Annotated in this window: 54 protein-coding genes and 1 riboswitch (2 of these 55 only partly in view); of the genes, 30 read left to right on the top strand and 24 right to left on the bottom strand. The window is 72.8% G+C overall.

From position 1 onward, the window contains the following. From ACSMXR_RS06430 to ACSMXR_RS06455, 6 genes are all read left to right on the top strand, one after another. On the top strand, positions 1-1,637 hold the 3' portion of the coding sequence (locus ACSMXR_RS06430; RefSeq protein WP_473171397.1) for an NACHT domain-containing protein. The gene continues 1,513 nt to the left of window position 1, outside the view; the window shows 1,637 of its 3,150 coding nt (coding positions 1,514-3,150); the start codon falls outside the window, past its left edge; its stop codon occupies positions 1,635-1,637. 62 nt (positions 1,638-1,699) lie between these two features. Beyond that, positions 1,700-2,710 carry a DEDDh family exonuclease gene (locus ACSMXR_RS06435; protein ID WP_473171398.1) on the top strand — a complete coding sequence of 337 codons (1,011 nt, stop codon included), beginning with the start codon at positions 1,700-1,702 and terminating at the stop codon, positions 2,708-2,710. Positions 2,711-2,774: 64 nt separating this feature from the next. Further along, positions 2,775-3,008 carry a hypothetical protein gene (locus ACSMXR_RS06440; protein ID WP_007459448.1) on the top strand — a complete coding sequence of 78 codons (234 nt, stop codon included), beginning with the start codon at positions 2,775-2,777 and terminating at the stop codon, positions 3,006-3,008. Between the two features lie 78 nt (positions 3,009-3,086). Then, positions 3,087-3,890 (top strand): SURF1 family cytochrome oxidase biogenesis protein, encoded by an 804-nt coding sequence (locus tag ACSMXR_RS06445; protein ID WP_381907781.1) that lies wholly within the window; start codon positions 3,087-3,089, stop codon positions 3,888-3,890. Positions 3,891-3,948: 58 nt separating this feature from the next. Continuing rightward, positions 3,949-5,742, top strand: coding sequence for a glycoside hydrolase family 15 protein (locus ACSMXR_RS06450; RefSeq protein WP_473171399.1), 1,794 nt, complete (start codon positions 3,949-3,951; stop codon positions 5,740-5,742). Between the two features lie 4 nt (positions 5,743-5,746). Then, positions 5,747-6,502, top strand: coding sequence for an SDR family oxidoreductase (locus ACSMXR_RS06455; protein WP_218527974.1), 756 nt, complete (start codon positions 5,747-5,749; stop codon positions 6,500-6,502). Between the two features lie 32 nt (positions 6,503-6,534). Here ACSMXR_RS06455 and amaP read toward each other — a convergent pair whose 3' ends face one another. The 5 genes from amaP to ACSMXR_RS06480 are packed head-to-tail and all read right to left on the bottom strand — an operon-like array spanning position 6,535 to position 8,857. Further along, complete coding sequence (gene amaP, locus ACSMXR_RS06460) at positions 6,535-7,113, bottom strand: alkaline shock response membrane anchor protein AmaP (protein ID WP_137233893.1); 579 nt, start codon at positions 7,111-7,113, stop codon at positions 6,535-6,537. 5 nt (positions 7,114-7,118) lie between these two features. After that, entirely contained in the window at positions 7,119-7,802 is a 684-nt protein-coding gene (locus tag ACSMXR_RS06465) for a DUF6286 domain-containing protein (RefSeq protein WP_473171400.1), read from the bottom strand. Continuing rightward, positions 7,799-8,152 (bottom strand): Asp23/Gls24 family envelope stress response protein, encoded by a 354-nt coding sequence (locus ACSMXR_RS06470; RefSeq protein WP_137233891.1) that lies wholly within the window; start codon positions 8,150-8,152, stop codon positions 7,799-7,801. The genes ACSMXR_RS06465 and ACSMXR_RS06470 overlap by 4 nt, the downstream gene beginning before the upstream one ends. Then, on the bottom strand, positions 8,149-8,340 hold the full coding sequence (locus ACSMXR_RS06475; RefSeq protein ID WP_006123598.1) for a hypothetical protein: 192 nt from the start codon (positions 8,338-8,340) through the stop codon (positions 8,149-8,151). Before ACSMXR_RS06475 ends, ACSMXR_RS06470 begins: the two co-directional genes overlap by 4 nt. A 43-nt stretch (positions 8,341-8,383) precedes the next feature. Next, entirely contained in the window at positions 8,384-8,857 is a 474-nt protein-coding gene (locus ACSMXR_RS06480; RefSeq protein ID WP_137233890.1) for an Asp23/Gls24 family envelope stress response protein, read from the bottom strand. 93 nt (positions 8,858-8,950) lie between these two features. Here ACSMXR_RS06480 and ACSMXR_RS06485 point away from each other — a divergent pair, with 93 nt between their 5' ends. Further along, positions 8,951-9,682 (top strand): hypothetical protein, encoded by a 732-nt coding sequence (locus tag ACSMXR_RS06485; protein WP_473171401.1) that lies wholly within the window; start codon positions 8,951-8,953, stop codon positions 9,680-9,682. Here ACSMXR_RS06485 and ACSMXR_RS06490 read toward each other — a convergent pair. From ACSMXR_RS06490 to ACSMXR_RS06500, 3 genes are all read right to left on the bottom strand, one after another. After that, on the bottom strand, positions 9,672-10,463 hold the full coding sequence (locus tag ACSMXR_RS06490) for an enoyl-CoA hydratase/isomerase family protein (protein ID WP_103507765.1): 792 nt from the start codon (positions 10,461-10,463) through the stop codon (positions 9,672-9,674). The genes ACSMXR_RS06485 and ACSMXR_RS06490 overlap by 11 nt on opposite strands. Before the next feature lie 155 nt (positions 10,464-10,618). Further along, on the bottom strand, positions 10,619-10,840 hold the full coding sequence (locus tag ACSMXR_RS06495; RefSeq protein WP_006123601.1) for a helix-turn-helix domain-containing protein: 222 nt from the start codon (positions 10,838-10,840) through the stop codon (positions 10,619-10,621). Positions 10,841-11,160: 320 nt separating this feature from the next. Continuing rightward, a complete protein-coding gene (locus tag ACSMXR_RS06500; RefSeq protein WP_003969957.1) occupies positions 11,161-12,759 on the bottom strand; it encodes an ABC-F family ATP-binding cassette domain-containing protein in 1,599 nt (532 codons plus the stop codon). Between the two features lie 204 nt (positions 12,760-12,963). On the opposite strand from ACSMXR_RS06500, the gene ypfJ reads away from it, so the two are divergent. Beyond that, on the top strand, positions 12,964-13,854 hold the full coding sequence (ypfJ, locus tag ACSMXR_RS06505; RefSeq protein WP_137233887.1) for a KPN_02809 family neutral zinc metallopeptidase: 891 nt from the start codon (positions 12,964-12,966) through the stop codon (positions 13,852-13,854). A 118-nt stretch (positions 13,855-13,972) separates the two neighbouring features. Further along, positions 13,973-14,383, top strand: a complete 411-nt coding sequence (locus ACSMXR_RS06510; RefSeq protein ID WP_030088646.1) for a VOC family protein — start codon at positions 13,973-13,975, stop codon at positions 14,381-14,383. 22 nt (positions 14,384-14,405) lie between these two features. Here ACSMXR_RS06510 and ACSMXR_RS06515 read toward each other — a convergent pair whose 3' ends face one another. The 3 genes from ACSMXR_RS06515 to ACSMXR_RS06525 all read right to left on the bottom strand — a co-directional run bounded on the left by ACSMXR_RS06515 (position 14,406) and on the right by ACSMXR_RS06525 (position 17,781). Next, positions 14,406-15,743, bottom strand: a complete 1,338-nt coding sequence (locus tag ACSMXR_RS06515) for a hypothetical protein (protein ID WP_137233931.1) — start codon at positions 15,741-15,743, stop codon at positions 14,406-14,408. 184 nt (positions 15,744-15,927) lie between these two features. After that, positions 15,928-17,055 carry an alpha/beta hydrolase gene (locus tag ACSMXR_RS06520; protein WP_473171402.1) on the bottom strand — a complete coding sequence of 376 codons (1,128 nt, stop codon included), beginning with the start codon at positions 17,053-17,055 and terminating at the stop codon, positions 15,928-15,930. A 66-nt stretch (positions 17,056-17,121) separates the two neighbouring features. Then, positions 17,122-17,781 carry a class II aldolase/adducin family protein gene (locus ACSMXR_RS06525; RefSeq protein ID WP_473171403.1) on the bottom strand — a complete coding sequence of 220 codons (660 nt, stop codon included), beginning with the start codon at positions 17,779-17,781 and terminating at the stop codon, positions 17,122-17,124. 277 nt (positions 17,782-18,058) lie between these two features. On the opposite strand from ACSMXR_RS06525, the gene ACSMXR_RS06530 reads away from it, so the two are divergent. From ACSMXR_RS06530 to ACSMXR_RS06560, 7 genes are all read left to right on the top strand, one after another. Further along, entirely contained in the window at positions 18,059-19,324 is a 1,266-nt protein-coding gene (locus ACSMXR_RS06530; protein ID WP_381907791.1) for an inorganic phosphate transporter, read from the top strand. A gap of 12 nt (positions 19,325-19,336) precedes the next feature. After that, a complete protein-coding gene (locus ACSMXR_RS06535; RefSeq protein ID WP_137233883.1) occupies positions 19,337-19,567 on the top strand; it encodes a hypothetical protein in 231 nt (76 codons plus the stop codon). Between the two features lie 118 nt (positions 19,568-19,685). After that, positions 19,686-19,867: riboswitch (cobalamin riboswitch) on the top strand. 120 nt (positions 19,868-19,987) lie between these two features. After that, the gene (locus ACSMXR_RS06540) at positions 19,988-20,983 is read left to right on the top strand and encodes a cobalamin biosynthesis protein (RefSeq protein WP_218527966.1); all 996 of its coding nucleotides are present in this window, start codon (positions 19,988-19,990) and stop codon (positions 20,981-20,983) included. Beyond that, positions 20,980-22,686 carry a cobyric acid synthase gene (locus ACSMXR_RS06545; RefSeq protein ID WP_473171404.1) on the top strand — a complete coding sequence of 569 codons (1,707 nt, stop codon included), beginning with the start codon at positions 20,980-20,982 and terminating at the stop codon, positions 22,684-22,686. The genes ACSMXR_RS06540 and ACSMXR_RS06545 overlap by 4 nt, the downstream gene beginning before the upstream one ends. Further along, a complete protein-coding gene (locus ACSMXR_RS06550; protein WP_473171405.1) occupies positions 22,683-24,731 on the top strand; it encodes a putative cobaltochelatase in 2,049 nt (682 codons plus the stop codon). The genes ACSMXR_RS06545 and ACSMXR_RS06550 overlap by 4 nt, the downstream gene beginning before the upstream one ends. Beyond that, positions 24,731-25,330 (top strand): cob(I)yrinic acid a,c-diamide adenosyltransferase, encoded by a 600-nt coding sequence (gene cobO / locus ACSMXR_RS06555; protein ID WP_018512216.1) that lies wholly within the window; start codon positions 24,731-24,733, stop codon positions 25,328-25,330. The genes ACSMXR_RS06550 and cobO overlap by 1 nt, the downstream gene beginning before the upstream one ends. Continuing rightward, positions 25,324-26,700 carry a cobyrinate a,c-diamide synthase gene (locus ACSMXR_RS06560; RefSeq protein WP_473171406.1) on the top strand — a complete coding sequence of 459 codons (1,377 nt, stop codon included), beginning with the start codon at positions 25,324-25,326 and terminating at the stop codon, positions 26,698-26,700. Before cobO ends, ACSMXR_RS06560 begins: the two co-directional genes overlap by 7 nt. Positions 26,701-26,747: 47 nt before the next feature. Here ACSMXR_RS06560 and ACSMXR_RS06565 read toward each other — a convergent pair whose 3' ends face one another. Next, a complete protein-coding gene (locus ACSMXR_RS06565; protein ID WP_137233877.1) occupies positions 26,748-27,470 on the bottom strand; it encodes a ZIP family metal transporter in 723 nt (240 codons plus the stop codon). Between the two features lie 190 nt (positions 27,471-27,660). Between ACSMXR_RS06565 and cobC the strand changes: the two genes are divergently transcribed. Further along, positions 27,661-29,262: an Rv2231c family pyridoxal phosphate-dependent protein CobC gene (gene cobC / locus ACSMXR_RS06570; RefSeq protein ID WP_473171407.1), complete on the top strand. Its 1,602-nt coding sequence runs from the start codon at positions 27,661-27,663 to the stop codon at positions 29,260-29,262. Positions 29,263-29,322: 60 nt separating this feature from the next. Here the strand turns inward: cobC and ACSMXR_RS06575 are convergent, their stop codons facing one another. Both ACSMXR_RS06575 and ACSMXR_RS06580 read right to left on the bottom strand, forming a co-directional pair. Next, positions 29,323-30,360, bottom strand: coding sequence for an SCO1860 family LAETG-anchored protein (locus ACSMXR_RS06575; RefSeq protein ID WP_473171408.1), 1,038 nt, complete (start codon positions 30,358-30,360; stop codon positions 29,323-29,325). A 322-nt stretch (positions 30,361-30,682) separates the two neighbouring features. Continuing rightward, complete coding sequence (locus tag ACSMXR_RS06580; RefSeq protein WP_359147204.1) at positions 30,683-31,783, bottom strand: amidohydrolase family protein; 1,101 nt, start codon at positions 31,781-31,783, stop codon at positions 30,683-30,685. 88 nt (positions 31,784-31,871) lie between these two features. On the opposite strand from ACSMXR_RS06580, the gene ACSMXR_RS06585 reads away from it, so the two are divergent. The 6 genes from ACSMXR_RS06585 (at position 31,872) to ACSMXR_RS06610 (ending at position 37,794) form a co-directional block, all read left to right on the top strand. Then, positions 31,872-32,978, top strand: a complete 1,107-nt coding sequence (locus tag ACSMXR_RS06585) for a pyridoxal-phosphate-dependent aminotransferase family protein (RefSeq protein WP_473171409.1) — start codon at positions 31,872-31,874, stop codon at positions 32,976-32,978. A 307-nt stretch (positions 32,979-33,285) separates the two neighbouring features. Continuing rightward, positions 33,286-33,816 carry a diaminobutyrate acetyltransferase gene (ectA, locus tag ACSMXR_RS06590; RefSeq protein ID WP_137233872.1) on the top strand — a complete coding sequence of 177 codons (531 nt, stop codon included), beginning with the start codon at positions 33,286-33,288 and terminating at the stop codon, positions 33,814-33,816. A 195-nt stretch (positions 33,817-34,011) separates the two neighbouring features. Beyond that, entirely contained in the window at positions 34,012-35,274 is a 1,263-nt protein-coding gene (ectB, locus tag ACSMXR_RS06595; protein ID WP_473171410.1) for a diaminobutyrate--2-oxoglutarate transaminase, read from the top strand. Between the two features lie 89 nt (positions 35,275-35,363). Then, entirely contained in the window at positions 35,364-35,762 is a 399-nt protein-coding gene (locus ACSMXR_RS06600) for an ectoine synthase (RefSeq protein WP_006123624.1), read from the top strand. A 3-nt stretch (positions 35,763-35,765) separates the two neighbouring features. Further along, positions 35,766-36,659: an ectoine hydroxylase gene (gene thpD / locus ACSMXR_RS06605; RefSeq protein ID WP_137233870.1), complete on the top strand. Its 894-nt coding sequence runs from the start codon at positions 35,766-35,768 to the stop codon at positions 36,657-36,659. Positions 36,660-36,759: 100 nt separating this feature from the next. Beyond that, the gene (locus tag ACSMXR_RS06610; protein ID WP_473171411.1) at positions 36,760-37,794 is read left to right on the top strand and encodes a VOC family protein; all 1,035 of its coding nucleotides are present in this window, start codon (positions 36,760-36,762) and stop codon (positions 37,792-37,794) included. On the opposite strand, the gene ACSMXR_RS06615 is transcribed toward ACSMXR_RS06610, so the two are convergent. Next, on the bottom strand, positions 37,770-38,840 hold the full coding sequence (locus ACSMXR_RS06615) for an alkene reductase (RefSeq protein ID WP_381849040.1): 1,071 nt from the start codon (positions 38,838-38,840) through the stop codon (positions 37,770-37,772). The genes ACSMXR_RS06610 and ACSMXR_RS06615 overlap by 25 nt on opposite strands. A 195-nt stretch (positions 38,841-39,035) precedes the next feature. Here ACSMXR_RS06615 and ACSMXR_RS06620 point away from each other — a divergent pair, with 195 nt between their 5' ends. Next, positions 39,036-39,542: a MarR family winged helix-turn-helix transcriptional regulator gene (locus ACSMXR_RS06620; protein ID WP_098026700.1), complete on the top strand. Its 507-nt coding sequence runs from the start codon at positions 39,036-39,038 to the stop codon at positions 39,540-39,542. A gap of 39 nt (positions 39,543-39,581) precedes the next feature. On the opposite strand, the gene ACSMXR_RS06625 is transcribed toward ACSMXR_RS06620, so the two are convergent. From ACSMXR_RS06625 to ACSMXR_RS06645, 5 genes are all read right to left on the bottom strand, one after another. Then, the gene (locus tag ACSMXR_RS06625) at positions 39,582-40,640 is read right to left on the bottom strand and encodes an aminotransferase class V-fold PLP-dependent enzyme (RefSeq protein ID WP_473171412.1); all 1,059 of its coding nucleotides are present in this window, start codon (positions 40,638-40,640) and stop codon (positions 39,582-39,584) included. Positions 40,641-40,743: 103 nt separating this feature from the next. Beyond that, positions 40,744-41,457 (bottom strand): DsbA family oxidoreductase, encoded by a 714-nt coding sequence (locus ACSMXR_RS06630; protein WP_473171413.1) that lies wholly within the window; start codon positions 41,455-41,457, stop codon positions 40,744-40,746. A 111-nt stretch (positions 41,458-41,568) separates the two neighbouring features. Further along, positions 41,569-43,125: a hypothetical protein gene (locus ACSMXR_RS06635; RefSeq protein WP_473171414.1), complete on the bottom strand. Its 1,557-nt coding sequence runs from the start codon at positions 43,123-43,125 to the stop codon at positions 41,569-41,571. Between the two features lie 34 nt (positions 43,126-43,159). Next, positions 43,160-43,771, bottom strand: a complete 612-nt coding sequence (locus tag ACSMXR_RS06640; protein ID WP_473171415.1) for a DUF1349 domain-containing protein — start codon at positions 43,769-43,771, stop codon at positions 43,160-43,162. Continuing rightward, positions 43,768-45,288 (bottom strand): aldehyde dehydrogenase (NADP(+)), encoded by a 1,521-nt coding sequence (locus ACSMXR_RS06645; RefSeq protein WP_364890512.1) that lies wholly within the window; start codon positions 45,286-45,288, stop codon positions 43,768-43,770. The genes ACSMXR_RS06640 and ACSMXR_RS06645 overlap by 4 nt, the downstream gene beginning before the upstream one ends. A 202-nt stretch (positions 45,289-45,490) precedes the next feature. Between ACSMXR_RS06645 and ACSMXR_RS06650 the strand changes: the two genes are divergently transcribed. From ACSMXR_RS06650 to ACSMXR_RS06675, 6 genes are all read left to right on the top strand, one after another. Further along, entirely contained in the window at positions 45,491-46,261 is a 771-nt protein-coding gene (locus ACSMXR_RS06650) for an IclR family transcriptional regulator (RefSeq protein WP_030088694.1), read from the top strand. Positions 46,262-46,362: 101 nt separating this feature from the next. Further along, positions 46,363-47,472, top strand: coding sequence for a hypothetical protein (locus ACSMXR_RS06655; RefSeq protein WP_473171416.1), 1,110 nt, complete (start codon positions 46,363-46,365; stop codon positions 47,470-47,472). Continuing rightward, positions 47,469-48,791, top strand: a complete 1,323-nt coding sequence (locus ACSMXR_RS06660) for a sensor histidine kinase (RefSeq protein WP_473171417.1) — start codon at positions 47,469-47,471, stop codon at positions 48,789-48,791. The genes ACSMXR_RS06655 and ACSMXR_RS06660 overlap by 4 nt, the downstream gene beginning before the upstream one ends. Then, a complete protein-coding gene (locus ACSMXR_RS06665; protein ID WP_381849026.1) occupies positions 48,788-49,450 on the top strand; it encodes a response regulator transcription factor in 663 nt (220 codons plus the stop codon). Before ACSMXR_RS06660 ends, ACSMXR_RS06665 begins: the two co-directional genes overlap by 4 nt. A gap of 90 nt (positions 49,451-49,540) precedes the next feature. Further along, complete coding sequence (locus ACSMXR_RS06670) at positions 49,541-50,992, top strand: peptidoglycan D,D-transpeptidase FtsI family protein (protein WP_137233859.1); 1,452 nt, start codon at positions 49,541-49,543, stop codon at positions 50,990-50,992. A 116-nt stretch (positions 50,993-51,108) separates the two neighbouring features. Then, positions 51,109-52,041 (top strand): alpha/beta fold hydrolase, encoded by a 933-nt coding sequence (locus ACSMXR_RS06675; protein ID WP_137233858.1) that lies wholly within the window; start codon positions 51,109-51,111, stop codon positions 52,039-52,041. Positions 52,042-52,064: 23 nt separating this feature from the next. Here the strand turns inward: ACSMXR_RS06675 and ACSMXR_RS06680 are convergent, their stop codons facing one another. The 4 genes from ACSMXR_RS06680 to ACSMXR_RS06695 all read right to left on the bottom strand — a co-directional run. Continuing rightward, a complete protein-coding gene (locus ACSMXR_RS06680; protein ID WP_137233857.1) occupies positions 52,065-53,219 on the bottom strand; it encodes an LLM class flavin-dependent oxidoreductase in 1,155 nt (384 codons plus the stop codon). 37 nt (positions 53,220-53,256) lie between these two features. Further along, complete coding sequence (locus ACSMXR_RS06685) at positions 53,257-54,429, bottom strand: SfnB family sulfur acquisition oxidoreductase (RefSeq protein ID WP_473172345.1); 1,173 nt, start codon at positions 54,427-54,429, stop codon at positions 53,257-53,259. A gap of 74 nt (positions 54,430-54,503) precedes the next feature. After that, positions 54,504-55,073 carry an NADPH-dependent FMN reductase gene (gene ssuE, locus ACSMXR_RS06690; RefSeq protein ID WP_381849020.1) on the bottom strand — a complete coding sequence of 190 codons (570 nt, stop codon included), beginning with the start codon at positions 55,071-55,073 and terminating at the stop codon, positions 54,504-54,506. Between the two features lie 76 nt (positions 55,074-55,149). After that, on the bottom strand, positions 55,150-55,698 hold the 3' end of the coding sequence (locus ACSMXR_RS06695) for an acyl-CoA dehydrogenase family protein (RefSeq protein ID WP_381907822.1). It continues 669 nt past the right edge of the window; 549 of the gene's 1,218 nt are visible here — the last part of the coding sequence; its start codon lies beyond the right edge, outside the window; the stop codon is at positions 55,150-55,152.

A 55,698-nucleotide genomic window follows, 5' to 3' on the forward strand; every position in this document is an offset into this window, starting at 1 on the left:
AGCGTGAGGTCTCCGGCGTGGAAGGCGTCGACCTGACCCGCGAGGAGCAGACGACGCTGCTGCAGCGTCTCGCGTACTGGCTGATCCGCAACGACCTCGTGCAGGCCGCGCAGGACGAGGCGGTGTCGCTGATCGCCGACTGGCTGCGCTCCATGTCCCAGGTCCGGGGCACGCCCGAGCAGGTCTTCACCCACCTGCTCAACCGCAGCGGTCTGCTGCGCGAACCCGTGCCCGGCGCGGTGGACTTCGTGCACCGCACCTTCCAGGACTACCTCGGCGCGAAGGCGGCGGTGGAGGTACGCGACTTCGGCGTGCTGGTCCGCCACGCGCACGAGGACCGGTGGGACGACGTAGTCCAGATGGCGGTGGGCCACGCGCGGCCCGACGAACGCGCCGCCCTGCTCACCTCGTTCCTGGAACGGGCCGACGCGGAGCCCGGCCACGAGCACCGGCTGATCCTGCTGGCGGCGGCGAGCCTGGGCCACGCGCCGGAGCTGGATCCGACGGTACGGGAGGCGGTGGAGGCGCGGACGGAACGGCTGCTGCCACCGGACAGCCAGGAGAGCATCGACCAGCTGGCCGAGGTCGGCGATCTGGCGCTGGAACTGCTGTCGTCGATGCTGGACGGCCTGAGCGAGCGCGAGGCGGCGTCGGTCGTGCGGACGGCGGCCGCGGTGGGCGGCGAGACCGCCTACGAACTGGTCCGGCAGTTCCGGGACGACAAGCGGAGCCTGATCACGTACGAGGTCTCCCTGGCCTGGGAGCGGTTCGACCCGGAGCGCTACGCGCGCGAGGTGCTGGCGGGCCCCGGCTGGGAGAACACCTACATCTATGTGAAGTCCGACCGTCATCTGTCGGCGCTGAAGCACGTACCACGGGCGCACAGTGTGAATGTGTCGGGCGACCGCCACGATCTGTCGCCGGTGACGTCACGCACCGATGTGCGGCGCGTGTTCGTCTGGCACAACGCGCGGCTCATCGGGGTGCGGCAGCTCGCCGCCATGCCCGGACTGCGCGAACTCGGTCTGAGCAACTGTCCGCGGATCCGGACCATCGAGCCGCTCGCCCGCACCGGACTGGAATGGCTCTCCCTCGTCCAGCTCCACCCGGAACTCGACCCCGCCCCGCTCGCCGACATGCCCGGCCTCCGCTATCTGGCGCTGGGCCATCCCTTCCTCATGGAGAGCGTCGGTGAACTGCCGGTGTGCCCGCAGGTGACCCGGCTCGACCTGCTGGCGGAGACCCGGTATCTGGACCTGGAGGGCCTGGAGAGCTGGACGAGCCTGCGGGATCTGACGCTGTACGGCGGAGGCCAGTTCAAGCAGCTGGTCCGGACGCCGGCGCTGCACGGCCTGCGGGACCTGGGACTCATCCGGATTCCGGCCCTGGACCTGAACCTGACGGCGCCTCTGACCGGGCTGCGGGTGCTGACGCTGGCCGAGTGCGCCCTGGCATCCGGGCTCGCCCCGCTCGCGGAGCTGCCCACGCTGACGACCCTGCGCCTGTCCGGGAAGGCCGGGCGCTACGACCTCGCCCCGCTCGCCGCCTCCGAGCACCTGACCATCCACCTGGCCCACGACACCCGCGCCACCGGCACCGAACTCTTCCCGCCGGAACGGATCGTCCGCCTCCCCTGACCGGGTGATCCCCCGACCGTGGCGGCCGAATAGGGGACTGTCAGTCATGGCCCGTATTCTCTGTGACCATGCTCGACGACCGCCAGACAGCCGCACCGTGGCCGACCGCCTACCCCCAGGGGTACGCGGTCGTCGACGTGGAGACCACCGGCCTCGCCCGCGACGACCGGATAATCTCCGCCGCCGTCTACCGGCTGGACGCCCTGGGCAATGTCGAGGACCACTGGTACACGCTGGTCAACCCGGAGCGGGACCCCGGTCCCGTCTGGATCCACGGGCTGACGAGCGAGGTGCTCGAAGGCGCGCCGCTCTTCCCGGAGGTGGCCGCCGAGCTGTCGGAGCGGCTCGCGGACCGGGTGCTCGTCGCGCACAACGCGGCGTTCGACTGGTCGATGATCGCCCGGGAGTACGCACGGGCCTCGGTGGTCGCCCCGGTCGAGCACCGGCTGTGCACCATCGCGCTGGCCAAGGAGCTGCGGCTGCCGCTGCCCAACCACAAGCTGGCCACGCTCGCCGCGCACTTCGGGGTCGTACAGCAGCAGGCCCACCACGCCCTGGACGACGCCCGGGTGCTGGCCGAGGCGTTCCGGCCGAGTCTGCACGCGGCGGCCCGGGGCGGGGTGCGGCTGCCGTTGCTGGAGTGCCGTCCGCTGACCGAGTGGTCCGACTCCCCCGTCGCCCCGCGCGTCGGGTATCAGCCCTCGCGGCAGAACAGCTGGCGGCCCTCGCGCAAGCGGCCGGCCTGCCCGTATCCCAATCCGGGGCGGTACGAGAAGGAGAAGCCGCTCCAGCAGGGGATGCGAGTGGCCTTCTCCGGGGACACCTCGATCGACCGGGAGCTGCTGGAGGACCGGGCGGTCGAGGCCGGGCTCCATGTGGCGACCAGCGTGTCCCGGCTGACCAGCCTGCTGGTGACCAACGACCCGGACGCGGCCACGTCCAAGACGCAGAAGGCCAAGTCGTTCGGCACGCCGATCCTGGAGGAGAGCGCCTTCACCCATCTGCTGCGCGATGTGGCCCCCGCCGACGGGGCCGCCCTGCCGCAGCAGGGGCCGCCGCCGTCATCGGAGTGAACCGGGCACGACTCGCCCGGCGGCCGCTCGCCCCGTGGCAGCCGGGCGTCCCACCCTGTGGCGCATGGCACGTTGCGAGGTTTGCGGAAACGACTACGGCATGTCCTTCGAGGTGCACGCACAAGGTGCGGTGCACGTCTTCGACTGCTTCTCCTGCGCCATCCACCGCATGGCGCCGATCTGCGAGCACTGCCGGGTCCAGGTGATCGGGCAGGGCGTCGAGGTCGACGGGCACTGGTACTGCGGCGCCCACTGCGCCCGCGCCGAGGGGAAGGCGGGCATCGTGGACAAAGTGTGAGGAAACGTCTCATTGCCGGATCGCTCCGGCAGCACCCCTGAGTGCCGCACCCCATGACCCCGGTTGTACGGTCATGGGGTGTACCGCTTCCTGTTGACCCGGCAGTGGGTGATCCTCACCCTGCTCGGCCTCGTCCTGATCCCGACGATGATCGAGCTGGGTTTCTGGCAGTTCCACCGGCACGAACACCGGGTCGAGCAGAACAGCCTGATCTCGCGGAACCTCGACGCGCGGCCGGTCCCGGTCACCGAACTCACCTCGCCCGGGCACACCGTCCCGCGCTCGGACTACTGGCGGACGGTCACCGCGACGGGCACGTTCGACACCGAGCACGAGGTGGTCGTCCGCCGCCGGACCTCGGACGACGACCGCATCGGCGTCCATGTCCTGACCCCGCTGGACCTCAAGAGCGGCGGCACCGTCCTGGTCAACCGGGGCTGGGTGCCGGCCGCGCCGAACCAGACCGCCTTCCCCGACGTGCCGCCCGCGCCCCGCGGCGAAGTGACCGTCACCGGCCGCCTCAAGGCGGACGAGACGACCGGCAGCAGCGGCATCAAGGACCTGGCGGGGCTGCCTGACCGGCAGGTGATGCTGATCAACAGCGAGCAGCAGTCGCAGCTGCTGTCGCGGACGGTCCTCGGCGGCTACATCGAGCAGACCGAGCCCGCCCCCTCCGGTGATCTGCCCGAGCAGATCGCCCGCCCGGACGACAGCTCGATCGGCCCGCACATGGCCTACGCCGTCCAGTGGTGGCTGTTCGTCGCCGCGGTCCCGGTCGGCTGGATCATTCTCGTACGCCGTGAGAAGCGGGACCGTGAGCAGGCCGCGGCCGAGAACGCGACGGCCGAGGCCGCCGAGCAGCCGGAGCCGGCGAGCGCCTGAGGCCGGCGGCACACCATCGGGCTGGTTGACATCGGCCCGGTTCGGGAAAACGCCAGGCGTGACCCCACGCATCGAGGACTACGCCCTGATCGGCGATCTCCAGACCGCCGCGCTCGTCGGCAGGAACGGTTCGGTGGACTGGCTCTGCCTGCCCCGCTTCGATTCCGGCGCCTGTTTCGCCGCCCTGCTCGGCACCGAGGAGAACGGCCACTGGCGCATCGCGCCCCAGGGCGCCGGCGCCTCGGACACCTGCACCCGGCGCGGCTATGTGCCCGACTCCCTGGTCCTGGAGACGTACTGGGAGACACGGACCGGCACGGTGAAGGTCATCGACTTCATGCCGCAGCGCGACAAGTCGCCGGATCTGATGCGGATCGTCGAGGGCGTCAGCGGCAGCGTCGACATGAGTTCGGTGCTGCGGCTGCGCTTCGACTTCGGTTCGGTGGTGCCCTGGGTGCGGCGTTCGCACGGTCACCGGGTGGCGGTCGCGGGCCCTGATTCCGTATGGCTGCGCAGCGAGCCGCCGGTCAAGACGTGGGGCCAGCAGTTCAGCACCTGCTCCTCGTTCACCGTGACCGAGGGCGACAGCGTGGCGTTCGTGCTGACCTGGCACCCCTCGCACTCGCCGCGCCCGAAGCTGATCGACCCGTACAAAGCGCTGAAGCACACGCTGCACGACTGGGCGAAGTGGACCGCGCGGTGCACGTACGAGGGGCCGTACCGCGACGCCGTGCTGCGCTCACTGATCACCCTGAAGGCGCTGACGTACGCCCCGACGGGCGGCATCGTGGCGGCCCCGACCACCTCGCTGCCGGAGGAGATCGGCGGCGTACGGAACTGGGACTACCGCTTCTGCTGGCTGCGGGACGCCACGCTGACCCTCGGGGCGATGGTCTCGGCCGGCTATCTGGAGGAGGCGGCGGCCTGGCGGGACTGGCTGCTGCGGGCCGTCGCCGGTGACCCGGCCGACCTGCAGATCATGTACGGGCTGGCGGGCGAGCGCCGGCTGCCCGAGGCGGAGCTGCCCTGGCTCACCGGGTACGAGCACTCCCGGCCGGTGCGCACCGGCAACGCGGCCGTCCGGCAGCGGCAGCTCGATGTGTACGGCGAGGTCATCGACGCGCTCCGGCTCGCCCGGGTCGCCGGTCTCGACGACAAGCCGCACGCCTGGAACCTCCAGCTCAGCCTGCTCGGCTTCCTGGAGTCGACCTGGCGGGAGCCGGACGAGGGGCTGTGGGAGATCCGCGGCGCCCGGCGGCACTTCGTGCACTCCAAGGTGATGGCCTGGGTCGCGGCCGACCGGGCGGTGCGCTCGCTGGAGGAGAACCCGGAGCTGCCCGGCGACGCGGACCGCTGGCGGGCGATGCGGGACGCGGTGCACGCCGAGGTCTGCGAGAAGGGGTACGACCCCGAGCGGAACACCTTCACCCAGTCCTACGGGTCACGGGAACTGGACGCCTCGACCCTGCTCATCGTGCGGACCGGGTTCCTGCCGCCCGACGATCCCCGGACGATCGGCACGGTCGAAGCGGTCCGCGACGAGCTGGGCAGCGACGGTCTGGTCCGCCGCTACAGCACCGACGGCGGTTCGGTGGACGGACTGCCGGGCGACGAGGGGGCGTTTCTCGCCTGCTCGTTCTGGCTGGTCGACGCGTTGCGGCGGATCGGCAGGCCGGACGAGGCGCGGGCCCTGTTCGAACGGCTGCTGGAGCTGCGCAGCGACCTGGGGCTGCTGGCCGAGGAGTACGACGTCGCGGCGGGGCGGCAGCTGGGCAACTACCCCCAGGCGTTCAGCCATATCGGACTGGTGAACTCCGCTGTCGACCTGGCCGGGGAGAACCCGGCAGGATAGGGCCATGGATCTTGGACTGAAGGACCGCGTCTACATCGTCACCGGAGCGACCCGGGGCCTCGGCAACGCCACGGCCCGTGCCCTGGCCGCCGACGGTGCGAAAGTGATCATCACCGGCCGGGACGAGAAGGCCGTGACGGAGGCCGCCGCCGAGCTGGGCCCGGACGCGCTCGGGATCGCCGCGGACAACGCCGACCCGGGCGCCGCCCAGCGTCTGGTGGACACCGCGCGGGAACGCTTCGGGCGGCTCGACGGCATCCTCATCAGCGTCGGCGGACCGCCCCCGGGCTTCGTCGCGGACAACACGGACGACCAGTGGCAGACGGCGTTCGAGTCGGTGTTCCTCGGAGCGGTTCGGCTCGCCCGGACGACGGCGGCCGCGCTCGGCGAGGGCGGGGTGATCGGCTTCGTGCTCTCCGGGTCGGTGCACGAGCCGATCGCGGGGCTGACCATCTCCAACGGGCTGCGCCCCGGTCTCGCCGGTTTCGCCAAGTCGCTGGCCGACGAGCTGGGTCCGCGCGGTATCCGGGTGGTGGGCGTGCTTCCCGCCCGGATCGACACCGACCGGGTCCGTGAGCTGGACGCCCTGTCCGGCGACGCGGAGGCCGCCCGCACCGCCAACGAGGCGCGGATCCCGCTGCGTCGCTACGGGACGCCCGAGGAGTTCGGCAGGACCGCGGCCTTCCTGCTCTCCCCCGCCGCTTCCTATCTGACGGGGATCATGGTCCCGGTCGACGGCGGGTTCCGGAGCGGGTTCTGACCCAGCGCTCCTGACCGTACGCCCACGGGCCGTCAGGACACCCGCTCCGCGCGGTGCTTGACGGCCTTGAGGCGTACCTCGGCGGGAAGCGTCTCCAGACCGGCCGATTCCCTGGCGTGCGCCAGCGCCCCGTCGCCGACCGCGGTCAGCGTTCCGAGCGGCGCGGCGTGCGGCTCCATCAGCAGCCGGAGCCGGGCCCGGGGCGCGGTGCGGCGGCCGGTCAGCATCGCCTGGGCGCGGGCCACTCCGTCCAGTTCGCCCGCCTCAGCGGCGAGCACGCCCTCCAGGGCGCGGCCCCGCAGCTGTGCCCCTTCGCCGTCGCCGCTGTCGACCAGCACGTCGGCGAGCCGGCCGCGGCGGAGCTGGGCGAGGAACCACCACAGGGCGAGGACCACCAGGACGGCGAGGACCGCGATCACGGTCGGCCACCACCAGCCGTCGTCGCGCCAGCGGTGCCGGTCGGCCACGCTGAGCAGCACATCGTTCTTGCCGTCCCAGGGCCACCAGGACGGCACGGACGCGCCGAGGCCGACGGCGAGCACGGCTCCGCCGACGACGACCAGCACCAGTCCGGCCAGGGCCAGCAGGACCCGGTTGACGGTGGAGCGCATGCGGCTCATCCCTTCTTCGCCGGTCGGTGCACCTGGACGGAGAGGGCGGGCGGTTTCGCCAGGCCCAGTTCCCGGACGGCCCTCTCCAGTACGTCGTCCAGATCGGTGCGTACGTCGTCGAGTTCCCGGAAGTGCGAGAGTGCGCGCACCTTCGCCTTCCGCCGTCCCATGCGGACGCGTACGGACTGCACGCCGGACACCTCCACGGCCCGGTCCCGCAGGACCAGTGCGGCGGCGGTGCGGTCGAGACCGGCCCGGACGTCGGAGCGGTCGCGGCGCATCGGCAGCAGATCGCGCAGTCCGGGGGTGAGGGCCAGCAGGATCAGCCAGAGGCCGATCAACGCCGCGACACCCGCCCCGATCAGCACCGCGACATCGTCCAGCTGCCGTTCGGCCAGACCGTCGGCGAGGGAGCGACGCCACTGCATGGCCGGATGGTCGGCCCGTACGGCGGCGATGTCGTAGAGCAGCAGTCCGGCGGCGCCCAGGAGCACCAGGGCCAGCAGGGCGGCCGGAACCCGGCGCGCGGACCAGAAGCGGCCGGCCCGGCCGTCGCCCTGTTCCAGGGTGGGGACCGGTGCGCGGGTGTCGGCCGACGCGTCGAGGACCGGCGTCGGCGTCTCGCTGTCGCCCGGTGCCACGGTGGGCATCCGCCGGGTGGAGCCGGTCGGTTCACCGGGTTCGGTCATCGGATCCTCCCCTGTGCGGCGGCGCTCGTTCCGGCGGGGTGCAGCCGTTCGACCTGTACGGCCACCTCGGGCACGTCCATGCCGGCGAGCGCCTTGACGCGCTGGGCGACCCGGCTGCGTACGGCTCCGCACTGGCGGCCGATGTCACAGGGGTAGCCGAGTTCCAGGACGACCCGGACCCGGGCGGCGTCGCGGTGCACGGTGACCGTGGCTCGCGGCGACGCCCCGTCCTCGGGCGGATCGGCGACCGCTTCCTTCGCCGCCTGGGCGGCGATCTTGGCGACTACGCGGTCGGCGATCCGGGTCTCGCCCCGTTCCGCGGCGGCGACCCGGCCGGTCACCGCCGTCACCGTCGCCGGTCGCCGCGCTCGCGACTCCGGAAGAAGTCGCCGGGCTCCAGGTCACCGTCCAGGAAGCGGCCGGCGATGAAGCCGATCGCGCCCAGGGCGGCCACCAGTACGAAGGCTCCGAACCCGCCGAAATATCCGGCGAACCCGAGTGCCATGCCGGCCAACAGACCGGCGACAGCCATGCTCATCGTGTTCTCTCCTCAACTGCCGTGCGACGGAGCTGCGAAAGGGCTACTGGACCCGCTGTGCGGGCTCGTCCTCGTCGTCGTCCTCGTCGGGCAGCTTGACGTCGCTGACGGCGATGTTGACTTCGACGACTTCGAGACCGGTCATCCGTTCCACCTCGGCGACGACGTTCCCGCGGACGTCGCGGGCCACATCGGCGATGGACACGCCGTAGTCGACGACGATCTCCAGGTCGAGGGCGGCCTGGGACTCGCCGACCTCCGCCTTCACGCCGCGGGTGACGGACTTGCCGCCGCCGGGGACCCGGTCACGGACGGCGCCGAAGGTCCGCGACAGGCCGCTGCCCATCGCGTGGACGCCGACCACGTCGCGGGCCGCCATTCCGGCGATCTTCTCGACGACGCCGTCGGCGATGGTGGTGCGGCCCCGGGTGCCCGGGTCGCCGCCGCCGCGCTTGTTCAGCGGAGCTTTGCCGCCCGAACCGCTGTCGGGGTTGGTGCGCTGGGAGGTGTCAGTCATCGCTGCTCATCCCTTCGGGGCAGGGTTGGACTTCCTTGCCCACGTTAAGTGCGCTTTCCCCATCCCGCGCCGTGGATGCGGCAGGCTGGGGCGATGACAACGGCGCAGGGCCCCCAGAGGGCCGATGGATGGACCGCCGCGGTACGGCAACGGCTCGGCCTGGGCAGGCTGCTGCCGCTGGGCGGCCCGGCGGACGGCGCGTGGATCGCGGAGACGGCGGCCGCCTCGGTGCTGCGCGGGGCGGCGGCCCGCCCCGGGACGGTGCTGGGAAAGCTGCGGATCGGCCCGACGGAGGAGGCGGTCGCCGGGAGCGGCCAGGATGGTGCGAGCGCCCCGGGCGACCCGGCGCCGCCCCCGACTCCGCCGGGCGGGCTGCCGCCGGTGCCGCTACGGATCCAGGCGGAGTTCTCGGCCACCCCGGACCGGCCGCTGCCCGACACCGCGGCGGCGCTGCGTGCGGCGCTCCTCACGGCCGCCGCCGCCCGGCTGGGGCTGGAGATCGCCGAGGTGGATCTGACGGTGACGGCATTGCTGGAGGACGGTGCGCCCGATCAGGTGACGGAGCCGGGGACGGCAGCGGCCCGGGTCGCTGAGCCGGAGGGCCCGGTGGCGACGGCGGCCGCCGGGGCGCCGGGCGTCGTCTCGCTGACCCGGGCCCTGGGCAGCCCCGTGCACACCGACCAGGACCATGTGCGGGTCGAGGTGGCGACGGCCGGTGACCACCGGGCCCTCGACGTCGCCCGGTCGGTACGCACGGCGGTGGCGGCGGCCACGGAGGCGCGGCTGCCGGTGTCGGTGCTGGTCACGGATGTGGTCAGTCGGTGATGCCCGCCAGATCGCGGAGCCGGCGGCCCTGGGCCGCCCGCTCGGCGACGCGCTGCTCCTCGTAGGTACGCGAGAGCGCGCCGCCGAGGAGTGCCTTGGTCTCGACGACGGCGTCGCGGGGGGCTGCCACCAGGGCGGCGGCGAGGTCGCGGGCCGCCGCGTCGAGCTGGTCGGCGGGGACCACGAGGTTGGCGAGGCCGGTGCGCTCGGCCTCCTCGGCGTGCACGAAGCGGCCGGTGGCGCAGATTTCGAGCGCGCGGGCATACCCCACGAGGTGCACCAGGGGGTGGGTGCCCGTGAGGTCGGGAACGAGGCCGAGGCTGGTCTCGCGCATGGCGAACTGCACGTCCTCGGCGACGATCCGCAGATCGCAGGCGAGGGCGAGCTGGAAGCCGGCGCCGATGGCGTGGCCCTGGACCGTCGCGATCGACACGAGGTCGTTGCGGCGCCACCAGGTGAACGCCTCCTGGTACTCGGCGATGGTCGCGTCGAGCTCGGCCTCCGGGCCGCGCGCCATGTCGAGGAACGACGGCTCGCCGTCGAAGCCCTCGGGAGTGAAGGCCTGCCGGTCGAGGCCCGCGGAGAAGGACTTGCCCTCGCCGCGGAGCACCACGACCCGAACCGTGCCGGGCAGCGCCCGTCCGGCCTCGGTCAACGCCCGCCACAGAGCGGGAGACTGAGCGTTGCGCTTGGCCGGGTTGGTGAGCGTCACCGTGGCGACGGCATCGTCGACGGTGAGCCGTACGCCGTCCTTGTCGAGCACAGTGTCGAGCGAGGTCATGGGGCGCCTCCGGATCGGGTGCAGTCAGCACTCAAGAACTAAGTGACTGAACAGTAACCACCCGGACGACCTTGCGGTCAGCCGGGTGGCCACCCCGAATTCCGTTGGGCCCGAATGACACCGAATGACATGGAGGACTCCGAAACCGCGGAGCCTCAGGCCGAAGCGGCCTTCTTGCCTCGTGTCGCGCCGCCGCGTCCCCGCAGCGTCACTCCGGACTCACTGAGCATCCGGTGGACGAATCCGTAGGAGCGGCCGGTTTCCTCGGCCAGCGCCCGGATGCTCGCACCGGAGTCGTACTTCTTCTTCAGGTCTGCCGCGAGCTTGTCACGCGCGGCGCCGGTTACCCGGCTGCCCTTCTTCAGAGTCTCGGCCACCCGTGCCTCCTCATGGGAAGTGCGCTCTGGACTCTCATGATCACCCCTCCCGCGCTTCCTGGCCACCCATTCGGCAAGGTCGGTGCGAGCGGTTTCCCGGACGAGAAGCGCGTCGACACGATCGGAATCCCTGATTCCAGCGGGCGCACGCAGGCGTACGGCCCTCACCGGCCCGAGAACGGGCAGGTCAGGGCCGTACGAGGAGAGAACGCCGGAAAAGGGGCGCGCGGCGGGTGAGCGCCGGGCGCACCACCGGAGTACGAGACGCCCTCACGCAGATGATGGATCACGCGTAGGCCGAATGATCTATCCCCGGTGGATCAGGCGAGGGCGACGAGGTCGCGGTAGTCCGCTCCCCAGAGGTCCTCGACACCATCCGGGAGCAGGATGATCCGCTCCGGCTGGAGCGCCTCGACGGCGCCCTCGTCGTGGGTGACGAGGACGACGGCGCCCTTGTAGGTGCGCAGCGCGCCGAGGATCTCCTCGCGGCTGGCGGGGTCGAGGTTGTTCGTCGGCTCGTCGAGCAGGAGCACGTTGGCGGAGGAGACGACCAGGGTCGCCAGCGCGAGCCGGGTCTTCTCGCCGCCGGAGAGCACCCCGGCCGGCTTGTCGACGTCGTCGCCGGAGAAGAGGAAGGAGCCGAGCGTCTTGCGGACCGCGACGAGGTCGAGGTCGGGGGCGGCGGAGCGCATGTTCTCCAGGACCGTGCGCTCCGGGTCGAGGGTCTCGTGCTCCTGGGCGTAGTACCCGAGCTTGAGGCCGTGGCCCTCGATGACCTGGCCGGTGTCGGGCTTCTCGGCGCCGCCGAGCAGGCGCAGCAGCGTGGTCTTGCCGGCGCCGTTGAGGCCGAGGATGACGACGCGGGAGCCCTTGTCGATGGCGAGGTCGACGTCGGTGAAGATCTCCAGCGAGCCGTACGACTTGGACAGGCCCTCGGCCATCAGCGGGGTCTTGCCGCAGGGCGAGGGGTCGGGGAAGCGCAGCTTGGCGACCTTGTCCGAGACCCGTACGGCCTCCAGGCCCGAGAGCAGCCGGTCGGCGCGCTTGGCCATGTTCTGGGCGGCGACGGTCTTGGTGGCCTTGGCGCGCATCTTGTCGGCCTGCGCGTTGAGGGTCGCGGCCTTCTTCTCGGCGTTCTGGCGCTCGCGCTTGCGGCGCTTCTCGTCGGCCTCGCGCTGCTGCTGGTAGAGCTTCCAGCCCATGTTGTAGATGTCGATCTGGGAGCGGTTGGCGTCGAGGTAGAAGACCTTGTTGACGACCGTCTCGACCAGTTCGACGTCGTGGGAGATCACGACGAAGCCGCCGCGGTAGGACTTGAGGTAGTCGCGCAGCCAGACGATGGAGTCGGCGTCGAGGTGGTTGGTCGGCTCGTCCAGGAGCAGGGTGTCGGCGTCCGAGAAGAGGATCCGGGCCAGCTCGACGCGGCGGCGCTGACCGCCGGAGAGCGTGTGCAGGGGCTGGCCGAGCACCCGGTCGGGCAGGCTGAGCGCGGCGGCGATGGTGGCGGCCTCGGCCTCGGCGGCGTATCCGCCCTTGGTGAGGAACTCGGTCTCCAGGCGCTCGTACTTCTTCATCGCCTTCTCGCGGGTGGCGCCCTGTCCGTTCGCCATCCGGTCCTCGTTCTCGCGCATCTTGCGCAGGATCGTGTCGAGGCCGCGGGCGGAGAGGATGCGGTCGCGGGCGAGGATGTCGAGGTCGCCGGTGCGCGGGTCCTGCGGGAGGTAGCCCACCTCGCCGGACCTGGTGATGGTGCCGCCGGCGGGGGTGCCTTCGCCCGCGAGGCACTTGGTGAGGGTGGTCTTGCCCGCTCCGTTGCGGCCGACGAGGCCGATGCGGTCGCCCTTGGCGATGCGGAAGGAGGCGGATTCGATGAGGATGCGGGCGCCGGCGCGCAGCTCGATGCCGGAAGCGGTGATCACGGGAAAAACTCCAGGGCAGTATGGACGGCGGAGGGACGAGGGCGGAGGTCTCTCGACGCCGCTAATGCACAAGGAGGAAGGCCATACGGCCCATTCTACTGGCGGCGCGCAACTCCTTTTCCGCGTGCCCGGCGGGACGAACCGTCCGATACTCGGCGCAGGGCGTCACCCCGTCGCCCGCCCGAGCCCGAGGGTGGTGCGACCGTGCAGTTCGACGATGACGCCGATCTGGACACGTCCGAGGTCCAGGATGTCCGCGGCAGTCGGATCCCGGGCGGGAAGGCCACCGTGGGCGGCGGCATCGCCGGGGTGATCGCCCTGATCCTGGGCCTGCTCTTCGGCGTCGGCCCCGATCAGCTCGGACTGACCTCCGACGGCGCGGACCCGGCGGCGACCTCGTCGTCGGCCGGGCAGGTGCAGGAGAGCTGTCTGAAGGGGCAGGACGCGAACAGCCGGGAGGACTGCCGGACGGTGGCGGTGGTCAACAGCGTGCAGGACTTCTGGCGTCAGGAGTTCGCACGGCGCGACGCCTCCTACGCGGGCGCGCGAACGGTCCTGTTCAGCCAGCGGGTGGGCACCGCCTGCGGGGCCGCCACCTCGGCGGTCGGGCCGTTCTACTGCCCCGGTGACCGCAAGGTCTATCTGGACCTCGGGTTCTTCGACGACCTGCGGACGAAGTTCGGCTCCAGCGGCGGGCCGTTCGCGCAAGCGTATGTCGTGGCGCACGAGTACGGCCACCATGTGCAGAACCAGATGGGGACGCTGGGCCGGTCGCAGGACGGGCGGCAGGGCGAGAACAGCAACGCGGTGAAGGTGGAGCTGCAGGCCGACTGTTACGCCGGGGTCTGGGCGCACCACGCGACGACGACGCCGGACGAGTCGACCGGCCGGCCGCTGATCACGGAGCTGACCCGGGCGGACATCCGGGACGGCCTGGACGCGGCGGCGGCGGTCGGCGACGACCGGATCCAGGAGAGGTATCAGGGCCGGGTCACGCCGGAGTCGTGGACGCACGGTTCGGCAGCGCAGCGGCAGCAGTGGTTCTCCACCGGGTTCCGTACGGGCGACATGGCCCGGTGCGACACCTTCACCTGAGCCGGACTCCCGCCCCGACCTGCGGTGAGGCCTTCCGACAGGGCGTTGTCAGTGGCGGGTGGAAGACTGAGACGCAGATCACATCAGATGCGGCGGGGGTCCAGGAGAGGTGAGTGCGATGGCAGGCGCGGGGAGCGGCGTTCCCACGATCTATCCGACGATTCTGTACGACGACGCGAAGGCGGCGATCAGAACGCTGACGCAGGGCCTCGGCTTCACCGAGGAGGCGGTCTACGAGGGCGAGAACGGCAGTGTGCTCCATGCCGAGCTGTCCTTGGGCAACGGCAGGGTGATGCTCGGTTCGAAGGGGCGCGAGGGCGTGTTCGCGCGGGCGATGGCGGGCGCGGGCCCGGCGGGGGTGTACGTGGTGGTGGACGAGGTGGACGCGCACTGCGCCCGGGCCAAGGAGTTCGGCGTGGAGATCCTCATGGAGCCGACCGACCAGGACTACGGCTCGCGGGACTACATGGCGCGGGACGCCGAGGGCAATGTGTGGAGCTTCGGGACGTACGCCCCGGGGTCCGGCTGAGCGGACCCCGGCGGCGGACGGTTCAGGCTCCTCCGGTGTGCACCTGGAAGGCGGCCCGGCGGACCGCTTTGGCCAGGGCCGGGTCCGGGTGGGCGGCGGCCAGGGCGACCAGGACCTGGACAGTGCGCGGGTGGCCGACGGCCCTGACCTCGTCGAGCAGGGCCGGGACGGTGCCCTGGACGGCGGAGTCGAGGTGGCGCACCAGCAGCCCGGTCTCGCCGTGGTCGGCGACGGCGGCCGCGGTGTCGACCCAGAGCCAGGTGGACTCCTCGCGGCTGAGGACGTCCTGGGCGTCGTCGGGGTCCTTGCCCTCGTACTCGGCGAGCCAGAGCAGCGCGTAGGGCCGCAGCGAGGGTTCGGCGAGCACGGCGCGGACCTCGGGTTCGGCGGGGGCGCCGACGACCCTCAGCGCCTCGAAGGCCAGTCCGCGCAGCAGCGCGTCCTCGCCCCGGGCGACGGCCAGCAGTTCGGCGACGGCGCTGCCGACGGTGCGGGCGGCGAGCCAGGCGCGGTATTCGTCGCGGGCCGGTCCGGGGGTGAGCCGGGCGCAGCCGAGGAGCATGTCGGCGGCGGACTGCTCGATGTTGCCGGCCGGGCTCTGGGCGGCGACGCAGATCTGTTCCAGCTTGACCCAGACCGCCCAGTTGCCGAGCGGGGTGAGGGTGGCCTGCCCTTTGCCGAGGGTCAGCGCCCCGACGGCGGCGAGGCCCTCCAGGGCCCAGTCGAGCAGCAGGGCGTTGAGGTCGGCGCTGCGGACGGGCCCGGCGGCGCTCGGAGCGCTCGCGGCCGTCTCCGGGGCGGCGGGCGCGGTTCTGCCGGGGCCCAGGGGCACTTCGCAGCGCTCCTCCTGGAGTTCGGCGACGCGCTGGCCGAGGAGGTCCAGCAGGGCGGGGACGGTGACGGGGCCCGCGGAGAGCTGGAGGAGCGAGAGCACCTGAGGCACGGCCTCGACGGCTTCGGCGACCGCGCCCGCCTCGATGCCCTCGGGCGCGGCGTGGACGAGCGACCAGGCGTCGAAGAGCGCCACCCAGCCGCGCAGCACGGCGGAGTCGTCCCGGTCCCAGGCGCGCAGCCGCCAGCCGGGGCGGGCGGTGTCGCCGTGCAGCTCGATGAGTCCGGCCAGCCGGGCCCGGTCCCAGCCCGCGCGGACCTGCGCCGGGGAGAGCTCCAGAGCGGTGGCCGCCCGTTCGAGGGCGTGGGCCGCGAGCGGGGCGGCGGTGCCCGGCCCCGGGGTGCCGGCGGCCCAGTGGGCGATGCGTACGGCGTCGGCGAGCACGGCCCTGGCCTGGCGTGCCAGTTCCGTGCGGGGCGGGGTGCCCTCGGGGGGCCGGGGAGCCGGCCTGGTGCGCCGGGTGGTCACGGCCTTGCGGGCGGTGGCAAGGGGTCGCGGGCGGACAAGTCGCAGCCTGGAGTCGCGCGGAGTACGGGACGTCACGGGAGCAGTCTTGCCCCTGACGGCCCGAAAGCCCAAACGGAAGGCGTTTCACCGGTACGTGAAAGGTTCCCCCGGCGCGACGGCAAGGGGGAGAGTTCACCCCATCGGCTCACATCAGGGGCGTGAGGAAGCGCCGCAGGGTCTCTTCGTAGCGGGCCGGGTCGGCGTTCCACATCGACGCATGCGGAGCCTGCGCCACGGCGTGCAGGCTGACCAGATCCGGGCGGCGGGCGGCGAGCTCGCGGGAGGGCCCCCAGGGGGCGATGGTGTCGTCGGGGCCGTGCAGGATCAGGGTCGGGGTGCGCAGCGAGGCCGCCGCCGAGGTCTCCAGCACCGGGGCGGCGCTCATCCCGGTCCGGCCCTGGGCGGCGCGGACGGCGAGCGGCAGCAGGGCGGCCGGGACGCCGCGGGCGGCGGCCAGGGCGCGCAGGGTGACCGGCCAGTCGAGGACCGGCGAGTCGAGGACGAGGCCGCTGATCCGGTCGCGGAGCGGTGACTCGACGGCGGCGTACAGGGCCATGGTGGCGCCGGTGGACCAGCCGTGGACGATGACGTTCCGCGCTCCGTGGCGCAGGGCGTGGCGGATGGCGGCGTCGAGGTCGCGCCATTCGGAGGTGCCGAAGTGGCCGAGGCCGTCGGCGGGGCGCGGGGCTCCGGGGTCGCCCCGGTAGGCGAGGTCGAGGATCGGGAAGCGCTGTGCGTGCAGGAAGCCCATGAGGTTCATGGGGTGGGTCCGGGTGGCGCCGAGGCCGTGCACGGTGATGATCCAGGTGTCGCGCGCGCCGGGGACGTACCAGGCGGGCAGGATGCCCAGCTCGCCGGGGATCTCGGCCTCCTGGTGGTCCAGGCCGAGGTCGCTGCCCGGGTCGCCGCCGTACAGCGCGGGGGTGAGGCGGACCTTCGCGCCGGGTTCGAGGATCCCCTGGCCGACGCTCTCCAGTCTCCGTACGACCGTGTCGGCGGCTTGGGAGGCCCCGTCGACGACGGGTCCGACGACCGCGTGGACGCCGGGTCCGGCGAGGCCCCAGGTGCCGGGCCGGAGCGCCGAGAAGGAGCGGGTCAGGGTGACCTGCCCGGCCGCCGTGGCGTGCACGGTGAGCCTGCGGTCGGCGGGGAGGGGACGTCCGGGCGTCGCCTTGAGGGCGACGTCGCTGGCGTACCGGCCGGCCGCGACCGCTGCCGCACCGACGCCGAGGATCGAGGTGACGGCCGTTGCCGTCGCGGTTACCGGGCGCACCGCTTCAGTGTCGTGGCGCGGGTGACGGACTGCCAGCGGACGGGGGCCGTCCGGGCGGGGCGCGGGTCAGCCGGGCTGGCCGTATCCCTTGAGCGCCTCGGTCACCTCGGCCAGCTGGGCTGTGTCGAGCAGGGCCGGGGTGCGGCCGGGCACGGAGCTCGCGGTGAGCCAGAGGCGGCACAGCCACTCCAGTTGGGCGGTGCGTTCGTAGGCCTGGTCGAGGGTGTCGCCGTGGGTGACGGTGCCGTGGTTGGCGAGCAGACAGCCGGTGCGGCCCTGGAGGGCTTCGAGCATGGCGTCGGCCAGTTCCGGGGTGCCGTAGCGGGCGTAGGCGGCGGTGCGGACCGGGCCGCCGAGGATGGCGGCCGCGTAGTGGATCAGCGGCACCTCGGTGACGAGGGTGGAGACGGCGGTGGCGTGCACGGCGTGGGTGTGGACCACGGCGGCGGCGTCGGTGGAGCGGTAGACCGCCAGGTGGAGAGGGAGTTCGCTGGTCGGCCCGAGCTCCCCGATGACCTGCCGGCCGTCCAGGTCGACGCCGACCGCGTCGTGGGGTCCGAGCCGGTCGTAGGGCACCCCGCTGGGCGTCACCAGGACCAGATCGCCGACCCGGGCGGACACATTGCCCGAGGTGCCGACGACCAGGCCGTCCGCCGCGCTGCGGCGGGCCGTCGCGACGACGTCCCGCCAGGTCTCTGCCACGGATTCCGGGTGCTGCTCGCTCATGGGGCGAGCGTAGGCGCGAAGGCGCGCAACCGGAACGTCACGCGGGCAGTGACGGGGATCTCTTCCGGGTGCCGAACAGCCGGTCAAAATGTTCGCCAACGGGCGGCAAAGGGCAGTCCACGCCGCACCCCACAGGCATCCCGTGACCTCTCCCGCACACAAGCGGAAGCGGCCCACTCCGTTTGGGGTCACCGCAACGCCCTGTCCAGTTCATCTTCCGTTCACCCAGGTTGCCTACGGTCCACGAGCCACTGACGTCGAACGATTGCCTGGGTAAATGGAACACATCACGCTGCTGCTTGCGATTGTTGTCGTAACAGCTCTCGTGTTCGATTTCACGAACGGTTTCCACGACACCGCCAACGCGATGGCCACCACCATCTCGACCGGCGCACTGAAGCCCAAGACAGCGGTGGCGATGTCCGCCGTTCTCAACCTGATCGGCGCGTTCCTGTCGGTGGAGGTCGCGAAGACGATCTCCGGCGGGATTGTCAACGAGGACGGCCTCAGAACCGAGGTCATCTTCGCGGCGCTCGTCGGCGCCATCCTGTGGAATCTCCTGACCTGGCTGGTCGGCCTGCCCTCCAGCTCCTCCCACGCCCTGTTCGGCGGTCTGATCGGCGCCGCGGTCATGTCGGCCGGCTGGTCCTCGATCAACGGCGGCACCGTGGTCACCAAGGTGCTGCTCCCGGCGATCGCCGCACCGGTGGTGGCCGGCCTCGCCGCGATGCTGGCCACGCGGCTGACGTACCGGATCAACCGGAACGTCACCGACCCGAACCAGCTGAAGTCGACGGCCAAGGGCTACCGGGCCGGACAGATCGCCTCCGCCGGTCTCGTCTCGCTCGCCCACGGCACCAACGACGCCCAGAAGACGATGGGCATCATCACCCTGGCCCTGGTCACCGGCGGCGTCCTCGCCCCCGGCTCCAACCCGCCGATGTGGGTCATCGTCTCCGCCGGTGTGGCCATCGCGCTCGGCACCTACCTCGGCGGCTGGCGCATCATCCGCACCATGGGCAGCGGCCTGACGGACCTCAAGCCGCCGCAGGGCTTCGCCGCCCAGACCAGTGCGGCGACCGTCATCCTGGCCTCCTCGCACCTCGGCTTCTCGCTCTCCACCACCCAGTCCTGCTCGGGTGCCGTGATGGGCGCGGGCCTCGGCCGCAAGGGGGGCGTGGTCCGCTGGTCCACCGCCACCCGGATGTTCGTCGCCTGGGGTCTGACCCTGCCGGCCGCGGGTCTGGTCGGCGCGGGCGCCGAGTTCCTGACCAAGCAGGGCACCTGGGGCATCACCGTCACCGCGATCCTGCTCATCGGCGGCTCCTTCGCGATCTGGCTGGCCTCGCGCCGCCAGCCGGTCGACCACACCAACGTCAACGACGCGGCCGTCGGCGAGGACGAGCCGCAGGGCGTCGTCACCACCGCCATCGCCGCGGTCCAGCCGCCGCCCGTCGGCGTCCCGGCCTCCGACCTCATGACCACCATCCCGGCTCCGGCCACGGCGCCCGACGACCCGGCCCGGCCGCCGGCCACGGTGTAAGGACAGATCCGCATGAAAATCGACTGGGCAGCTCTCGCCTCCGTCTTCGGTGTCAGCCTCGTGGTCACCGTCGCGCTGGTCGGCCTCTTCACCCTGGGCATCGTCGCCCTCTCCAAGCAGTCCGCCACGGCCGGAAGCAGCGCCTCCGGCGGATCGGTGGCGCTGGCGCGCACCGGCGCGTACGCCTGCTTCGCGCTGTGCGTGGCGGCGGTCTCGTACGGGATCTATCTGATCGTCGCCTGACCCCGTTCCACCGCACTTCCTCGGGCCGGACACACCTCGTGTGTCCGGCCCGATGTGCGTCTGCGCACACTGGAGCTCCGCAGGTCAACAGCAAGTTGACTGCCGTTCTCGCAGCGTGGTGGACTGCCGGAGCCATTTACGGCGACAGAAGAGGAAGCCGGTGAGAATCCGGCGCGGTCCCGCCACTGTCACCGGGGAGCACTCCCCCACACCGGATGTCACGGCCCTCTCGACGAGGGCTGGAAGGCCGGGGGAACTGCGGATCCGGGAAGCCAGGAGACTCTTGTCGCCGGTCACGTCGAACCAGGGCGCGGACCCTGAGTGAGGACATACGCCATGCCCGGCCGCCGTGCGCCGCATCCTGTGCCTCGTCCCGTACCTCTTCGTGCCGGAACGCCTCTGCCCGCGGCGGGCTGAACCGTGCGTGCCGACCGTGTCTTCGCGTACGGCGCCACCGCCGGGCTGATCGCCGACGCGGCTCTGGGCGACCCCCGGCGGGGCCATCCCGTCGCCGGTTTCGGCCGGGCCGCCGCGCGGGTGGAGTCCCTGCTGTGGCGTGACGACCGGGGCCGGGGCGCGCTGCACACCCTGCTGTGCGCCGGAGGCGCCGTGGGGGCCGCCGCACTGGCCGCCCGTGCCGTACGGGGACGCCCCGCGCTCGCCGTCGCGCTGACGGCCGCCACCACGTGGTCGGTCGTCGGCGGTACGTCGCTGGGCCGGGAGGCCCGTGCCATCGGGGGCGCGCTGGCCGCCGGGGACCTGGAGGTGGCCCGGGAGCGGCTGCCGCACCTGTGCGGGCGTGATCCGCACTCCCTGGACGGGCCGCAGATCGCTCGCGCCGTGGTGGAGTCGGTCGCGGAGAACACCTCGGACGCCGTCGTCGGCGCGCTGGTGTGGGGGGCGATCGGCGGGGTGCCGGGGCTCGTCGGCTTCCGGGCCGTGAACACGCTCGACGCGATGGTCGGCCACAAGTCGCCCCGCCACCGCCGTTACGGCTGGGCCTCGGCCCGCCTGGACGACCTCGCGGGGTGGCCGGGCGCCCGGCTGACGGCCGCGCTGGCCGTCGTGGCGGGCGGGCGGCCCTCGGAGGCCGTACGCGCCTGGAAGGCGGACGCGGGGCGCCATCCGAGCCCGAACGCGGGGCCGGTGGAGGCCGCGTTCGCGGGGGCGCTCGGCGTACGGCTCGGGGGGACGCTGGCGTACGCGGGGCGCGTCGAACACCGGCCGGTCCTGAACGGCGAGTCCGGGCGGGACGTGCGGAGCGCCGACATCGAACGCGCGGTGCGGCTGTCGCGCCGGGTGAGTGCGCTGGCCCTCGGCGTGTGCGTGGTGGGCCGGCTGGTCGCGGGGCGCGTGGCCGCCGGGCGTGCGGTCGCGGGACGGTCGTCGACAGGACAGAGGCGGGGACGGGCATGAGCGGCGGACTGCTGGTCGCGGGAACCACATCGGACGCGGGCAAGAGCGTCGTCACGGCGGGCATCTGCCGGTGGCTGGTGCGCCGGGGCGTGAAGGTCGCGCCGTTCAAGGCGCAGAACATGTCTCTCAACTCCTTCGTGACCCGCGAGGGCGCGGAGATCGGGCGGGCCCAGGCCATGCAGGCGCAGGCCGCCCGGGTGGAGCCGACGGCCCTGATGAACCCGGTGCTGCTGAAGCCCGGCAGCGACCGGTCCAGCCAGGTCGTCCTGATGGGCAAGCCGGTCGGCGAGATGAGCGCCCGGGGGTACCACGGGGGGCGTCAGGAGGCGCTGCTCGGGACGGTGACGGGGTGTCTGGAGGAGCTGCGGGCGACGTACGACGCGGTGATCTGCGAGGGAGCCGGAAGCCCCGCCGAGATCAATCTGCGGCGGACCGACATCGTGAACATGGGGATCGCGCGGGCCGCCCGCTTTCCCGTGCTGGTGGTCGGGGACATCGACCGGGGCGGGGTCTTCGCCTCCTTCTTCGGGACCACGGCGCTGCTGAGCGCGGAGGATCAGGCGCTGGTCGCGGGCTACCTGGTGAACAAGTTCCGGGGCGACGTCTCGCTGCTGGAGCCGGGGCTGGACATGCTCCACGGTCTGACCGGGCGGCGGACGTACGGAGTGCTGCCGTACGCCCACGGGCTCGGCATCGACGAGGAGGACGGCCTGCGGGTGTCCCTGCGCGGTGCGGTCCGCGAGTCGGTCGTGGCGCCGCCCCATGGGGAGGACGTGCTGCGGGTCGCGGTCTGCGCGGTGCCGTTGATGTCCAACTTCACCGACGTGGACGCGCTGGCCGCCGAACCGGGCGTCGTCGTGCGGTTCGTGGACCGGGCCGATGAGCTGGCCGACGCGGATCTGGTGATCGTGCCCGGGACGCGCGGCACGGTGAAGGCGCTGGCCTGGCTGCGCGAGCGGGGGCTCGCGGACGCGTTGGTGCGGCGCGCGGCGGAGGGCCGGCCGGTGCTCGGCATCTGCGGCGGGTTCCAGGTGCTCGGTGAGCGGATCGAGGACGAGGTGGAGTCGCGGGCGGGGGTCGTGGACGGGCTGGGGGTCCTTCCCGTACGGATTCGCTTCGACCGGGCCAAGACGCTGGCGCGGCCGGTCGGTTCGGCGCTGGGTGAGCCGGTGGAGGGGTACGAGATCCACCACGGGGTGGCCGATGTACGGGGCGGGGAGCCGTTCCTGGACGGGTGCCGGGTGGGGGCGGTGTGGGGGACGCACTGGCACGGGTCGCTGGAGAGCGATGCGTTCCGGCGGCGGTTCCTGGTGGAGGTGGCCCGGGCCGCCGGGCGGCGGTTCGTTCCCGCGCCGGACACGAGGTTCGGGGTGTTGCGGGAGGAGCAGCTGGATCGGCTGGGGGATCTGGTGGAGGAGCATGCGGATACGGATGCGTTGTGGCGGTTGATCGAGGGCGGGGCGCCGTCCGGGTTGCCGTTCGTGCCGCCGGGGGCGCCGTCGTTCGGTGCGGGGGCTCCGGAGAGCCGGGGCGCTGCCCCGGACCCCGCTCCTCAATCGCCGGAGGGGCTGGAAATGGCTCCCCCGGAGGCGCCGGGAGAAGCCCGCAGGAACGAGGGGCTTGATGGTGCCCGGTCCGCGGAGGCAACGCCCCGCGGGCTTGGGGAAGCAGCTGTTGTTCATGTCGACCAGGAGGCCTTGTGAGTACGCCGTATCCCTTCACCGCGATCGTCGGGCAGGACGACCTGCGGCTCGGGCTGTTGCTGAACGCGGTCAGTCCGGCTGTCGGTGGGGTGCTCGTGCGGGGGGAGAAGGGGACCGCCAAGTCCACCGCTGTGCGTGCGCTGGCCGCCCTCATGCCCGAGGTCGCCGTCGTGCCCGGGTGCCGGTTCTCCTGTGATCCGGTCTCGCCCGATCCGGCGTGTCCCGACGGGCCGCACGCGGAGGCGGCCGGTGTGTCGCGGGCCGCGCGGACCGTGGAGCTGCCCGTCGGCGCGTCCGAGGACCGGCTCGTGGGGGCGCTGGACATCGAGCGGGCGCTCTCGGAGGGCGTGAAGGCGTTCGAACCGGGGCTGCTGGCCGACGCGCATCGCGGGATCCTGTACGTGGACGAGGTCAACCTGCTCCACGACCACCTGGTGGACCTGCTCCTGGACGCGGCGGCCATGGGCGCCTCGTACGTGGAGCGCGAGGGCGTCTCCGTACGGCATGCGGCGCGGTTCCTGCTGGTCGGCACGATGAACCCGGAAGAGGGCGAGCTGCGGCCGCAGTTGCTGGACCGGTTCGGGCTGACCGTCGAGGTGGCCGCGTCCCGGGACACCGACGAGCGGGTCGAGGTCGTGCGGCGCCGGCTCGCGTACGACGACGATCCCGAGGGCTTCGCGGCGCGCTGGGCCGAGGAGGAGAGCGCCCTGCGGCGGCGGATCGCCGATGCGCGCGCCCTGCTGCCCCGCGTCGTGCTCGGCGACGGCGTGTTGCGGCAGATCGCCGCCACCTGCGCCGCGTTCGAGGTGGACGGCATGCGGGCCGACATCGTGATGGCCCGTACCGCCACCGCGCTGGCCGCCTGGGCGGGGCGCGAGGAGGTCACCGCCGACGACGTGCGGCAGGCCGCGCTCCTCGCGCTCCCCCACCGGCGTCGCCGCAACCCCTTCGACGCGCCGGGCCTGGACGAGGACAAGCTCGACCAGACCCTGGACGAGGCCGGCCCGCAGGACGACAACGACGACGATGACCGGCCCGACCCCGACCCTGATGGTGGCGGGAACGATGACGGCGGTGGCGGCGGGGGTTTGCCGCCGCAGGCCGACGGCGACCGTACGCCGCCGCAGGGCCAGGGCGGCGAGGACGGCGACACGCCGTCGCAGGCTCCCGAAGGCGCCCCCGACGCGCCCGGCCGGTCCACCGGGGCCGAGCAGCAGCCGGTGGCGTCCGCCGAGCCGTTCCGGACGAAGATGCTCAGCGTGCCGGGGCTCGGCGAGGGCGCTGCCGGGCGGCGCTCCCGGGCCCGTACCGAGCACGGGCGTACGACCGGCGCGCGCCGCCCGCAGGGGTCGCTGACCAAGCTTCACCTGGCCGCGACCGTGCAGGCGGCCGCCCCGCACCAGCGTGCGCGCGGGCGTGCCGGGCGCGGGCTCGTGGTGCGCCGGGACGATCTGCGGCAGGCGACCCGCGAGGGGCGTGAGGGCAACCTCGTGCTGTTCGTCGTGGACGCCTCCGGGTCGATGGCGGCCCGGCAGCGGATGAGCGCGGTCAAGGGGGCCGTGCTGTCACTGCTGCTGGACGCCTACCAGCGGCGGGACAAGGTCGGTCTGGTCACCTTCCGGGGCAAGGAGGCGGAGGTGGCGCTGCCGCCGACCTCGTCGGTGGACGCGGCCGCCGCACGGCTGGAGTCGCTGCCGACGGGCGGGCGCACTCCGCTCGCCGCCGGGCTGCTCAAGGCCCATGACGTCCTGCGGGTGGAGCGGCTGCGCGATCCGTCGCGGCGGCCCCTGCTCGTCGTCGTCACGGACGGACGGGCGACCGGCGGGCCCGAGCCGGTGGCGCTCGCGGGGCGGGCGGCACGGCTGCACCGCTCGGAGGGGACGGCCTCGGTCGTCGTGGACTGCGAGTCGGGGTACGTACGCCTCGGTCTCGCCGGGGAGTTGGCCCGGGAACTGGGAGGCACCGCCGTCACGCTCGACGAGCTGCGGGCCGACTCGATCGCCGGGCTCGTCAAGGACGTCACCGCAGCCGGGAGGGCCGCTTAATGCCGCAGGGACAGCCGACATCGGTGCCGGACGACGGGCTCACCACCCGGCAGCGGCGCAACCGCCCGCTCCTGTTCGTCCACACGGGCATCGGGAAGGGCAAGTCGACCGCCGCCTTCGGGCTCGCGCTGCGGGCCTGGAACCAGGGCTGGCCGATCGGGGTGTTCCAGTTCGTGAAGTCGGCGAAGTGGAAGGTCGGCGAGGAGAACGCGCTGAAGGTGCTGGGCGCGAGCGGCGAGGGCGGCACCGTCGACTGGCACAAGATGGGCGAGGGCTGGTCCTGGGTCCAGCGCGACGGTCAGCTCGACAACGAGGAGAAGGCCCGTGAGGGCTGGGAGCAGGTCAAGCGCGACCTGGCGGCCGAGACGTACAAGCTGTACGTGCTCGACGAGTTCGCCTATCCGATGCACTGGGGCTGGATCGACACCGACGAGGTCGTCGAGGTGATGCGGAACCGGCCCGGCACCCAGCATGTGGTGATCACCGGCCGCAACGCGCCGGACGCGCTCATCGAGGCCGCCGACCTGGTGACCGACATGTCGAAGGTGAAGCACCCGATGGACGCGGGGCAGAAGGGCCAGAGGGGCATCGAGTGGTGAGTGTGCCCCGTCTGGTCATCGCCGCTCCGGCCTCCAACAGCGGCAAGACCACCGTCGCCACCGGTCTGATGGCCGCCTTCGCCGCGCGCGGGCTTGCCGTCTCGCCGCACAAGGTGGGCCCGGACTACATCGATCCGGGTTACCACTCGCTGGCGACGGGCCGTCCCGGCCGCAATCTCGACGCGTACATGTGCGGGACGGAGCTGATCGCCCCGCTCTTCGCACACGGGTCGGCGGGGTGCGATCTCGCCGTGGTCGAGGGTGTGATGGGGCTGTACGACGGTGCCTCGGGGCAGGGTGAGCTGGCGTCGACCGCGCAGGTGGCGAAGCTGCTCAGGGCGCCCGTGGTGCTGGTGGTGGACGCCTCTTCGCAGTCCCGGTCGGTGGCGGCCCTGGTGCACGGGTTCGCCTCCTGGGATCCGGAGGTGCGGATCGGCGGGGTGATCCTGAACAAGGTGGCCTCCGACCGGCACGAGGCGCTGCTGCGGGACGCGTTGGACGAGTCCGGCCTGCCGGTGCTGGGCGTGATCCGGCGGGCCCCGCAGGTCGCGACGCCCTCGCGTCACCTGGGTCTGGTGCCGGTGGCCGAGCGGCAGGGCGATGCGGTGGACGCCGTACGGGCCATGGGTGAGCGGGTCCGCGCGGGGTGCGACCTGGACGCGCTGATGGCGCTGGCGCGCACGGCTCCCGCGCTGGCGGACGAGCCTTGGTCGCCCGCGTACGCCCCGGCGGCCTCGGCCTCCCCCGCGGCCCCCGCTCATGGTCCCCGGCCCGTTGTCGCCGTGGCGGGCGGGGCGGCGTTCACCTTCGCGTACGCGGAGCACGCCGAACTGCTGACGGCGGCCGGGGCGGAGGTCGTGACCTTCGACCCGCTGCGGGACGAGAAGCTGCCGGCGGGTACGGCGGGGCTCGTCATCGGCGGCGGGTTCCCGGAGATGTACGCCCCCGAGCTGTCGGCGAACGAGCCGTTGCGGCGGGCGGTCACGGAGCTGGCCCTGAGCGGCGCGCCGGTGGCGGCCGAGTGCGCGGGGCTGCTGTATCTGGCGCGGGAGCTGGACGGGAAGCCGATGTGCGGGGTGCTGGACGCCGAGGCCAGGATGTCCGAGCGGCTCACGCTCGGGTACCGGCAGGCGGTCGCGGTCTCGGACAGTGCGCTGGCGGTGGCGGGGACCCGGATGCGCGGTCACGAGTTCCACCGCACGGTGCTGGAGCCGGGGGCCGGGACCACCCCGGCCTGGGGCATGCACCAGCCGGAGCGGCGGGTCGAGGGATACGTCCGGCGGGGCGTGCACGCCAGCTATCTGCACACCCACTGGGCGGCCGCCCCCGAGGTGGCCCGGCGGTTCGTCGAGCACTGCCGGGCGCGGTGAGCGACCCGCGCGTTCGCCTCGGCGGCGTGTGCGGGCGTACGCGTGGCTCATTCGGCGATGCCGACGACCAGCCAGATGAAGCCCACGCCCCCGATGGTGCAGAGAAGGGTGGAGCGGGCGGGATGGGTGTGGTGCGCCTCGGGAAGAATCTCCGCGGCGGCCAGATAGAGCAGCGCGCCGCCGAAGAAGCCGAGATAGCCGCCGAGCAGTTCCTCCGGAAGGGTGAACAGCAGCGTCGTCGCGGCGCCCACGACCGGCGCCAGAGCGGCCGCGAACAGCATCAGGAGCGCCTTTCGGCGGGCGTTCCCGTACAGACTGGTGAGGGTGTACGTGTTGAATCCGTCGGCGAAGTCATGACTGATCACCGCCAGCGCGACGGCCAGGCCCATGGCTCCGCTGACCTGGAAGGCGGCGCCGAGCGCGATGCCGTCCATCAGGCTGTGGCCGACCATCGCGGCCGCCGCCGTCAGCCCCACCTGGGGTACGCGTTCGCCGCTCGCCCCGTGTGCCACCTGGCGTACGGCGAGCAGCCCCTCGACCAGATGGGCCACCAGGAAGCCGCCGACGAACAGCAACAGGGCGGCGGGCACGCCGAACACCGGGGTGCCCGCGGCCTCCATCGCCTCCGGCAGGAGGTCGAGTCCGACCACACCGAGCATCAGCCCGCCCGCGAAGCCGAGCACCAGGTGACGGCGGTCGGTGACGCGTTGGGCGACCCAGCCGCCGGCCAGGGTCATCAGGAACGCGCCGAGCGCGACGAACACCGCCATGGGGCCTTGCTAGCCGATCAAGCCCTCCCTCCGCATCTCAGGGTGTCCTTACCGGCGTGGCCCGCGGCGCCTCTCCTGCCGCCCGTGCCCGTGCCCCGTATACGGAACGGCCGCGCCCGCTGCCTCCGTACCCCTGACGTACCACCGACGCACCACCGCGACGTTTGACCTGAAAGGCAGGACTCCGCCGATGACCGGAGCATCCGTCGGCCCCGGACCGGAGTCCGGCGCCCGCAGTCTGGTGGTGGGGGTCGGCGCGCGCCGCGGCGCCTCCGGCGACGCGGTGTTCGCCCTGATCGAGGCGGTGTTGAGCGGGGCCGGGCTGGACGCGGCGGACGTGGTGGAGGTGGCCACGGTCGACGCGAAGGGGGACGAGCCGGGGATCGTGGGGGCGGCGGCCCGGCTCGGGGTGCCGGTGCGGACGCATCCGGCCAGGGCGCTGGCCGCGGTCCGCGTGCCGCACCCCTCGGGCGCGGTGGGTGCGGCGGTGGGGACCCCGTCGGTCGCGGAGGCGGCGGCGCTGATCGAGGCGGACGAGCTGGTGGTGCCGAAGACCCGTGCCACGGGCGCGAACGCCGCGTCCGCGGGGGTGGCGACCTGTGCGGTGGCCCGGCGTTTTCCGGCCGTCACCGGGACTTTCGATGTTTCCGGGAGGAAAACTTCCACCTCACCGGTGACGGGGGGCTCCCGCCCGTTCACCATGGCTGCCATGACTCCCCCCACACAGAACATCGAGAGCGCCGGCCCCGACCTGCGCCACCACGGCGACGCGGAGGTGCGCGGCGAGAATCTGACCGATCTCGCCGTGAACGTCCGTACCCACACTCCCCCGGAGTGGCTGCGCGAGCGGATAGCCGCGTCGCTCACCTCGCTGGCCGCCTACCCGGACGGGTCCTCCGCCCGGGCCGCGGTCGCGGGCCGGCACGGACTGCCGGTGGAGCGGGTGCTGCTGACGGCGGGCGCGGCCGAGGCGTTCGTCCTGATCGCCCGGGCTCTTCCGGCCCGGTGTCCGGTCGTGGTGCATCCGCAGTTCACCGAGCCGGAGGCGGCGCTCCGGGCGGCCGGGCACGGGGTGGGCCGGGTGCTGCTGCGGGAGGAGGACGGCTTCCGGCTCGATCCGGCGGCCGTGCCCGAGCAGGCGGACCTCGTGGTGATCGGCAATCCGACGAACCCGACGTCCGTGCTGCATCCGGCGGCCCTGCTGGAGCGGCTGGCGCGGCCGGGGCGGACGCTGGTGGTCGACGAGGCGTTCATGGACGTCGTGCCGGGCGAGCGCGAGGCGTTGTGCGGGCGGACGGACATCCCGGGGCTCGTGGTGCTGCGCAGTCTCACCAAGACCTGGGGGCTCGCCGGGCTGCGGATCGGCTATGTCCTGGCCGAGCCGGAGACGGTGGCGCTGCTCGCGGAGGCGCAGCCGCTGTGGCCGGTGTCCACCCCGGCGCTGGCGGCGGCGGAGGCGTGCATGGAGCCGCGGGCGCTGGTGGAGGCGGCCGAGGCGGCGGACCGGATCACCGTGGACCGGGCCCATCTGCTCGCCGGGCTGGCCGAGTTCAGCGAGGTGGAGGCGGTGGAGACGGCCCGGGGGCCGTTCGTCCTGGTGCGTCTGGAGCGGGCGGCGGAGGTGCGGGAGCGGCTGCGGCTGCTGGGCTTCGCGGCCCGGCGCGGGGATACGTTCCCGGGGCTCGGGCCGCAGTGGCTGCGGCTCGCGGTCCGGGACCGGGCCACGACCAATCGTTTCCTCCAGGCGCTGGACCAGGCCGTGCAGGCGCTGCCCGCGAGATCGGGGCGCTGAGGAGCCCCGCAGAACCCGGGGGCGGCGTCCGTCGTGCGGACGCCGCCCCCCTTTCGCGTATCAGCTCTGGCTGCTGCGCCTGCGGGCCAGCACCGTGGCGCCCGCGCCGACGGCCAGCAGCAGGGCCGCTCCGCCCGCGATGTACGGGGTGGTGGAGCTGCCGCCGGTCTCGGCGAGGTTGGCCTCGGTGGGGGCGGGGCCGGTGTCGGAGCCGGTCTGCGTCTTCACGTCGCCGCTCTTGCCGCCGTCGCCCTGGTCGCCGCCGGTGGAGCCGCCGTCCGTGGAACCCCCGTCCGTGGAGCCGCCGTCGGTGGAACCGCCGGAGTCGCCGCCCGTGTCACCGCCGGTGGAGCCGCCGTCCGTGGTGCCCGGCTTCTCGGGGGTCTTCGGCCCCTTCGGGGTCTCGCAGGTCGCCTCGGCGAGGGTGACCTCGCCCTCCACCTCGGCGACGTTGAGCTTCAGCGGGTTGACCGACACCTTGAGCTGGAGCGCCGTCGCGGCCGCCGTGCGCTCGGTGGTGACGGTCTTGGACAGGTCGAGGGAGACCTCGCCGACACCCGGCACCGACACCCGCGTCGGGCCGCCCGCGCTGAGTGTCACCTTCTTGCCGAGCACCGCGACATGGCCGAGCACGTTCGACTCGGCGACGGGCTTCTTGCCGGTCTCGCAGACGGCCTTGGAGGTGACCTTCTCGACCTCGATGAGCGAGAGCGCGGTGAGTCCGGGGACATGGATCCGGGCCTTCGCCAGGTTGGTGTACCCCTCGGCCTTGTGCTCGTCCACGGTGGCGTTCGCGGTGGCCACATCGGCGCGCAGGACGCTCACCGGCCGGCCCTCCACCCCGTCCAGGTTCACCGTCAGCGCGGTCTTCTCGGCGCTGGCCGGCGCCTGCACCTCGTTGAGCGTGACCTTGAGGGGCACCTGGACGGACTTGTTGAGGAGCGAGACGTCGAGCCCGGTACGGAGCACGACCGCGCTCGCCCTGCCCTCGCCGGTGGTGGGCGTCGCCGGGGCTGCGTGCGCGGGGACGGCGGCAAGCAGAGCGACGGGGGCGGCGGCGACCGCCAGGGCGGCGAGACGGAAGGTGTTGCTGTTCAAGATGGTGGAACCCCCACAAGAGACATGGAGCCACCGGCACAGTCCAATGGGGGACATCGCCCGTGCCGGCGGCCTCGACTCCGTGAATCTTTACGCACTGAGGGTGAACTGGCGGATACCTGGCGTGAGTTCACCCCAAAGGGGGGTTTCCGCGCGCATATTCGAATCTTTCGGCACGCGCGTTCCCCGGCGTCACTCGTTTCACCCGGCTCCGGTCGTACGGCACCCGAACACAGCGGACGACACCGCGACATGCGCGAAGGTGCTTCAACGAGCCGGGGCCGCCCCCGTCACTGCCCGTCAACACGGCACCGCGCCGCCCTCAGCCGATCACACGCCCGTTCAGCACGATGTGCCGAGGAGCCGCCAGCACCCGGACGTCCGCGCGCGGATCCTCCTCGTACACCACCAGGTCCGCCGGGGCGCCCTCCTCCAGCACCGGCCGCCCCAGCCAGCGCCTGGCTCCCCACGCGGTGGCGGAGAGGGCCTCCAGCGGCGGGATGCCCGCCTTGACCAGCTCGGCAACCTCGCCCGCGACCAGGCCGTGCGCCAGCGAGCCGCCCGCGTCGGTGCCGACGTAGACCGGGATGCCCGCGTCGTACGCGGCGCGCACGGTGTCGTAGCGGCGTTCGTACAGCTGCCGCATATGGGCCGACCAGCGCGGGAACTTGGCCTCGCCGCCCGCCGCGAGGTCCGGGAAGGTGGCGATGTTGACCAGCGTCGGGACGATCGCGACCCCGCGTTCGGCGAAGAGCGGGATGGTCTCCTCGGTGAGGCCGGTGGCGTGCTCGACGCAGTCGATGCCCGCCTCCACCAGGTCGGTGAGCGACTCCTCGGCGAAGCAGTGCGCGGTGACCCGGGCGCCGAGCCGGTGCGCCTCGGCGATGGCCGCCGCCAGCTCGCCGCGCGGCCAGCAGGCGGTCAGGTCCCCGGCGTCGCGGTCGATCCAGTCCCCCACCAGCTTGACCCAGCCGTCCCCGCGCCGGGCCTCCCGGGCCACGTACGCGACGAGGTCGCCGGGCTCGATCTCATGGGCGTAGTTACGGATGTAGCGGCGGGTCCTGGCGATGTGCCGGCCGGCCCTGATGATCTTCGGCAGATCCTCGCGGTCGTCGACCCACCGGGTGTCGGAGGGCGATCCGGCGTCCCGGATCAGCAGGGTTCCGGCCTCCCGGTCGGTGAGCGCCTGCTTCTCGGCGGTGGCCGCGTCGACCGGGCCGTGCGCGTCCAGGCCCACATGGCAGTGCGCGTCGACCAGACCGGGCAGCGCCCAGCCGGTGACGGTCACCGCGCGGTCGGCGCCGGGCGGCCGCTCGTAGGTGATCCGCCCGTCCACGGCCCACAGTTCGTCCCGCACCTCGTCCGGGCCGACGAGCACCCGGCCCTTCACCCGCAGCACCCGCTGTTCCTCCTGATCACTCATAGGCGGCACTGTACGAGGCCGCCGGAAGGCCGTCGGTAGGCTGCCGGTGTCTTTCCGACCGCCGCACGAACCCGAAGAGAGCCCCACCGTGACGCACCCCTTCCTCGACCTCCCGCCGCTGACCGCCGACCGCTTCGCGGCGATCGAGCGGTCCGTGGCCCGGCTCCTCGCCACGGAGCAGGACGTCGTCATCACCCAGGGCGAGGCGCTGCTGCCGCTGGAGGGCTGTATCCGCAGCGGCGCGCGGCCCGGCTCGACCGCGCTGAACGTGGTCACCGGCCCCTACGGGCAGACCTTCGGCAACTGGCTGCGGGACTGCGGCGCGCAGGTCGTCGACCTCGCGGTGCCCTTCCATACGGCGGTGACCGCCGGCCAAATCGCCGACGCGCTCGCCGCGCACCCGGAGATCGACTTCGTCTCGCTGGTGCACGCGGAGGCGGCGACCGGCAACACCAACCCGGTCGCGGAGATCGGCGAGGTGGTCCGGGCGCACGGCGCGCTGTTCATGCTGGACGCGGTCGCCTCGGTGGGCGCCGAGCCGCTGCTGCCGGACGCCTGGGGCGTCGATCTGTGCGTGATCGGCGCGCAGAAGGCCATGGGCGGGCCGGCCGGGGTCTCCGCGGTGTCGGTGAGCGCGCGGGCCTGGGAGCGGATGGCCGCCAACCCGGCAGCCCCGCGCCGCTCCTACCTCTCCCTCCTGGACTGGAAGGAGCGCTGGATCGACGGGGGCCGCAAGGCGCTGCCGCACGCCCCGGCGCAGCTGGAGATGCTGGGCCTGGAGGCGTGTCTGGAGCGGATCGAGGCGGACGGCTTGGACATGGTGATGGCCCGCCACGCCTCGGCCGCCGCGGCGACCCGGGCGGGCGCGGTGGCGCTGGGCGGCGGTCTGGAGCCGTACGTCCTTCAGGCGCGGGACGCCGCTCCGGTGGCCACGACGCTGCGCGCCCCGGCGGGGACCGACGCCGCCGCGCTGGTCGCGCACGCGCTGGCGGCCGATCCCTCGCTCCCGCTCGTCGCGGGCGGCGGGGCGCTGTCCAAGGAGATGATCCGGGTCAATCACTACGGGGCGGATGCGACGCGGGACGCGGTGCTGTCCTCGCTCGCGGCTCTGGGGGCGGCGCTGACCGATGCGGGCCTGCGGGTCGATATCGATGCTGCCCGGGCCGCCGTTTCGGAAACCTGGCCGGGCCGCTGATATTCATAATGCGGGGAGCTGCTTTATCGAAAGCAGCTCCCCGCATTCTTCTGCCCGCTTTCCCGGCACCTAAACGCGGAAGTTTTTCGGGCATCGAACTTCGTGATTCGGACACGTCTCAGGAGAGTTACAACCCTGTGACCGACTCCACACGGGCGGCGTTATGCCCGAAAAATTCGGGACAAAGAGCCTGAAATTCCACCCGAATCATGGTGAATCTCGCGCACGCCTGATAACACATGGAGGCGCTTCACCCAACCCTTCACGTCGATGCAATTTCGAAATTTGCTGGGTAAATTCAATTCCCATGACCGCCGCACCAGCAGATTTTGCCCGTGCCCGAAGCGAATTCCTCAGTATCGACACCCCACGAGTGGAGGACGGAGCCGCGATCTGGCGCATCGCCCGCGACTCCCAGGTCCTGGACCTGAACTCCTCGTACAGCTACCTGCTGTGGTGTCGTGACTTCGCCGCGACCTCCGTCGTCGCCCGTGGCGAGAACGGCGAGCCCATCGCCTTCGTGACGGGCTACATCAGGCCCGACCGCCCCCAGACCCTCGTCGTCTGGCAGGTGGCCGTGGACCAGGCCCACCGCGGCAAGGGGCTGGCCGCCACTCTGCTGGACGCGCTGACCGCCCGGGTCGCCGCCGACCAGGGACTGTCGTCCGTGGAGACGACGATCACCCCGGACAACACCGCGTCCGACCGGCTGTTCACGTCCTACGCCCAGCGCCACGACGTCGCGCTGGAGCAGGAGGTGCTCTTCGAGGGCGCGCTGTTCCCCGAAGGGACGCATCTGCCCGAGGTGCTCTACCGGATAGGCCCGTTCGCCGCCTGACCGGCACGCTCACCGACCGACCGGCACGTTCGCCGGCCGGACCCGCCCGGCCACCACCCCGGCGTACCCGACCCGTACGCCCGGCCTCCCCGACTTTTCGCGCCGTCCGACCACCCGGCGCGGTCCCGGCCGCCTCCGAGCGGCGGGGAGCACTCGACCACCGCCCGTCACACCCCCTCACGCAGGAGATCCGCTGTGACCATCACCCCGCCCGCACTGAGCGTCTTCGAGACTCTCGAGTCCGAGGTCCGCAGCTACTGCCGCGGCTGGCCCGCCGTGTTCGACCGCGCCCAGGGCGCCCGGCTGACCGACGAGGACGGCCACTCCTACCTGGACTTCTTCGCCGGGGCCGGTTCGCTGAACTACGGCCACAACAACCCGGTGCTGAAACGAGCGCTGATCGACTACATCGAGCGCGACGGCATCACCCACGGCCTGGACATGGCGACCACCGCCAAGCGCGCGTTCCTGGAGACGTTCCAGAACGTGATCCTGCGGCCGCGCGACCTGCCGTACAAGGTGATGTTCCCCGGCCCGACCGGCACCAACGCCGTCGAGTCGGCGCTGAAGCTGGCCCGTAAGGTCAAGGGCCGCGAGTCCGTCGTCTCGTTCACCAACGCCTTCCACGGCATGTCGCTGGGCTCGCTGGCGGTCACCGGCAACGCGTTCAAGCGGGCCGGCGCCGGGATCCCGCTGGTGCACGGCACCCCGATGCCGTTCGACAACTACTTCGACGGTACGGTCCCCGACTTCCTGTGGTTCGAGCGACTGCTGGAGGACCAGGGCTCCGGGCTGAACAAGCCCGCCGCCGTGATCGTGGAGACGGTCCAGGGCGAGGGCGGCATCAACGTGGCCCGCGCCGAGTGGCTGCGCGCGCTCAAGGAGCTGTGCGAGCGCCAGGACATGCTGCTGATCGTCGATGACATCCAGATGGGCTGCGGCCGTACCGGCGGCTTCTTCTCCTTCGAGGAGGCCGGCATCGTCCCGGACATCGTCACGCTGTCGAAGTCCATCAGCGGCTACGGGATGCCGATGTCGCTCTGCCTGTTCAAGCCGGAGCTGGACATCTGGGAGCCGGGCGAGCACAACGGCACCTTCCGCGGCAACAACCCGGCCTTCGTCACGGCCGCCGCCGCGCTGGACGCCTACTGGGCGGACGGCCAGATGGAGAAGCAGACCCTGGCCCGCGGCGAGCAGGTCGCGCAGACGCTGCTGGCCATCTGCGCCGAGGAGCCGACCGCGCAGTTCCGCGGCCGGGGCCTGGTGTGGGGCATGGAGTTCGAGGACCCGGCGCGCGCCTCGGCGGTATGCGCCCGCGCCTTCGAGCTGGGGCTGCTGCTGGAGACCTCGGGCCCGCAGAGCGAGGTCGTCAAGCTGCTGCCGCCGCTGACCATCACCCCCGAGGAACTGGACGAGGGCCTGCGCACGCTGGCCCGCTGCGTCCGCGAGACGGCCTGACCCGGTACTCCCGGGGCAGGCGCAGAAGAAGAGGTCCCGGGCCGCGAGGCCCGGGGCCCGTGCAGAGAAGAGAAAGGCAACCGCTCACCGTGATCGTCCGATCGTTCAGTGACATCGAGAACACCGACCGGCATGTGAAGGCCGCGTCCGGCACCTGGGAGAGCAAGCGCATCGTGCTCGCCAAGGAGAAGGTGGGCTTCTCGCTCCACGAGACCGTGCTGTACGCGGGCACGGAGACCTCCATGTGGTACGCGAACCACATCGAGGCGGTGCTGTGCACCGAGGGCGAGGCCGAGCTCACCAACGACGAGACCGGCGAGAAGCACTGGATCACGCCCGGCACGATGTATCTGCTGGACGGACATGAGCGGCACACCATGCGGCCCAAGACCGACTTCCGCTGCGTGTGCGTCTTCAATCCCCCCGTCACCGGACGGGAGGACCATGACGAGAACGGTGTCTACCCACTGCTGACCGAGGAGGGCTGAACCATGACCACCGAAGTACGCGCCGATCTGTACCCCTCGCGCGGCGCCGCCGAGATGACCACTCCCCGCCAGGACCCGGTCATCTGGTCCGCGCCGGGCGCACCGGGTCCGATCGTCGCCAAGGACCTCCAGAGCTACGAGCACGACGGCTTCCTCAGCATCGAGCAGCTGATCACGCCGGACGAGGTCGCCGTCTACCAGGCGGAGCTGAACCGGCTGATCTCCGACCCGGCGATCCGCGCCGACGAGCGCTCCATCGTCGAGAAGCAGACGCAGAACGTGCGGTCCGTCTTCGAGGTCCACCGGATCAGTGAGGTCTTCGCCGGGCTGGTCCGCGACGAGCGGGTGGTGGGCCGGGCCCGCCAGATCCTCGGCTCGGACGTGTACGTCCACCAGTCCCGGATCAATGTGAAGCCGGGCTTCGGGGCCTCGGGCTTCTACTGGCACTCGGACTTCGAGACCTGGCACGCGGAGGACGGTCTGCCGAACATGCGGACGGTGTCCGTGTCGATCGCGCTGACCGAGAACTTCGACACCAACGGCGGGCTGATGATCATGCCCGGTTCGCACAAGACGTTCCTCGGCTGTGCGGGCGAGACGCCGAAGGACAACTACAAGAAGTCGCTCCAGATGCAGGACGCGGGCACCCCGTCCGACGAGGCGCTGACGAAGATGGCCGACCGCCACGGCATCAGGCTCTTCACGGGCAAGGCCGGTTCGGCGACCTGGTTCGACTGCAACGCCATGCACGGTTCGGGCGACAACATCACCCCGTACGCGCGCAGCAATGTCTTCATCGTCTTCAACAGCGTGGAGAACGCGGCCGAGGAGCCTTTCGCGGCTCCGATCCGCCGCCCCGAGTTCATCGGGGCGCGGGACTTCACGCCGGTGAAGTAGCGGTACGCGCAGGAGAGCCGGGGCCGGGACGGTACGCCGTCCCGGCCCCGCCTGCGTAACTCGCTGGACCGGGGCCGGGTCAGCGGAGAGGGTGTCCGCCATGAGTTCCCATGTACGCCACATCACGATCGACTGTTCCGACGCCTACGGACTCGGCGCCTTCTGGGCCCAGGTGCTCGGCGCCCCGCTCTCCGACGAGGACTCCCCCGGTGATCCGGAGGCGCTGGTCAAGGCGCCCGGCGCGGCGATCCTCTTCGTACAGGTGGACGAGCCGAAACGGACCAAGAACCGGGTCCATCTGGACATCCAGCCGCAGGACCGTTCCCGGGACGAGGAGGTCGAGCGGCTGCTCGCGCTCGGGGCCACGCTGGTGGGCGACCACCGCCGACCGAACGGGCGGGGCTGGGCGACGCTCGCCGATCCCGAGGGCAACGAGTTCTGTGTGGAGTGCTCCGCCGCCGAGCGGGCGGCGCTGACCGGCACCCGGCTGCCGGTGACGGCCGACGATGTGACCTCGGCGGTGCGGCTCGCGGTGGATGTGCTGGCCGGGGCCCCGGCCGACCGCTGGGACGGGCCCGCCGGAAGCCTCACGTGGACCTGCTGGGAGACGGCGGAGCACCTGAGCGACGATCTGTTCGCGTACGCGGTGCAGTTGGGCCCCCGTACGCCCCCGCTGGACGGCGAGGTGCCCTACCGGTGGGCGCCGGACCGGGAGGGCGGCCCGCACAACGCGGTCTTCGCCGACCGGGAGGCCGGGCCCGCCGGGCTGCTGGCCACGCTGGAGGCGAGCGGGGCGCTGCTGGCCTCGATGGCGCGGACGACGCCGCCCGGGGTCCGCTCGTACCACGGGTACGGGATCTCCGACCCGGAGGGCTTCGCCGCGATGGGTGTGGTGGAGACCCTGGTGCACACCCATGACCTGGCCGAGGGCCTGGGGCTGACGTGGGCGCCGCCCGGCGCGCTCTGCGACCGGGTGCTGGCCCGGCTCTTCCCCGACGCCCCGGCGGGCGGGGACCGGTGGACCGTCCTGCTGTGGGCCACCGGCCGCGCCGAGCTGCCGGACCACCCGCGCCGCACCTCGTGGCGGTGGGACGGGCGGCCCCCGGCGGATCAGACGGCGTCGAGCGCCGGATAGTCGGTGTAGCCCTTGGCGTCGCCGCCGAAGAAGGTCGACGGGTCGGGGGTGTTGAACGGGCCGCCCGCCTTCAGCCGGGCGGGCAGGTCCGGGTTGGCGAGGAAGAGCGCCCCGTAGGAGATCAGGTCGGCGAGGCCGTCGTCGATCACCGTGTGGTCGTCGGGTCCGGTGGCGCCCTCGGTGTGCACGTTGATGACGAACGTCCCGGAGAAGGCCTTGCGCAGGGCGAGGGTCAGCTCGCGGATCGGGACGGCCTCCAGGACGTGCAGGTAGGCGAGGCCGAGCGGCTCGATCTCCCGGACGAGCGCGGTGTACGTGGCCTCCGGGGCGGGCTCGTCGATGTCGTTGTACGGGTTTCCGGGCGAGATCCTCAGTGCGGTGCGCTCCGGGCCGATCTCGGCGGCGACGGCCTTGACGACCTCGACGGCGAAGCGGGTGCGGGCCTCGTCGGAGCCGCCCCACGCGTCGGTGCGCCGGTTGGTGTTGGGGGCGAGGAACTGGTGGATGAGGTAGCCGTTGGCGCCGTGCAGCTCGACCCCGTCGAATCCGGCCTCCACGGCGTTGCGGGCGGCGGCGGTGAAGTCGGCGACGGTCGCGCGGACCTCGGCGTCGGTCAGCTCGTGCGGCTCGACGAAGTCCTTCGGGCCGACGTGGGTGTAGACCTGTCCTTCGGCCCTGACCGGGGAGGCGCTGACGGGGACGAGGCCGTCGGGGAGCAGGACCGGGTGGCCGATGCGGCCCGCGTGCATGATCTGGGCGAAGATCCTGCCGCCCTTGGCGTGCACCGCGTCGGTGACCGTACGCCAGGAGGCGACCTGCTCGGCGCTGTGCAGCCCGGGCGTGGAGGGGTAGCCCTGGCCCACGACGGACGGCTGGATGCCCTCGGTGATCACCAGGCCGGCCGAGGCGCGCTGGGCGTAGTAGGTGACGGTGAGCTCGGTGGCGGTGCCGCCCTCACCGGCCCGGCTGCGGGTCATCGGGGCCAGGGCGATGCGGTTGGCCAGCGGGGTGCCGGACAGGTCGATCGGGTCGAAAGCGGTGGTCATGAAGGCTCCCAAGAAAGTATGTGGTCGGCCAAGCATCGGCGCCGACGGCCACCATAGCCCATTCATTGGCCGACCAAGGTAAAGTCGTGGGAAACCGTCGGCCGTTCAGTCCGGCATTCGGTCGGGCATCATCGGAAGCCGCCACCGAAAGCCCCCGCCAGGGCCCGTCCGGCCCGAGGACCCCAGGAGCCCGCCATGACCACCGGCCACGCCGCCCCCGCGGAAGAGTCCTGTACCGACGCGCTGCCCACGGCGGCGCTCAGCGGGCCCGTGAGCCACGCCGTCTCCCGGGTGGCCCGGCTGCACCGGATCGCGGCGGGCAAAGCACTCAAGGGGGTGGAGCTCTACCCGGGGCAGGAGTTGCTGATGATGCACCTGTGGGACCGGGGGGCGGTCCGTCAGACGGAGCTGATCAGGTCGCTGGAGCTGGACCCGTCCACGGTCACGAAGATGCTGCAGCGGCTGGAGCAGACCGGGCATGTGCGCCGCCGCCCCGACCCGGCCGACCGGCGGGCCGTACTGGTCGAGGCGACGGACGAGAGCTGCGCGCTGCACACCGCGGTCGAGGCCGCCTGGGGCAGCCTGGAGGAGCACACGCTCGCGGGCCTGGACCCGGCCGAGCGCGCGGAGCTGGCGCGGCTGCTGGCGAAGGTCGAGGAGAACCTCTGCCGGGAGACCGCGGACTGCCCCGACCGGCGCTGAGTCGTACAGCGCACAGACGCGCAGACGCACGCGGAGCGATCAGGCCAGGAACTCCAGCACCCGGTCCACATCGGCCTCGGTGTTGTAGAGGTGGCAGGAGATCCGCAGATTCCCGGCCGGGGCCGAGACGGCGATCCCGGCCTTCATCAGATCGTCCCGACGGCCCTGCAGCCCCGGTACGGAGACGATCGCCGACTCCCCGGGCACCACCTCGCGTCCGAGCCCGGTCAGCCCGGCGCGCAGCCGGGACGCGAGCCCGGTGGCGTGCGCGTACAGGGCGTCGGGGCCGACCTCCGCGAGCAGCTCCAGGGAGTGCTCCGCCCCGTGGTACGAGAGGAAGGCGGGCGGCTCGTCGAAGCCGCGGGCGGTCGGGGCGAGGCGCTCCAGCGGGCCGTAGTTGTTCGCCCAGGGCGCGCCGGCGGAGACCCAGCCGGCGAAGAGCGGCGGCAGCGTGTCCTGCGCCTCCTCGGTGACCGTCAGGAAGGACGTACCGCGCGGGCAGAGCAGGAACTTGAAGCCGCCGGTGACGGTGTATTCGTACGCCCCGGCGTCCAGCGGGAACCAGCCCGCCGCCTGGGTGGCGTCCAGCAGGGTCCGGGCCCCGTGCGCCGCGGCGGCCGCGCGGACGGCGGCGAGGTCGGCGACCCGGCCGTCGGCCGACTGCACCGCGGAGAAGGCGACCAGGGCGGTCGAGGGCCGTACGGCATCGGCGAGGTCCGCGAGCGGCGCGTACCGCACGCGGAGATCACCGCGGAGCGCGAACGGGCTGACCACGGAGGCGAACTCGCCCTCGGGACAGAGGACTTCGGCGCCGGGCGGCAGTGAAGCGGCGATCAGGCCGACGTGCACGGTGACCGAACCGCCGGTGGCGACCCGGTCCGGGTGGACCCCGGCGAGCCGGGCGAACCCGACCCGCGCGGCCTCGACCGCGTCGAAGCTGCCCGCCCCCTCCCGCCGGCCGACGGCGTTCTCGTCGGCCAGGGCCTTGACGGCGGCGATCGTCCGGCGGGGCAGCAGACCCCAGCTGGAGGTGTTGAGGTAGGTGACCTCGGGCGCGAATTCGACGGCTGCGGCTTGGATGGGCGCGAGGATCGTCATGCGTCCACCCTGGAGCCCCCTCAACCCAAAGTCAATTACCGAGAGTTAAGGGGTGCACCCAAGGATCGCTTATGCATCGCCGATGAACCGCGACCGCCGGAGCTCAGCTCCCCGGGACCTCGCAGGCCCCGTCCGCGTCGCAGCCCGCCGCGTCCCCGCCGACGGTGGTCAGCGCGGTGGCGGGACGGTCCTTCCAGGCCTGCTCCAGCGCCTGGACGAAGACCTCCGACGGCTGGCCGCCGGAGATCCCGTACCGCCGGTCGAGAACGAAGAACGGCACGGCGTTGGCGCCCAGTTCGGCCGCCTCGCGCTCATCGGTCCGCACGTCGTCCGCGTACGCCTCGGGGTCGGCGAGCACCGCGCGGGCCTCGTCGCCGTCGAGCCCGGCCTCCACGGCGAGGGCGAGCAGCACCTCGTCGTCGAAGACGGAGCGCTCCTCGGCGAAGTTCGCCCGGTAGGCGAGGGTCAGCAGCTCCTGCCGGCCCCGGGCCTTGGCCAGGTGCAGCAGCCGGTGGATGTCGAAGGTGGAGCCGTGGTCACGGCCCTCGGTGCGGTACCCCAGCCCCTCGGACTGCGCGTTGGCCGCGACGTTGGCCTCCATCGAGGCGGCCTCCTCGCGGGTCCGCCCGTACTTGGCGGCCAGCATGTCGACGACCTGCTCGGTCTCGCCCTTGGCCCGCCCCGGGTCGAGCTCGAAGGACCGATGCACCACCTCGACCTCGTCCCGGTGGGCGAACTCCGCGAGGCCCTTCTCGAAGCGGGCCTTGCCGATGTAGCACCACGGACAGGCGATGTCGCTCCAGATCTCGACGCGCATGACTCTTCTTCTCTCCAGGGGTCGCGGGAAGGGCGTGCGGAGGGGCCTCCGCAGGTCAGGTCACCGGTGGGAACACCGAATCCGGCCTGGTGATTCCCGTGCCGGAGCCATTCATGACGGAGCGGCGCAGTTCTCCGAAGGCCCGTCCACCGGGATGATGCGGAGCTTGTTCATGGGCATCTTGAGCACGCCCTCCTCGACGCGATCCCACAGCACCACGGTCCCGCCCGCGTCGCCGACCCTCAGATACGGGCGGGAAGGATGGAACTCCCCGCCGTCGACGTATACGCCGTCGGCCGGACCGACGGGGCGCAGGCACACCCATTCCGGGGTGATGCCGAAGTACGCCTCGGGAGCCTGCCCCGACTCCGCCGCCTTCACCGCGTCCAGACCGGCGCGGCCCGCCGGTTCGAGGCCCAGGTTCCAGCCGCCGAAAATCAGCAACAACGTCGAGCAGAACCCCAGAAAGGTATAGCTGAGCCATCTGTCGCGCACGCGCCAGTGAAGGTGCTGCATGTATCCGAGTCCGGCCAGAGCGATGAGCCAGAGGTTGACCGCGAGCCCCAGCTTGGCCGTCGCGATGAACTGCCAGACCCTCGGGATCTCGACATCTTCGAGGTTCAGGTCGAAGGCATCCAGATAGAAGGCGTGCAGCCCGAGGCCCAAGGACGGGAAGAAGCCCAGGGCGAGCGGCAGGACCGCGGGGAGCAGCCATGGCGCGACGACACGCCAGCTCCACTGGCGTACCAGCAGGCGGATACCCGTGAACACCACATAGCCACCGGCAAGGAGCAGATACCCCGGAGCCCCGTCCCACCCCCCGGTGGACCGGAGCTCGATCATCGTTCCGAAGACGGCCATGGCCGTGCCGAGGGCGAGCGCCCCGCCGCAAGCGGCCCCGGGCCGGCCCGGCAGCACGTGGGTCAGGGAGTGGGCGGCCAGCCCCAGGGCCGTCACCACCACCACGGCCAGCACCCACCACGCGGCGAAGCCCTGAGGCCACAGGCGCGCGATCAGTGACGACGCGATCAGGACGACCGCCGCGGCATAGCCGATTCGGGCGAGCTGCCGGCCCGACCGCCGTCTCCGGCCGAGCACGGCATCGGGTTCCGGGTCCGGGGCGGCCGCAGACCGGCGAACCGTGACACGCGATGAAGGCGTCGCCGTGCCCGGAAGGGTCCGGGTCGCGAGTTCCTGGGCGCGCACGCGTGACACAGCGGTGATACGACGCCCCGTGCGGTGCGGTGCGAGTTGTTCCTCGCACCACAGCCGGGCTCGCTTCTTCCATCGCTCCCAGCGCGTCGGAGTACCGCTCGTGACGTTCCGGTGCTCCGGGCGCTCGTACGCGAACCACACCGGCCGGTCCTCGGGGTCCCGGCCCACGAGGTCGGTCACCTCCACGTTGAGGTCGAGCTGCAGTTCGTCCGCCACCACCTCGATGCGCTCCCGTGCCCCGCGCCGGGCGTTGAAGCGGCTCCCCGGGAACCGGCACTCCAGCAGGTAGTGGGTCCTGTGCGCGGTCACCGCCGTGGAGGGGCCGCCCTCCTTCCGCAGAATCGGCCAGCGTCTCTCCGCCAGCGCCTGCTCGAACTCGCCGCAGTCGACCGTCGTTCCCGTCAGTTCCACCACGGCTATCGCCCGCTGGTCGAATCTCGGCGTCGCCGTCACGGCCCGCCCCCCGTTCTCTCCCGTTGCCCCGTCCTCACCGCCCGTCGCGCAGGTTCTCCACTCCCCCGGGCAGGAACGCGATCCGGTCGAAGACCGTGCCGCAGCCCTCGCCGGTGGGCGACTGCACCAGGAAGCCGACGCGGGCGGCCGCTCGTTCCTCCTCGGTGCCGAGGGTGAAGACGCGGACGAAGGTCCAGGTCTCGCCGTCGGTGGAGGCGTGGAAGGCGTAGGCGCTGCCGTTGCGGCTGAGGCGGAGCCAGCAGACGCCCTCCTCCACCACGAAGGCGTTGGCGTCGTCGGAGTGGCCCCGGGTGACGACGGTGCAGACGGTCGGGAGGTCCGCGGAGTGCTCCAGGCAGAGCTTGGCCCAGTCGCGGTCCCCGACGTGGAGATACAGCGCGCCCGCGTCACCGGCCGAGGCCAGACCGGGGCGGACCCGGGCCAGCAGCCGGAAGTCGCCCTCCCCCACCGCGCCGAGCAGCCGCGGGGCGTCGGAGGCCGGATCGAGGGATGCGCCGGACGGGGGGACGAACAGGTCCTGGCCGGGTCCGGCCCTGCCCGTCAGTACGCCGTCGGCGTGGGTCCAGCGTCCGTCGGGGCCCGCCGCGTCCAGGGCGAAGGGAAGGGCGTCCAGGTGCGGGGTCATGCCCGGCGTCCGTCCACCCGGCGGGGCAGGTTCTGCGGGTTGTCCTCGCGCAGCTCCGGCGGGAGGAGCGCCTCGGGGGTGGACTGGTACGTGACCGGGCGCAGCCAGCGTTCGATCGCCGTCGCGCCGACCGAGGTGGAGGTGGACGTGGTGGCGGGGTAGGGGCCGCCGTGGTGCTGGGCGGGGGCCACGGCGACGCCGGTCGGCCAGGCGTTGACCAGGATGCGGCCGGCCAGCGGGGTGAGGGCGGGCAGCAGACGGGCCGCGTCGGGGTCGGGGCCTTCGGTGGCGGTGTGGAGGGTGGCGGTGAGGTTTCCGGGCAGCCGGGCCAGGACGGCGGCGATCTCGTCGACGGAGGTGTACCGGGCGATCACGGTGACCGGGCCGAAGCACTCCTCCAGCAGCGCGTCGTGCGGGCCCTCGGCGGTCAGCCGGGCGGCGGGCACGGTGAGGAATCCGGCCGAGACGGTGTGCTCGCCGCCCGCGCCGGGGGTGACGGGCGCGCCGACGTCGGGCAGCGCGGCCCGCTCCCGTACGCCGGTGACGAAGGCGTCCCGCATGCGGTGGTCCAGCAGGACGCCGGAGCCGGTGGAGCTGACCGTCTCGGTGAGGGTCTTCAGGAGCTGGTCGCCCGCCGCGCCCTCGGGGACCAGGACGAAGCCGGGCTTGGTGCAGAACTGGCCGACGCCGAGCGTCATCGAGCCGCCGAGCCCCGCACCGATCTCCCCGGCGCGCTCGGCGGCGGCCGTCCCGGTGACCACGACCGGGTTGAGCGAGCCGAGTTCGCCGTGGAAGGGGATGGGGGCGGGGCGGGCGGCCGCGGCGTCGAACAGGGCGCGGCCGCCGCGTACCGAGCCGGTGAAGCCCGCCGCGCTCACCAGCGGATGGCGGATCAGCTCGACGCCCGCCTCGAAGCCGTGGACCAAGGTCAGCACGTCCTCGGGCAGCCCGGTGCGGGCGGCGGCGCGGCGGAGCACCGAGGCACAGAGTTCGGAGGTGGCCGGGTGGTCGGGGTGCGCCTTGACGACGACCGGGCAGCCGGCCGCGAGCGCGCTCGCGGTGTCGCCGCCGGGCACGGAGAAGGCGAGCGGGAAGTTGCTGGCCGCGTAGACGGCGACGACCCCGAGCGGGATCTTGTAGCGGCGCAGGTCGGGCCAGGGCGGGGTGCGGGAGCCGTCCTCGTGGTCGATGTGGACGTCGAGATAGGCGCCTTCGTCGACGACCTCCGCGAAGGCCCGCAACTGCGCGGCGGTGCGGGCCAGTTCACCGGTGAGCCGGGCCGGCCCGAGGGCGGTCTCGGCGTCGGCGGCCTCGATGATGTGCTCGCCGGACTCCTCCAGCAGCTCCGCAGCCGTACGCAGGAACGCGGCGCGCGCCGCGCGGTCGGCGAGTGCGTCGCGGGCGGCATGGGCCGCCCGGACCACGCGGTCGACCTCCTCGGCCGTGGCCTCCACGGCAACCTGCTCACGCGGGTTCCCGGTTCGGGGGTCGACACTCCAGACTGGTGCTGCGCTCACCGTGATTCCCTCCCGTCCTGCGGCCGTCGTCCGACCGTCCTCGGCCGCGGATCAGCAAGTGTTCGGTATTCTGAACAGAGTTCCTGATCGTGAATGTGCTGGGACTCTATTTCCGTACGTTCCGTGTTGGCAATCGTGGTGGCGAGCTTTTCGGACGGCGTTCGGCCGGGAAGCGGAGAAGCTGGAGAAGGGGGCGTGGGCGATGTCGGTCGCCGAGTCCGGTGGGGCACAGGTGAAGTCCGCGGTGCGGACCGTGGAGCTCCTCGAATACTTCGCGGGGCGGCCCGGCATGCACTCGCTGGCCGCCGTCCAGGAGGCGGTCGGGTATCCCAAGTCCAGCCTCTACATGCTGTTGCGCACCCTGGTGGAGCTGGGCTGGGTGGAGACGGACGCGACGGGCACCCGGTACGGGATCGGCGTCCGCGCCCTGCTCGTCGGCACGTCGTACATCGACGGCGACGAGGTCGTGGCCGCCGCCCGGCCCACCCTGGACCGGCTGTCCGACGACACCACGGAGACCATCCACCTGGCCCGTCTCGACGGGACGAACGTGGTCTATCTCGCCACCCGGCAGTCCCAGCACTATCTGCGCCCCTTCACCCGGGTCGGCCGCCGGCTGCCCGCGCACTCCACCTCGCTCGGCAAGGCGCTGCTGGCCACCCACAGCGACGAGCAGGTCCGCAAGATGCTGCCCGAGTCGCTGCCCGCGCTGACCGAGCACACCATCACGGACCGCGAGAAGCTCATCGAGGAGCTGCGGCTGGTCCGCGAGCAGGGCTACGCGGTGGACCGCGAGGAGAACACGCTCGGCCTGCGCTGCTTCGGGGTGGCGATCCCCTACCGGACGCCCGCGCGCGACGCGATCAGCTGCTCGGTGCCGGTGGCCCGGCTCACCCCGGCGCACGAACAGATGGTGAAGGACGCCCTGTTCGACGCCCGGGACCGGCTGACCCTCGCGACCCGCAGGCTCTGACCCCCGGGTGACGCCCGGCTCCGGCGCCTCCCCCGTGCGGCGGAGACGGATCGTCGGCGGGCAGGACGTGCGGACGGTGGCCGGCGCGGAATTCTGGGTGCATGACAGCGAACCGGCCCCCCGAGGCGTCCCCGTACCCCACCGAACCGCCCGAGGCGTCCCCGTACCGCGTCGGCCGGGCGCGGGCCGTGCTCCGGGCGGTCGCCATGGTGTCCTGTCTGCCGTACATCGGGCTCAAGGCGGCCTGGATGGCGGGCGGTCGGGTCGGTGTCCCGGACGGCAGCCCGCTGCTCGACGGCGGAACCGCGCTGCGCGTCGCCAACGGGGTCACGGTGCTGATGGACGCCGCCGTCATCGTCCTCGCCCTGCTGCTCACCCGGCCCTGGGGCCGGCGGGTGCCCGCCTGGCTGCTGGTGGTGCCGATGTGGGTGGCGAGCGGGCTGCTGCTGCCGATCATGACCGGCTTCCCGCTCCAGCTGCTCGTCAGGCTCCTCGGCGGCGGCGACGGGCGGCCGGTCGGCGAGGGGGCCTCCGAGCCGTTCCTCGACCCGTGGGTCTTCGGCGTGGTCTACGGCGGCTTCATCGTCCAGGGCCTCGCCCTCGGCGCCCTCTTCGCGCTGTACGCCAAGGAGCGCTGGGGCCATCTGTGGCAGGGGCGGCTCCGTGATCTGCCGGAGAGCCCGACCACGCCCGCCCTGCGCGCGACCGCCGTCGCCGCCGCTCTGGCGGCCCTGCTGCCCGGCATCGCCCATCTGTTGTGGGCCGGCGGTTCGACCGCCGGGCTCAACGCGGGCCGGGCGGCGGACCGCACCAGCGACTTCTACGTCCTGGAGGCCGTCAACCTGCTCTTCGTCGTGGTCACCGTCGTCGGGGTGCTGCTGCTCGCCTTCCGGCGCACCGGCCGGCTCCCGCTGCGTCTGCCGCTCGTCCTGGTCTGGGCCGGCTCGGCGGAAATGGCCTGCTGGGGCGGCTGGTTGAGCATCGCCGCGCTGATGGGGGCGGGCGAGGCGGCGGACCTGCCGACGGCGACGATGACGGTGACCTACGCTGGCCAGATGCTGGCCGGGGCGCTCGTCGCGACGCTGGGCGCGTACTTCTTCGCGGAGCGCGCGGCAGCGGACTCCGCGCTGCCCGCGACTGCCGGGGCCCCCGTGCTCGCCCCTGCCGCCTCAGCTGTCTCTGCCCCGTCATCCGGCAGCCGGGTGTCATGAAGCCGCTCGCCGCGCTGTTCGGACGGCGGGCGCGGCTGCGCTGGCTGCATCTGATCATCGGCGGCGCGCTGCTGATGCCGTACTTCCTCGTCGGCACGGTCCTGGTCGGCATGGTCAACGGCGGGGAACCGGTCTTCTCCTCCGCTCCCGCCCAGTTCGTCGCGTTCGGCCTCGCCCTGCCGATGGCGGCGGTCACCGGCTTCTTCGCCCTCGTGCGGCCGCTGTCCGTGGCCGCCGCCCGCGCCCTGTGCGGGGTGCCGCCCGTGCTGCTGGCCGACGGGCCCGCCCGGACCCGGCAGGCCCGGGTGCGTACCGCCGGCTGGTACACGCTGCATCTGGCGCTCGGCGGGATCGTCAGCGGGGCGACGCTCACCCTGCCGCCGTTCGCGGTGGCGGTGGCCGCCCTGCCGTTCTTCCGGGGGCTGCGCGGCAGCTGGCTGCTCGACGGGCCCCGCGTGCTGCGGGAGCCGTGGGTCCTGGCCCTCGCGCCGTTCGCCGGGCTCGCGATGCTGGTGGCGCTGGCGCTGGTCGCCGCCGTGGCCGGGGAGGCGCTGGCCCGGCGGGCTCCGGTGCTGCTGGGGCCGACGCCCGAGGACCGGCTGGCCGCCGCCGAGCGCCGCGCGGCGGATCTGGCGGTGCGCAACCGGCTCGCGCGGGAGCTGCACGACTCGGTGGGCCATGCGCTGAGCGCCGTGACCCTTCAGGCGGGGGCGGCGCGCCGGGTGCTGGACCGCGATCCGGAGTTCGTCCGGGAGGCGCTGACCGCCATCGAGGAGACGACACGGCGGACGGTCGGCGAACTGGACTCGGTGCTGGGGCTGCTGCGGCAGGACGGGGAGCCGGACGACGCGGCGGACACGGCGTACGGGCCGGGGCTGGACGCGCTCGACGGGCTGCTGGCGTACTCCGGGGTGCCGGTGGCGTACGAGCGGGAGGGCGATCCGGGTGATCCGGGCGTGGTGGACCCGGTGGTCTCGCGGGAGGCGTACCGGATCGTCCAGGAGGGGCTGAGCAACGCCCTGCGGCACGGCGGCGGCGACCCGCCCCCGGTGCGGCTGTTGATCGCGGTACGGGAGAGGGAAGCGCAGCTGGAGATCGTGATGGAGAATCCGCTGGGCGAACGGCCCGCCGTGGCCCGTCCCGGCGGTGGCCGCGGGCTGCGCGGTATCGCGGAGCGGGCCGTCCTGCTGGGCGGCCGGACCGGGGCGGGGCCGAGGGCGGACGACGGCGTCTGGCGGCTGACCGCCCGGCTGCCGCTGACGGTGATGACACGGGGCCCGGTGCCGGACACGGCCGGGCGGACCGAGGAGCGGCGATGAGGGGGACTCCGGTGCGGGTGGTGCTCGCGGACGACGAGCGGATGGTGCGTACGGCGCTGCGCGTGATCCTGGACGCCGAGGAGGGCATCGAGGTCGTCGGCGAGGCCGCCACCGGTGCGGAGGCCGTCTCCGTGGTGCGGGAGCTGCGGCCCGACGTGGTGCTGATGGACGTGCGGATGCCGGAGATCGACGGCATCCGGGCCACGGAGCAGATCCTCGCCACGCTGGAGGACCCGCCGAGGATCGTCGTCGTGACGACCTTCGAGAACGACGCGTATGTGTACGAGGCCCTGCGCGCCGGGGCGGCCGGGTTTCTGCTGAAGCGGGCGGCGGCCGAGGAGCTGGTGCAGGCGGTGCGCCTGGTGGCGTGCGGCGACTCGCTCCTCTACCCGGCGGCGGTGCGCACGCTGGCCGCCGAGCACACCGCCCGGCGGGCGGCCGGGGCCCCGGCGTGGGTGGCGCGGCTGACCGGGCGGGAGGCGGACGTGCTGCGGCTGATGGCGGCGGGGCTGACCAACGCGGAGATCGCGGGCCGGCTCGCGGTGGGCCCGGCGACGGCGAAGACCCATGTGGCGGCGGTCCTCGCGAAGACGGGCGCCCGGGACCGTACCCAGGCGGTCATCGCGGCGTACGAGTCCGGATTCATCACCCCGGGCTGAGCGTCACGGGCCGGTGGGCCGCGTGAGAAATCGGTGAGAAGCGGCACAACCGGGAACGGGCGGAACGCCGCCGCTCGTCCCTCCAGCGGGATGAACAAGACAATCAGGCGCGCTTCGGTCTTCTGTCTGCTCATGGTGCTCGCCCTGCTGGTGCGGGCGACGTGGGTGCAGGGCTACCAGGCCAAGGCGCTCGCAGACGACGAGCACAACCGGCGGAACACCATCGCGCGGTACGCGCAGCCGCTCGGGGACATCATCGTGGCCGGTTCGCCGGTCACCGGATCGAAGGGGACCAGTGGCGGCGACCTCCGGTACAAGAGGACCTACCCGCAGGGCGAGCTGTACGCGGCCGTCACCGGCTACAGCTCGCAGGCGTACGGGGCGACCCAGCTGGAGGGCATCTACGGCGATGTCCTGGACGGCACGGACAACCGGCTGAAGAACCCGGCCGCCCTGATCACCGGCAAGCAGGCCGCGCCGGGCAACGTCCTCACCACCATCGACCCGGGCGTCCAGAAGGCGGCCTACGAGGCGCTCGGCGACGACAAGGGCGCGGCGGTGGCCATCGACCCGAAGACCGGCCGGATCCTCGGCATGGTCTCCACCCCCTCGTACGACCCCTCGAAGATCAGCGGGACGACGGACGGGGACGCCTGGCAGGCCCTGCTGGACGACCCGGACAAGCCGCTGGTCAACCGGGCGCTGCGGCAGCCGCTGGCGCCGGGCTCCACGTTCAAGCTGGTGGTCGCGGCGGCGGCGCTGGAGAACGGTCTCTACGGCTCGGTCGACGAGCGCACCGACAGCCCCGACCCGTACACCCTGCCCGGCACCAGCACGGTGCTGCGCAACGAGAACGCGTCCGCCCCCTGCGAGAACGCGACCCTGCGCACCGCGCTCCGGTACTCCTGCAACAACGTCTTCGCGAAGGCCGCCGCCGACCTCGGCCAGGACAAGGTCAAGGAGATGGCCGACGCCTTCGGGTTCGACACCGAGAAGCTGGACGTCCCGGTGCGGGCGGCGCAGAGCGTGTATCCGACCGGGATGGACAAGGCGCAGACGGCGCTGACCGGGATCGGCCAGTTCGAGGTCACCGCGACCCCGCTCCAGATGGCGATGGTCTCCGCCGCGCTGGCCAACGGCGGTGAGCTGGCCGCGCCGCACCTGGTGTCCCAGGTGACCGACGGGGACGGCACGGTGCTGGAGGAGACCGAGGACGGCGACACGAAGCGCGTGGTCGAGGAGGAGACCGCCGAGCAGCTCCGCAGCGCGATGGTGACCGTGGTCGAGGAGGGCACCGGCACCAACGCCAGGATCGCCGGGGCCGAGGTCGGCGGAAAGACGGGCACCGCGCAGAACGGCGTGGACAACAGCAACACCCCGTACGCCTGGTTCACCTCGTACGCGAAGGACGACAGCAGCGGCAAGGAGGTCGCGGTCGCGGTGATCGTCGAGGACTCCGGCTCGGCGCGCTCCGAGGTCAGCGGCAACGGACTGGCCGCGCCGATCGCGCAGAAGATGATGAAAGCGGCGCTGGAGCGGTGAGCGAACACCCCGGAAAGCTCTGACTTAGGTTACCCTTCCCTTACTTGGCGCCCCGGACGGTCCCGGGGCGCCAATGTGCCAAGGTGCCGGCGTACGGACGTGTGGGAGGTACGGGGATGGCTCCGGCGGAGCACGGTACGGGGCGCGAAGCCGACGCCCCCGCCCACAGCCAGGGCGAGGCGGGCCGGGCCCGTACCCGCGACGGGCGCGAGCTGTACTACCAGTGGCTGCCGGGCCCCGCCGGAGCGGACGGCCGGCCCACCGTGGTCTTCGAGGGCGGGCTCGCCGCGGGCCGCTCCTACTGGGCGGGCGCCCAGGCCGAACTGGCCGAGGTCGCGCCGACGGTGGTGTACGACCGCAGCGGGCTCGGCCGCAGTCCGGCGGCCCCGGCCGGGGTCTCGCGGCGGCTGGACGCGCTCGCCGGGGATCTCGGCGATCTGCTGGACCACCTCGACCGCGTCGGCCCCGGCGGTCCGTTCCTCCTCGTCGGACACAGCTGGGGCGGGCCGCTGGTGCGGCTGGCGGCCGCCGCGCAGCCCGCCCGGGTGGCGGGCCTGGTGCTCGTCGACCCCACCGACGAGTCGTGCGACCTGCTGTTCCGGCCCTCGATGCGGCGGACCGAGCGGATCGGGCAGCTGGCGACGGTCGCGCTGGCCCGGCTCGGACTGCTGGGCCGCGCCTACCGTTCGCTCACCGCCACGCTGCCGCCCGACGCCGCCGCCGACATGCGGGCCGAGGGCTACACCGTCGCCATGACCCGCACCCGGGGCCGGGAGCTGGAGGACGCGGCGGGCGATCTGCGGGCCCTGCTGGAGAACCCGCCGGGTCTGGCGGGGCTGCCGGTCACCGTGGTGTCGGCGGGCCGGGTGTCGCCGGGCATGCCGAAGTCCGTACGGGACCGGGCGACGGCCTCGCACGCGTACCGGGCCCGGCAGTCGCCGCACGGACGGCATGTGGTGCTGCCGGAGGCGGACCACATGGTGCTGACCACCTCGCCGGCGGAACTCGCGGAGGAGATCCGGCGGTTGGCGGTCGGCGCCGACGGCTGACGCGCACCGCCCACGGCCGACCGCTACCGCGCCCCGCCCGCGAACGGGATCTCCGCGCCGCCGCCCGCGCGGACCGGCCCCGCCGGGTGCGCCCAGAGTCCCGCCTCGGCCAGCCGGGGCAGCACGCCCTCGCCGAACCAGTACGCCTCCTCCAGATGCGGGTAGCCGGAGAGCACGAACTCGTCGATGCCCAGGGCGTGGTACTCCCGGATGCGTTCGGCCACCTCGCTGTGGCTGCCGACCAGCGCGGTGCCCGCGCCGCCCCGGACGAGCCCGATGCCGGCCCACAGGTTGGGGTGGATCTCCAGACCGTCCCGGCCGCCGCCGTGCAGCTCCAGCATCCGCCGCTGCCCCTCGGACTCGCTGCGGGCCAGGCCCTCCTGGACCGCCCGCACGGTGTCCGGGTCGAAGCCCGCCAGCAGCCGGTCCGCCTCGGCCCAGGCCGCCTCGGAGGTGTCCCGGGTGATCACGTGGAGCCGGATGCCGAACCGTACGGTACGGCCCTGTTCGGCGGCGAGCCCCCTGATCCAGGCGATCTTCTCCGCGACCTGGGCGGGCGGTTCGCCCCAGGTGAGGTAGACGTCCGCGTGGCGGGCCGCGACCTGCCCGGCGGCCGGGGAGGAGCCGCCGAAGTAGACCTCCGGCACGGGGTCGGGGAGCCGGGTGAGCCGGGCCTGCTCGACGCGCAGGTGCTCGCCCGCCAGGTCGACGGTCTTGCCGTCCCACAACTGCCGGACGATCTCCAGGAATTCGCCGGTACGGGCGTAGCGGGCGTCCTTGTCGAGGAAGTCGCCGTACGCGCGCTGCTCATGGCTCTCGCCGCCGGTGACGACGTTGAGCAGCAGCCGTCCGCCGGTCTGCCGCTGGTAGGTGGAGGCCATCTGGGCGGCGAGGGTGGGCGAGACGAAGCCGGGGCGGAAGGCGACGAGGAACTTCAGGCGTTCGGTGTGCTGGCTGACCATCGCGGTGGTCAGCCAGGCGTCCTCGCACCAGGCCCCGGTGGGGGTGAGTGCTCCGGTGAAGCCCAGGTCCTCGGCGGCGCGGGCGATCTGGGCGAGGTAGCGGACCGTCGGCGGGCGGTCGCCGCCGGCCGCCGTGACCGGGGTGCCGTGGCCGCCGCCGACGACATGGCGGCTGTCGCCGTTGGTGGGCAGGAACCAGTGGAAGGTCAGGGACATCGTTTCTCCGAAGCGGTTTCCGTACGGGACAGGGCGGTCACAGCAGGCCGTGGCGGGGTGGGCGGGTGCCGTTCAGGACGTACCGCCCGAGGTGCTGGATCTTCCAGCGCGCCGGGTCGTGCAGCGTGTGGGTGCGGGCGTCGCGCCAGTGCCGGTGGAGGTTGAGGCCGTCGAGGGCGGCGCGCGTCCCGGACACCTCGAACAGCGCGTCGGCGATCTCCAGGGCCGCGCTCCCGGCGTACGCCTTCGCCGCCGCGACCGCGATCGACGCCTCGGCCGCGCTGTCGTCGTCCAGGTGGGCCCGGGCGGTGTCCACGGCCCGGGCGGCGGTGGCCAGCAGCGCGTCGGCGGCCCGGCGGCGCAGGTCCAGTTCGCCGAAGCGCTGGATGAGGAGCGGGTCCTCGGCGGCGGTCTCGTACCCGCTCTCGAACCAGGGCCGGCTCCGGGTCGTCACGAAGTCGACGGCTTCCGCCAGCGCCCCGGCCGCGATCCCGGCGTCGATGGCGGCGTGCAGCAACTGGGCCAGCGCGCCGTGGAGTTGGGGGCCGGTGAAGGTGAGGTGGTGCGGGACGACGTGGGCCGCGGGGACGACGACGTCCGCCAGTTCGACCGTACCGCTCGCCGTGGTCCGCTGGCCCATGCCGTCCCAGTCGTCGGTGACGGTGAGACCGGGGGCGTCGGCGGGGACGTACGCGACATGGAGCAGGTCGTCCTCAGCGCGGGCGAGGACGGGAATCCAGTCGGCGAAGAGGGCGCCGGTGGAGTAGTTCTTCACGCCGGTGAGGAGGTACGAGCCGTCTCCGGCGTCCGTCAGCCGGGTGCGGATGTCCTGGAGGTGCTTGGTCCCGGCCTCGGACTGGGCGTTGCCGAAGCGCCGGCCGGCCAGCACCTCGCCGAAGAAGAAGGCCCGCTGCTCCGGACTGCCCTGCTGCCGCAGCACGTTGACGTACGCGAAGTGGCTCTGCGGGATCTGCGCCAGGCTGGCGTCGGCGGAGGCGAGCAGCCGGAAGACCTCGGCGAGGGTGGCGGCGGACACGTCGGCCCCGCCGTGTCCGGCCGGGACGGTGACGGCGAGGAGGCCGGTGGCGGTGAGCCGGTCGAGTTCGGCGCGCGGCAGCTCGCGCCGGGCGTCCCGTCCGGAGGCGCCGGGGCGGAACTCCTCGGCGAGTTCGGCGGCGGTGCGCAGCGCCTCGGCGTCGTCGTGGATCACCCGTGCGGTGATGGCTGGTCGTCGTCGGGTCGGCGCGGTCACGGGCCTGCCTCCAGGGTGGGTACGGGTCGGGGTCAGCGGGTGGCGGGGACGGGGGCGGGAGCTGTGGGCACGGTCCGGTCCAGGGCGGCGGCGAACTGGGCGACCACCTGGTCGAGCGGGGCGGCGGAGGCCGGGTCCAGGACCACTCCCCCGTCGTCGCCGGCCGTGATGTGCCGGTCGAGGACGAACCAGCCCTGGACGATGTGGGCCGCGCCCATCGAGGAGAGCACCGGGCGCAGCGCGTAATCGAGGGCGAGGACATGGGCGGTGGTGCCGCCGGTCGCCAGCGGGAGGACGGTCTTGCCGGTGAGCGCGTACTGCGGCAGCAGGTCCAGGAGCGTCTTCAGCAGCCCGGAGTAGGCGGCCTTGTAGACGGGGGTGCCGATGACGATGCCGTCGGCGCGGGCGAACAGCTCGGTGGCGCGGACGATCTCGGGGTGCGCGAAGTCCGCGCCGAGCAGGGCCTCGGCGGGCAGGGTACGGACGTCGAGCGGTATCACCTCGTGGCCCTGGGCGGTCAGGTCGGCGTCGAGGTGGCGGAGCAGGCGGGCGGTGCGCGAGGTGGCGGAGGGGCTGCCGGAGACGGACAGGACGGTGGCCATGGAGCCTCGTTTCTGGCGGGAGGGAGTGTGCCGGGCCGGGGCGGTGGAGTTCCGCCCCGGCCCGGCTGCGAGCCGGTCAGGAGTACCAGGTGGGTTCGGGGAGTTCGCCGGTCAGGACGTGCCGGCCGACCTCGCGCCGCTTGTAGGCGACCGGGTCGTGGAGGGTGTGGGTGCGGACGTTGCGCCAGAAGCGGTCGAGGCCCTCGGCGGAGGCGGTGGCGCGGGCGCCGGTGACCTCGAAGATGCGGCTGGTGACCTCCAGCGCGACCTCGGTGGCCCGGGCCTTGGCGGCGGCGACCCGCACCTCGAAGGCTCCACGGGACTGCGCGGTCACCTCGTCCGGGGCGTCGTGCAGCTTCTGGCCCTCGGCGGCGACCGCGTCGGCCAGGGCTTCGACGGCCCAGAGCTTGGCGGTGAGGTCGCCGTAGGTGTCGATGACGTACGGCTCGTCGACGGCCTGGTCGTAGCCGCCGTGCAGCCAGGAGCGGGTCTTGGTGCGGGTGTAGGTGGCGGCGGTCTCCAGGGCTCCGGCGGCGATGCCCAGGTAGAAGCTGATGAACACCAGTTGGATGGTGGGCACGTTGAGGGTGTTGTAGACGCGGGGCCGGAACTCCTTGTCCACATA

The organism is Streptomyces sp. DSM 106670 (assembly GCF_055792845.1).

Excerpts from the sequence above, each read along its gene's own strand:
- thpD (WP_137233870.1), top strand. The coding sequence starts at position 35,766 with ATGACCACCGAAGTACGCGCCGATCTGTACCCCTCGCGCGGCGCCGCC.
- ACSMXR_RS06665 (WP_381849026.1), top strand. The coding sequence starts at position 48,788 with ATGAGGGGGACTCCGGTGCGGGTGGTGCTCGCGGACGACGAGCGGATG.
- ACSMXR_RS06440 (WP_007459448.1), top strand. The coding sequence starts at position 2,775 with ATGGCACGTTGCGAGGTTTGCGGAAACGACTACGGCATGTCCTTCGAG.
- ACSMXR_RS06640 (WP_473171415.1), bottom strand. The coding sequence starts at position 43,771 with ATGACCCCGCACCTGGACGCCCTTCCCTTCGCCCTGGACGCGGCGGGC.
- ACSMXR_RS06660 (WP_473171417.1), top strand. The coding sequence starts at position 47,469 with ATGAAGCCGCTCGCCGCGCTGTTCGGACGGCGGGCGCGGCTGCGCTGG.
- ACSMXR_RS06580 (WP_359147204.1), bottom strand. The coding sequence starts at position 31,783 with ATGAGTGATCAGGAGGAACAGCGGGTGCTGCGGGTGAAGGGCCGGGTG.
- ACSMXR_RS06530 (WP_381907791.1), top strand. The coding sequence starts at position 18,059 with ATGGAACACATCACGCTGCTGCTTGCGATTGTTGTCGTAACAGCTCTC.
- ACSMXR_RS06565 (WP_137233877.1), bottom strand. The coding sequence starts at position 27,470 with ATGGCGGTGTTCGTCGCGCTCGGCGCGTTCCTGATGACCCTGGCCGGC.
- ssuE (WP_381849020.1), bottom strand. The coding sequence starts at position 55,073 with ATGGCCACCGTCCTGTCCGTCTCCGGCAGCCCCTCCGCCACCTCGCGC.
- ACSMXR_RS06485 (WP_473171401.1), top strand. The coding sequence starts at position 8,951 with ATGACAACGGCGCAGGGCCCCCAGAGGGCCGATGGATGGACCGCCGCG.
- ACSMXR_RS06490 (WP_103507765.1), bottom strand. The coding sequence starts at position 10,463 with ATGACCTCGCTCGACACTGTGCTCGACAAGGACGGCGTACGGCTCACC.
- ACSMXR_RS06465 (WP_473171400.1), bottom strand. The coding sequence starts at position 7,802 with ATGACCGAACCCGGTGAACCGACCGGCTCCACCCGGCGGATGCCCACC.
- ACSMXR_RS06670 (WP_137233859.1), top strand. The coding sequence starts at position 49,541 with ATGAACAAGACAATCAGGCGCGCTTCGGTCTTCTGTCTGCTCATGGTG.
- ACSMXR_RS06615 (WP_381849040.1), bottom strand. The coding sequence starts at position 38,840 with ATGACCACCGCTTTCGACCCGATCGACCTGTCCGGCACCCCGCTGGCC.
- ACSMXR_RS06510 (WP_030088646.1), top strand. The coding sequence starts at position 13,973 with ATGGCAGGCGCGGGGAGCGGCGTTCCCACGATCTATCCGACGATTCTG.
- ACSMXR_RS06545 (WP_473171404.1), top strand. The coding sequence starts at position 20,980 with ATGAGCGGCGGACTGCTGGTCGCGGGAACCACATCGGACGCGGGCAAG.
- ectA (WP_137233872.1), top strand. The coding sequence starts at position 33,286 with ATGACCGCCGCACCAGCAGATTTTGCCCGTGCCCGAAGCGAATTCCTC.
- ACSMXR_RS06675 (WP_137233858.1), top strand. The coding sequence starts at position 51,109 with ATGGCTCCGGCGGAGCACGGTACGGGGCGCGAAGCCGACGCCCCCGCC.
- ACSMXR_RS06455 (WP_218527974.1), top strand. The coding sequence starts at position 5,747 with ATGGATCTTGGACTGAAGGACCGCGTCTACATCGTCACCGGAGCGACC.
- ACSMXR_RS06525 (WP_473171403.1), bottom strand. The coding sequence starts at position 17,781 with ATGAGCGAGCAGCACCCGGAATCCGTGGCAGAGACCTGGCGGGACGTC.
- ACSMXR_RS06630 (WP_473171413.1), bottom strand. The coding sequence starts at position 41,457 with ATGCGCGTCGAGATCTGGAGCGACATCGCCTGTCCGTGGTGCTACATC.
- ACSMXR_RS06650 (WP_030088694.1), top strand. The coding sequence starts at position 45,491 with ATGTCGGTCGCCGAGTCCGGTGGGGCACAGGTGAAGTCCGCGGTGCGG.
- ACSMXR_RS06625 (WP_473171412.1), bottom strand. The coding sequence starts at position 40,640 with ATGACGATCCTCGCGCCCATCCAAGCCGCAGCCGTCGAATTCGCGCCC.
- ACSMXR_RS06620 (WP_098026700.1), top strand. The coding sequence starts at position 39,036 with ATGACCACCGGCCACGCCGCCCCCGCGGAAGAGTCCTGTACCGACGCG.
- ACSMXR_RS06610 (WP_473171411.1), top strand. The coding sequence starts at position 36,760 with ATGAGTTCCCATGTACGCCACATCACGATCGACTGTTCCGACGCCTAC.
- amaP (WP_137233893.1), bottom strand. The coding sequence starts at position 7,113 with ATGCGCTCCACCGTCAACCGGGTCCTGCTGGCCCTGGCCGGACTGGTG.
- cobC (WP_473171407.1), top strand. The coding sequence starts at position 27,661 with ATGACCGGAGCATCCGTCGGCCCCGGACCGGAGTCCGGCGCCCGCAGT.
- ACSMXR_RS06480 (WP_137233890.1), bottom strand. The coding sequence starts at position 8,857 with ATGACTGACACCTCCCAGCGCACCAACCCCGACAGCGGTTCGGGCGGC.
- ACSMXR_RS06680 (WP_137233857.1), bottom strand. The coding sequence starts at position 53,219 with ATGTCCCTGACCTTCCACTGGTTCCTGCCCACCAACGGCGACAGCCGC.
- ACSMXR_RS06655 (WP_473171416.1), top strand. The coding sequence starts at position 46,363 with ATGACAGCGAACCGGCCCCCCGAGGCGTCCCCGTACCCCACCGAACCG.
- ACSMXR_RS06535 (WP_137233883.1), top strand. The coding sequence starts at position 19,337 with ATGAAAATCGACTGGGCAGCTCTCGCCTCCGTCTTCGGTGTCAGCCTC.
- cobO (WP_018512216.1), top strand. The coding sequence starts at position 24,731 with ATGCCGCAGGGACAGCCGACATCGGTGCCGGACGACGGGCTCACCACC.
- ACSMXR_RS06475 (WP_006123598.1), bottom strand. The coding sequence starts at position 8,340 with ATGAGCATGGCTGTCGCCGGTCTGTTGGCCGGCATGGCACTCGGGTTC.